The organism is Pseudomonas sp. JR33AA (assembly GCF_021378985.1).
GTDB classification, from domain to species: Bacteria; Pseudomonadota; Gammaproteobacteria; order Pseudomonadales; family Pseudomonadaceae; genus Aquipseudomonas; species Aquipseudomonas alloputida.
The window spans coordinates 1-55,628 of record NZ_JAJSAW010000020.1; the positions used below are offsets into that span (position 1 = coordinate 1).

The window sequence follows — 55,628 nt, forward strand, 5'->3', positions numbered from 1 at the left end:
GCGCTCGGCCTCCTGAAGTCGCAATCTGCGTCGCCTGAACTATCGCGCACTTAGAAGCAAAAACCACGGCAACGGCAACGGCAACGGCAACGGCAACGGCAACGGCAACGGCAACGGCAACGGCAACGGCAACGGCAACGGCAACGGCAACGGCAACGAGCCGAGTCTGATCAACGGTCCTTGAACTGTGCCTCGCGCTTGGCGATGAATGCGGCCATGCCTTCTTTCTGGTCTTCGGTGGAGAACGCCGCATGGAAGACCCGACGCTCAAAGCGTACCCCCTCGCTAAGCGTCACTTCAAACGCCCGGTTGACACTCTCCTTGACCATCATGCTTACCGGAATCGACTTGCTGGCAATGGTCGCCGCCACCTTCAGCGCCTCTTCCACCAACTCTGCCTGCGGCACGATCCGCGCCACCAAACCTGCACGCTCGGCTTCTTCCGCCCCCATCAGCCGGCCGGTCAGGCAAAGCTCCATGGCCTTGGCCTTGCCTACCGCACGTGTCAGGCGCTGGGTCCCGCCCATGCCCGGCAGCACGCCCAGGTTGATTTCCGGTTGACCAAATTTGGCATTGTCCGCAGCGAGGATAAAGTCGCACATCATCGCCAACTCGCAGCCGCCGCCCAGGGCAAAGCCAGACACCGCAGCAATGATCGGCTTACGGCGATTGGCAATGCGGTCGGCATCGCTGAACAGATCGTCGACATAGATCTGCGGGTATTGCAGCTCAGCCATTTCCTTGATGTCGGCGCCAGCGGCAAAGGCTTTGGCCGAGCCTGTCAGCACCACGCAGCCAATGTTCGGGTCACGTTCGAGCTGGTCCAGGGCCTGGTTGATCTCGCCGACAATCTGCGCGTTCAGCGCATTGAGCGCCTGCGGGCGGTTGAGGGTGATCAGGCCGACCTTGCCGTGGATGTCCAACAGGATGGTTTCGAATGCCATGCAGTCTGCTCCTTCAAAGATTGCGCGCAATGACCATGCGCTGAATGTCGCTGGTGCCTTCGTAGATCTGGCAAACCCGAACGTCGCGGTAGATCCGCTCCAGCGGGAAGTCACTCAGATAGCCATAACCACCCAGTGTCTGCAAGGCATCCGAACAGACCTTTTCGGCCATTTCCGAGGCGAACAGCTTGGCCATCGACGCTTCCACCAGCGCCGGACGCCCCGCATCACGAAGGGCAGCGGCGTGCAGAACCATCTGCCGGGCAACGGAAATTTTCGTTGCCATGTCGGCCAGGCGAAACGCCACGGCCTGGTGCTCGATCAGCGGTTTGCCAAAGCTTTGGCGCTCGTTGGCGTAGTCGCGCGCCACTTCGAACGCCGCGCGGGCCATACCCACCGCTTGCGAGGCGATGCCGATACGGCCGCCTTCAAGGTTGGCCAGCGCGATCTTGTAGCCTTCACCCTCCGCGCCCAGCCGGTTGGCCACTGGCACGCGCACATTATCGAAAACGATCTGGCAGGTGTCGGAGGCGTGCTGGCCGAGTTTGTCCTCCACCCGCGCTACCTGATAGCCCGGCGAATCGGTCGGCACGATGAAGGCGCTGATGCCACGCTTGCCGGCCTCCGGGTCGGTGACTGCAAACACGATCACGACGCCGGCGTTCTGCCCCGAGGTAATGAACTGCTTGCTGCCATTGAGTACGTAGTGGTCGCCCTCCAGGCGTGCGCGGGTCTTCAGGCTGCTGGCATCGGAACCAGCCTGCGGCTCGGTCAGGGCGAAAGCACCGAGCATCGCACCTGTCGCCAGCGGGGTGAGGAACTGCTCTTTCTGCTGCTCGTTGCCAAAGCGCAGGATCGGCACGCAACCCACCGAGTTGTGCACGCTCATGATGGTCGAGCAGGCGCCATCACCCGCAGCGATTTCCTCCAGCGCCATGGCATAGGCCACATAACCGGTGTCGCTACCGCCCCACTGCTCCGGCACCAGCATGCCGAACAGGCCGAGTTCGGCCATTTCGTCGATGGCCTCTTTCGGAAAGCGATGGTCCTTGTCCCATTGTTCGGCAAACGGCTTCAGCCGTTCCTGGGCGAAAGCACGTACCGCGTCGGCGATCTGTTGTTGCTCGTCATTTACCAGCATGGTTCACCTCAGTACAGGCATTCAACAGCCATGGCCGTGGCCTCGCCACCGCCAATGCAGATGGCCGCCACACCCCGACGCAGATTGTTCTGGCGCAAGGCCGACAACAGGGTTACCAGAATACGTGCGCCAGAAGCGCCGATCGGGTGGCCGAGGGCGCAGGCGCCGCCGTGGATATTGACCTTGTCGTGTGGCAGATCGAGGTGTTTCATGGCTGCCAGGGTGACCACAGCGAAGGCCTCGTTGATCTCGAACAGGTCGACTTCGGCCAGGTTCCAGCCGGTGCGTTTCATCAGTTTGTCGATAGCGCCGATCGGGGCGGTCGGGAACAGCGCCGGGGTGTCGGCAAAGGCGGCGTGGCCGTGGATGACGGCCAATGGCTTGAGGCCACGTTTGTCGGCCTCGGAGCGGCGCATCAATACCAGCGCCGCAGCGCCGTCGGAAATCGAACTGGCGTTGGCCGCCGTCACGGTGCCGCCTTCACGAAACGCCGGTTTGAGCTGCGCAATCTTCTCCAGGCGTGCCTTGGGCGGCTGCTCGTCATCCTTGATGACGCGCTTTTCCTTGCCCTCGGTGACTTCCACCGGCACGATCTCGGCGGCAAAACGGCCGCTGCTGATGGCTTCCTGCGCTCGGGTCAGCGAGGCGATGGCGAACTGGTCCTGGGCCTCACGGCTGAAGGCATTGGCCTGGGCACAGTCCTCGGCAAAGGTGCCCATCAGGCGGCCTTTGTCGTAAGCGTCTTCGAGGCCGTCCATGAACATGTGGTCGATGATCTTGCCGTGGCCCATGCGGTAGCCACCACGGGCTTTGTCCAGCAGGTACGGCGCGTTGGTCATGCTTTCCATGCCACCCGCCACCACCACGTCTGCGGTGCCGGCCAGCAGCAGGTCATGGGCCATGATTGCGGCTTGCATACCCGAGCCGCACATCTTGTTCAGGGTGGTGCAGGTGGTGTGCTTGTCCAGCCCGGCGCCCAGCGCGGCCTGGCGTGCCGGCGCCTGGCCCTGGCCGGCCGGCAGCACGCAGCCGAACAGTACCTGCTCGACACAGGCGGCATCGATGCCGGCACGTTCCACGGCACCACGAATGGCGGCGCTGCCCAATTGCGGCGCAGTCAGGCTCTTGAGGTCGCCCTGCAACCCGCCCATGGGCGTGCGCACGGCGCTGACGATAACGATGGGGTCATTGGCGAGGGTCATGTTCGCTCTCCTTATTTGGCAGCCATGCGCAGCGCACCGTCGAGGCGGATGACCTCACCGTTGAGCATGCTGTTCTCGATGATGTGGCGGGCCAGCGTGGCGTATTCCTGCGGGCGGCCCAGGCGGGGCGGGAACGGCACGCCGGCAGCCAGTGAAGCACGCACCTCTTCGCTCATGCCGGCCATCATAGGTGTTTCAAAGATGCCCGGAGCGATGGTCATCACGCGGATACCGAAGCGGGCCAGTTCGCGCGCGGCCGGCAAGGTCAGGCTGGCGATGGCCCCCTTGGAGGCAGCATAGGCGGCCTGGCCAATCTGGCCGTCATAGGCGGCAATGGAGGCCGTATTGATGATGACCCCACGCTCGCCACCCTCATCGGCAGCCCCTTCGGCCATGGCCGCCGCAGCCAGACGCAGCAGGTTGAAGCTGCCGATCAGGTTGACGTTGATGACCTTGGCGAAGCTGGCCAGGCCATGCGGGCCCTGCTTGCCCAGTACCTTCTCGGCACCGACGATGCCGGCGCAGTTGATCAGCCCATGAAGGCTACCAAAGGCGCTGAGCGCGGCATCGACTGCCGCCTGGGCGGCCTGCTCGTCGCTGATATCGGCGACCGCGAAGCGGGTGTTTTCACCCAGTTCGCGCGACTTGGCCTCGACGGCCTGTGCATTGAGGTCGACCAGCATGACCTTGGCGCCAGCCTCGACCAGCATCTGTGCAGTCGCGGCACCCAGCCCGGAAGCGGCGCCGCTGACGATGAAGTGTTTATTGGCTATGTGCATGAGTACTTTCCTTTCAGACGCTGGCAGGGGTGGCCTGTTGCGCTTGTTGTTTGGCGACTTCCTGGTTGCGCAGGATGAAGCGTTGCAGCTTGCCGCTCGGGGTCTTGGGCAGCTCGCTGACGAATTCGATTTCCCTGGGGTAGGCATGCGCGTAGAGGCGCTGGCGCACGTGCTGGCGCAAGGTTTCTTCCAGCTCGACGCTGCCGGCGTAGCCGCTGGCCAATACCACGAACGCCTTGATCAGCTCGGTGCGCTCCGGGTCTGGCTTGCCGACCACCGCTGCCTCGATCACCGCCGGATGCTCGATCAACGCGCTTTCCACATCGAACGGACCTACCCGGTAACCGGAGGTGGTGATGACGTCGTCGCTACGTCCAACGAAGCTGATGCTGCCATCCGGGTTCAGCTCGACAGTGTCGCCGCTGAGGTAGTACTTGCCGACGAAGGCTTTGGTTGGCAGGCCGTGGTAACCGCCGAACCAGCACAGCGGCGACTGCTCGCGGTCAACGGCGAGGATGCCTGGCTGGCCGGCTGGCAGCTCGTTGCCCTGCTCGTCCAGCACCACGATGCGGTGGCCGGGGATGGCATAGCCGGCTGAGCCCAGGTGCACCGGGTGCTGCAGGCCATGGTGGTTGCACAGCACCATGCCCAGTTCGGTCTGGCCGTAGTGATCGTGAATGGTCACGCCCAGCTCGTCGGCGAACCAGCGGATCACCTCGGGGTTAAGCGGTTCGCCGGCACTGCTGACCACGCGCAGGCGGCCCTTGATCGGTGCCGAGAAATCTTTGCCCGCCGCAATCAGCAAGCGATACGCGGTGGGCGAGCCGGCCAGGTTGGTGATACCCAGCTTGTCGATCACCCGGGCGCAACTCTCGACACTGAACGGGCCATCGTAGAACGTGGTGGCATGCCCCAGCGACAATGGACCGGTTACGGCGTAATACAAGCCGTAAGCCCAGCCCGGGTCGGCCAGGTTCCAGAAATTGTCCTCGGGCAGCAGCTCGATGGCGTCACGCATGTAGCCCTGAAACGCGACGATCGCACGCAGTGGCACTTCCAGGGGTTTTGCCGGGCCAGTGGTTCCAGAAGTGAACATCAGCAGGAAGGGATCATTGCCTGAGCGCATCACCGGCGCACAGACGTCCGCTGCGCGCTCCAGGGATTGCTGGAAGTCCAGCTCACCGCTGCGGGCCTTGACGGTGATGATGGTCGGGCAAGCGTGCACCTCGTCCAGCTTGGCGCGGTTGTGGCTATCGGTGACCACCACTCGGGCATGTGACTGCTCAAGCCGGTGCTCGATGGCCTTGGGGCCAAATGCGGTGAACAAGGGCTGGTAAACCGCCCCGAGGCGCCAGGTAGCCAGGATGGTCACCAACAGTTCGGGGGTGCGCGGCATCAAGCCGGCAACTCGGTCTCCGGCGCCTACCCCCTGCGCCCTTAGCACATTGGCGAACCGGGCAGCCTGCACCTGAAGCTGATCGAAGCTATAGCGCGTGCTGTTACCCTCGCGGTCTTCATGAATCAGTGCCAGCTTGCCGTCACCGGCATGCCGGTCACAGCATTCGACACAGGCATTAAGGGCTTCAAGGTTGCCGTGCAATGCCGCCACAACGGCCTGGTCATGGTCAAACGTACGAGCGGCCTCGGCGTAATCGCGCATCATCGGACTCCTGGTTTCTTGTTTTTGGAGTTGAAGCATCGGTCCGACGATGTTCGCGCCGCTCATGCACGGCGGCAATGGCCAAAGCTGTCAATCTGGATGACTGGTTTGGCCGCGGCGCATCCCCCCTCTGCGCGCTTGGCTGCACGCAGGTAGGACTGGGTGAGCGCCCCGACCAGTCGCTCGATATGGACGCCGTGTTACACCTGCCGCCGCAAGCGTTCGCCCATCAGTGCCCTGCCCCTCGCGCCTGGATCAATGCCCGATAATGCCCCGGGTTGCAGCCGAACCACTTGCGAAATGCCTTATAAAACGAGCTGCTGTCGGCGAATCCCAAACGCTCGGCAAGCTCGCCCATGGCCACGTCTTCCTGGCTGAGCCAGGCGATCGCCAGCTCCCGTCGTACGCTGTCCTTCAAGCCCTGGTAGTTCTGCCCTTCTTCTGCCAGGCGCCGCCGCAGGGTCGATGGCGACAGGCACAGCTGGCGGGCCAGGCGGTCAGCATCGGGCCATTGCTCAGGGGCCAGGCGCAACAGGTCGGTGCGGATACGCCGCCCGAGGCTGGCCGGGTCACGGTACTTGACCAGGATATTGCCCGGCGCTTCGGCCAGAAAACGCTGCAGTTCCTCCTCGCTGCGCCGCAGGGGCAAGTCGAGGCATTGCGAAGGTATGATCATGCGTGTGCGTGGACGCTCAAAATGCAGGTTTTCCGAAAACATGACCCGGTAGTCGTCGCAAAAGGGGGGTTCGGTACAACGCAGATCAATGCTCAGAATCGGGATGCGCCGCCCGGCCAGCCAGCAGGTCACCCCATGCACGATCATCCAGAACGTGAAATAGGTGAACGCGCGGCGCGGTTCGTCACGCGGCTCATTGATGACAATTTCGGCCAGGCCTTGCTGGCGCACCAGGCTGGGCTGCATGTCTTGAAGCATCAGTGACAGAAATGCCAGCGAGGTTTCCAGGCCTGCACCCAAGGTCGGTTGGCCCATGCTGGCACGGCACATGAATGCCAGGCTGCCACTGCACAGACCGCGCGGGTCCATCGCGAAAAATTCGTCGTTGCAGCGCCGGGCCAGCAAGCGCCACAGGCGGGCATAGGACTCGGCACTGACCCTTGCTTCTGGCAGGTGCAGTTGCTCAACGGCGATGCCCGCCCTGACCAGCAAGCCACTGTCAGGCTCACCGGCAGGGCAGGTCTGCAACAGCGCTTCGCGCACCAGCTGCATGGAAATGGTGTCTTTGTCGCTCATCGACGGTCCTGTCGGCTGATTGCCGGCCATTTTAGGGTCTGTATGAGGCTTTTCATACAGAGCCTAGGGTGCCCCGCAGCAAACAGCCATCATAGCCCCGCTGCCAGGTTCAGGAATGCCTGAATCAGGCGCAGTTCGCGACGACGCTCCAGGCAGCCGATCACGTGTTGGTTGACAAGGCCCTCGCCAGCCAACGGTCGTGCCACCACACGGGGGTCATTGGCCACTTCAGTGGACGAAACCACACCAATACCCAGCTGCGAGGCCACAGCCTCCGTTACCGCCTCCCGGCTGTCCAGCTCCAGCAATACACGCGGTTGCACGCCCGCCTTGATGCACGCCTTGTCGAAGGTGCGCCGGGTGGTGGAGCTGGGTTCGCGCAGCACCATGATCTGCTGGTGCAGCTCGGCCAACGGCAAGTCCTCCCGCTGACTGGCCCAGGCGTGCCCCACGGGTAACAACGCACACAGGCGCGACTCACAGAGATTTTGCAGATGCAGCCCCTTGCGCGGCTCGATTTCGGTCAGCACCGCCACGTCGGCATGCTCGCCGAGCAGCGCAGCCAACGTCTCCTGCGCATTGCCCAGACGCAAGTTGACGGTGACGCCAGGGTACCGCTCACGCAGCAGCGCCAGCATCGGCATGACCCGATGCGGGCCGTCGGCGGCTACCTCCAGGCGCCCGGTCAGCAACTGGCGGTTAGCCTCGAGCATGGCCTGCGCTTCTTCAGCCAGGCCGAACATGGCGCGGGTGATGGCCGCCAGGCGCGTGCCCTCTTCGGTCAGTTCCACGCGCCGTGCAGTACGCCGCAGCAAGGTGATCTGGTAGTGCTCCTCCAGCGCCTTGACATGCCCGGTCACCGCCGGCTGGCTGATGAACAGGCGCTCGGCAGCACGGGTAAAGCTGCCCTCACGGGCCACGGCGTCGAACGCGCGTAGCTGGAACAGGTTCATATTTATCGGCATGACTTATAGCTGGGATAACAACAAACAATTTGATTGATGACAGCGCGAATTGCAACCTAGGTCTCGTAGTTTCAGCCCACCGCTTGTGAGGAATAACGGAATGAGCAACGCCCCGATTCTGCTGACCCCAGGTCCCCTGACCACATCAATCCGCACCCGCCAAGCGATGCTGGTGGACTGGGGCTCCTGGGACCGTGACTTCAACCAGTTGACTGCCAGCGTCTGCGAACAACTGCTGGCCATCATCGACGGCGCCAGCAGCCACCACTGCGTTCCCCTGCAAGGCAGCGGCACGTTCGCCGTGGAAGCGGCCATCGGCACCTTGGTGCCACGCGATGGCAAGGTTCTGGTACTGATCAACGGCGCGTACGGCCAGCGCCTGGCGAAGATCTGCAAAGTGCTGGGTCGCACTTACAGCACCTTCGAAACGGCGGAAGACCAGCCGACCACGGCCGCCGATGTCGACCGGCTGCTGACCGAAGACTCGGCCATTACCCATGTGGCGCTGATCCACTGTGAAACCAGTACCGGCATCCTGAACCCGCTGCCCGAAATCGCCCAGGTGATCAAGCAGCATGGCAAGCGCCTGATCATCGATGCCATGAGCTCGTTCGGTGCGCTGCCGATCGATGCCCGCGAAATCCCCTTCGAAGCGCTGATCGCAGCCTCCGGCAAGTGCCTGGAAGGCGTACCCGGCATGGGCTTCGTCTTCGCCGAAAAAAATGCCCTGGCGGCCGCCGAAGGCAACGCCCACTCGCTGGCCATGGACCTGCATGACCAGCACACCTACATGGCCAAGACCGGGCAATGGCGCTTCACCCCGCCGACCCACGTGGTCGCTGCCCTGCATGAAGCACTACAGCAATACAGCGAGGAAGGTGGCCTTCCGGCCCGCCACCAGCGCTACGCAGACAACTGCAAGACGCTGCTCGACGGCATGGCAGCCATCGGCCTGCGCAGTTTCCTGCCCGCCGAGATCCAGGCGCCAATCATCGTCACCTTCCACGCCCCCACCGATGCCCGCTACCAGTTCAAGGACTTCTACGAGCGGGTCAAGGCCAAGGGTTTCATTCTCTACCCGGGCAAGTTGACCCAGGTCGAAACCTTCCGCGTCGGCTGCATCGGCGTGGTCGGCGCGGACGGCATGCAGGCCGCCGTGAATGCCGTGGCCGACGTGCTGCGGGAAATGGAAGTGCTGGACATCTGACGCATTGCCCACCCGAATTCAGGAATTAGCGCACATGAACTACAACAACCCCACCCAACTGCAAGCCGCCATCCTCGACTGGGCTGGCACCGTGGTCGATTTCGGCTCGTTCGCCCCCACCCAGATCTTTGTCGAGGCCTTTGCCGAGTTCGACGTGCAGGTGTCCATCGAGGAAGCCCGAGGCCCGATGGGCATGGGCAAATGGGACCATATCCGCACCCTGTGCGACGTACCGGAAATTGCCGAGCGCTACCGCAAGGTGTTCGGCCGTACCCCGACCGATGATGACGTCACCGCCATCTACAACCGCTTCATGCCGCTGCAAATCGAGAAGATCGCCGTGCACTCGGCACTGATCCCCGGTGCGCTGGACACCCTCACCGGTCTACGCCAGGACGGCCTGAAGATCGGCTCGTGCTCGGGCTACCCGAAAGTGGTGATGGACAAGGTGGTGGAACTTGCAGCGCAGAACGGCTACGTAGCGGACCATGTAGTGGCCACCGACGAAACCCCGAACGGCCGCCCATGGCCGGCCCAGGCCTTGGCCAACGTGATTGCGCTGGGGATTGACGATGTAGCGGCCTGCGTGAAGGTGGACGACACCGTGCCAGGCATTCTTGAAGGCCGCCGTGCCGGCATGTGGACCGTGGCGCTGGTCTGCTCGGGCAATGCCCTGGGCCTGACCTGGGAAGGCTTCCAGGCGTTGAGTGCCGAGAAACTGGAAAGCGAGCGCCAGCGCATCCATGCACTGTTTGCCGGCTCTCGCCCACACTACCTGATCGACACCATCAACGACCTGCCCGAAGTGATTGCCGACATCAACCGGCGCCTGGCCAAGGGCGAGATGCCGCAAGCCTTCTGACCCCTGCGGTTTCGCTGTGGTAGCGGCCCTTGCGTGACACAGGGCCGCTCCTACGACGGCATGCGCCCAACCACCAATGTGTGTCTCACCGCCGTGTAGGAGCGGGTTTACCCGCGAATACGGTAGCAGCAACAACGGTGAACGGCGGGTGAACATTGGCCAGCAGGTACGGCCCTTTCGCGGGTAAACCTGCTCCTACGCGACGGCCTGTGTCCAACCACCGATGGGTGTCCACCACCAATCAGGTGTAGGAGCGGGTTTACCCGCGAATACGGTGGCGGCGGCAACGGTGAAGGTCGGGTGGAAATTGGCTAGCAGGGCCGGCCCTTTCGCGGGTAAACCCTCTCCTACGCGACGGCCTGCGCCCAACCTCCAATGTGTGTCCACCACCGTGGTAGGCGCGGGCTTACCCGCGAATACGGTGGCGGCGGCAACGGTGAAGGTCGGGTGGAAATTGGCCAGCAGTGCCGGCCCTTTCGCGGGTAAACCCGCTCCTACGCGCGGCCTGTGTCCAACCACCGATGGGTGTCCACCACGGATTTACCCGCGAATACGCTAGCGGCAGCAACGGTGAACGGCGGGTGAACATTGGCCAGCAGGTACGGCCCTTTCGCGGGTAAACCCGCTCCTACGCCCGACAAAGCCAGTAGGCTATTGTGGCAACTGCACCCGCGGTTTGGTCGCGGCAAAGATCGCCCAACTGGAGACGAACAGCGCCGCGATCAATGGGCCGATCACGAAGCCGTTGAGGCCGAACACCGCCAGCCCGCCCAGGGTCGACACCAGGATCAGGTAGTCCGGCATGCGCGTGTCCTTACCCACCAGGATCGGCCGCAACACATTATCCACCAGGCCGATCACCAGCACCCCGAACGCGGTCAGCACCACCCCTGGCAGTATCGCCCCGGTCAGCAGGAAATACGCCGCCACCGGCGCCCAGATGATACCCGCGCCCACCGCCGGCAGCAGCGACAGAAACGCCATCAGCACCGCCCACACCAATGCACTCGGAATATCCAGCACCCAGAAAATAAAGCCTCCCAAGGCACCCTGGGTAATAGCCACCAGCACGTTGCCCTTCACCGTCGCCCTCACCACGCGATTGAACTTCAACTGCAAACGACGCTTCTGGTGCTCGGGCAGCGGGACGGCCATCCGCACCCGGCGCGCGACTTCCGGACCATCACGCAGGAAAAAGAACAGCAGATACATCATGATGCCAAAACTGACCAGGAACTCGAATGTGCCCTGCCCAAAGCTGAACGCCTGGCTGGCCAATACCTGGCTACCCTGGGTTGCCCACTTGGCGATCTTGTCACGCAACCCGTCGAGGTTACCCATGCCCATGTTGTCCAGGCCACGCTGGGCGAATACTGGGAGCATGTCCTTGCCGCGCTCGACGTAACCGGCGATGTCCAGTTGCCCGCTTTCGATGCGCTGGTACAGCGAGGCGCCCTCTTGAACCAGCAAGGCACTGGTGATGATCACCGGCAAAATCGCTACAAGCAGGCACACCAGCGTGGACCCGGCCGCGGCAAGGTTACGCCGGCGACCGCAGCGAATCAGCAAGTGACGCTGCAGCGGGGCGAACAGGATGCCGAGGATTACCGCCCAGAAGATTGCGCCGTAATACGGCAACAGAATCCAGAAGAAGGCAATGGTCACCAACGCCAAGAGTACTGCCAGGGCTTTGTTCTGTAGCGCGGTTTCGTTCATCGCAGTTCCTCAAATGGCTTATGAGTGATTAGTGCACCGCAGCTGGACAAAAGTGCCGCGCTCGCTTGACGCAAATCAATACGCGTCTTGTCCATCGACCCTAGCATCCGCGCCTTTTGCCCCGGTGCGCACATGAACCCTACTGCCAAGCCCGAACTGCTGGCCCCCGCCGGCACCCTCAAGACCATGCGCTACGCGTTCGCCTACGGCGCCGATGCGGTCTACGCCGGCCAGCCGCGTTACAGCTTGCGGGTGCGCAACAACGAGTTCGATCACACCAACCTGGCGCTGGGGATCGAGGAGGCGCATGCCTTGGGCAAGCGCTTCTACGTGGTGGTCAACATCGCCCCGCATAACGCCAAGCTCAAGACCTTCCTCAGGGACCTGGCACCCGTGATCGAGATGGCGCCGGACGCGCTGATCATGTCCGACCCCGGGCTGATCATGCTGGTGCGCCAGCACTTCCCACAGATGCCGGTGCACCTGTCGGTGCAGGCCAACACCGTCAACTGGGCCAGCGTGCAGTTCTGGCAGCAACTTGGCCTGAGCCGGGTGATCCTGTCGCGGGAGCTGTCGCTGGAAGAAATCGAAGAAATCCGCCAGCAGGTGCCGGGCATGGAACTGGAAGTGTTCGTGCACGGCGCCCTGTGCATGGCCTATTCCGGCCGTTGCCTGCTGTCGGGCTACCTCAACAAGCGTGACGCCAACCAGGGTACCTGCACCAATGCCTGCCGCTGGAAGTACGACGCCACGCCGGCCACCGAGAACGCCACCGGCGACATCGTGCGCCAGGTGCAGCCCACCCTGGGCCTGGGTGCACCCACCGACCAGGTGTTCATGCTGCAGGAAAGCAACCGCCCCGGCACTGAAATGCCGGCGTTCGAGGATGAACACGGCACCTACATCATGAATGCCAAGGACCTGCGCGCCATCCAGCACGTAGAGCGCCTGGCCTTGATGGGCGTGCATTCGCTGAAGATCGAGGGCCGCACCAAATCGCACTTCTACTGTGCCCGCGCGGTACAGTCATATCGCCAGGCGATCGACGACGCGGTGGCCGGGCGACCATTCGACCGCGCCCTGATGGGCAACCTCGAATCCCTGGCGCAACGCGGTTACACCGAAGGTTTCCTGCGCCGCCACGTGCACGACGAGTACCAGAACTACCAGCGCGGTAACTCGGTGTCCGAGCGCCAGCAGTTCGTTGGCGAACTGACCGGCGTACGCGTCGACGGCCTGGCCGAGGTCAAGGTGAAGAACCGCTTCGCCGTGGGCGACCATCTGGAGCTGATGACCCCGCGCGGTAACTACCACTTCGACCTGCACCGCCTGTGCAACCGCCAACAGCATGCCATCGAGGTAGCACCGGGTGATGGCCACGTGGTGTATCTGCCGATCCCGGAACAGGTTGCCCTTGACTACGGCCTGCTGATGCGCGACCTCGGTGCCGACGAAGCAGCAAGCTGACAACACTGTAATGTGCTCCTCAGCTACCTGACAGCCTGCGGCAGCGAACATCGTGGCTCTTCTGCATGAGGCCACGCCATGTTGCGCAACCCCTCCCGCCGTACGTTTGTCAAAGGCCTGGGCGCTGCCAGCACGCCAGGGATGCGGAAGTCGAAGTAGGTCATGGCAGAGGCATTGATCAGCCGCAGGCGCACGGTTTCGCCTGGCTGGAACAGGCAGGTGAAGTTGCCTTGTGGGGGTTGGCCGTTGAGCAGGTAGGTGTAGGTGGCGGCACTGATATCGGCGAGGTCGGTTGGGCTCATGCGCATGCGCGCCCAGGCCGAGCGTTCGGCGACGGTGGGGCTCCAGCCGTTTTCGGCCACGTCATCGATGAAGTCGCCAACCGTGCGCTTGTGAAAGTTGTACGCGTCGGACTGCTTCTTCAGCGTCGCCAACAGCTGTTCCGGCGCCTGGTCTGACCAGTCGCTGAACAGCAGCACATGATCGCGCTGGTAGCGGTGCGCTTCGGGCTCGCGTGGCTCGATCACGATTGCCCCGTATTCTGAAGCTGACCGTGATCGCCGCCGACGGCTTGCCGGTAACCCCTGTGAGCGTGGATGAGCTGCGCATTGCCGTGGCAGAGACCTACGACGTGCTGGTGACCGTGGGCGACCAACCCGCCTACACCCTGTTCGCCCAGAGCATGGACCGCACCGGCTTCGCCCGCGGCACCCTGGCCCGTGCGGCCGGGCTGCAGGCACCGGTGCCTGCCCCCGACCCGCGCCCGGTGCTGAGCCTGGAGGACATGGGCCACGGCGGGATGGATGCCATGGCGGGCATGGACCACAGCAACATGGCCAGCATGGGCCACACCGCCATGTCGGCCATGCAGCAACACCCGGTCAGTGAAACCGGCAACCCGCTGGTGGACATGCAGACCATGGCACCGCGCCCCAACCTGGCCGATCCTGGCATAGGCCTGCGTGACAATGGTCGACGCGTGCTGACCTACGCCGACCTGCGCAGCCCCTACCCCGACCCGGACGGCCGCCCGCCATCGCGTGACATCGAGCTGCACCTGACCGGCCATATGGAGCGCTTCGCCTGGTCGTTCGACGGTATCAAGTTCAGCGACGCCGAACCGCTGCGACTGACCTATGGTGAGCGCGTGCGCATCACCCTGGTCAACGACACCATGATGACCCACCCCATCCACCTGCACGGCATGTGGAGCGACCTGGAAGACGAGCATGGCCAGTTCCTGGTGCGCAAGCACACCGTCGATATCCCGCCCGGTAGCCGACGCTCCTACCGGGTAACCGCCGACGCGCTGGGCCGCTGGGCCTACCACTGCCACTTGCTCCACCACATGGAGACCGGCATGCTCCGCGAGGTACGCGTCGATGAATGAAACCCGCAACTGCAGCCTCGTGGCAGGCGTGGCGCTGCTGACCTTGCTCGCCAGTGAACGGGCGATGGCCGCAGGTTTGGAACACGCAAACCACGGCCAGATGGGCCATCAGGCCATGCCCATGAACCATGAAAGCATGGGCCATGGCCAGCCTTCCCTCAGTCAGCCTCGCACGCCCCTGCCTGTCATCACCGACGCCGACCGCCGCGCTGCCTTCCCGCCATTGCCAGGGCACCACGCGCATGACCGGGCACTGAACTGGGCAGTGATCGTGGACGAGCTCGAATACCAGAACTTCGAGAGCAGCAGTGCCCTGAACTGGAACGCCACCGCCTGGGTCGGCGGCGATATCGACCGCTTGTGGCTGCGCACCGAAGGCGAACGTGAACAGGGCAAGACCCACAAGGCTGAGCTGCAGGCGCTGTGGGGCCATGCCGTGAGCCCGTGGTGGGAACTGGTGGCCGGTGTACGCCAGGACTTCAAGCCTGCCAGTGGCCAAACCTGGGCCGCCTTCGGCATCCAGGGCACACCGTGGTACGGCCTGGAGCTGCAAGCCACCGTCTATGCAAGCGAGCGGCAACAGACAGCGCTGCGCCTGGAAGCCGCTTACGCTATGCTGCTGACCAACCGCTGGATACTGGAGCCGACCCTGGAGGCCAACCTCTACGGGCACAACGACGCCGGGCGCGAACAAGGCGCGGGGCTGGCCGACAGCGAGGTGGGCCTGCGCCTGCGCTACGAGATCACGCGTGGCTTCGCCCCCTACGTCGGGCTCAGTTTCAACCGCCTGCACGGCTCGCGTGCCAACCAGGCCCGAGAAGACGGCGAAGACCTGGGCCAGACACGCGTGGTCGCCGGTATCCGCCTGCGTTTTTAAAGGAGTGCTTCACCATGCTGCGCAAACACCTGCTGACCCTGAGCCTGCTGGCCGTCACCGGGCTGGCCCAGGCCGCCGAGACCATCGACGTCTACCGCGACCCCAACTGCGGCTGCTGCAAGGCCTGGATCAGCCACCTGCGTGACAACGGTTTTACCGTCAACGACCACGTCGAGCCAAACATGAGCGCCGTCAAGCAACGCCTCGGCGTGGCGCCACGCCTTGCGTCGTGCCACACCGGGGTGATCGACGGCAAGTTCGTCGAAGGCCACGTGCCGGCCGAGCAGGTGCGCCTGCTGGCCAAACGCAACGACCTCAAGGGCCTGGCCGTGCCGGGTATGCCCATGGGCTCGCCCGGCATGGAGATGGGTGACCACAAGGATGCCTACCAGGTCATCGGGGTGACCCAGGATGGCCAGGACACCGTGGTCGCCAACTACTGATGCTCAGCCTGGGGGCGCTGTTCCTCAGCGCCTTTGGTGCCGCCACCCTGCTACCGCTGCAATCAGAGGCCGTGCTGGTCGGTCTGTTGCTGCGCCAGCCCGAGGTCTGGGCGACCCTACTGCTGGTAGCCACCCTGGGCAACGTGCTCGGCTCGGTGGTCAACTGGCTGCTGGGCCGGGCCATCGAGCACCTGCGCAACAAGCGCTGGTTCCCTTTCAGCGCTGCCCAGCTGGCGCGTGCGCAGCAGCGCTACCAACGCTGGGGGCAATGGTCGCTGCTGCTCAGCTGGATGCCGGTGATCGGCGACCCGCTTACGCTGATCGCCGGGGTCATGCGTGAGCCGTTCTGGCGCTTCCTGTTACTGGTGACCCTGGCCAAGGCTGGCCGCTATGCAGTGCTGGCCATGATCACCCTGGGCTGGTTTCACGCCTGGTAACACCTTTCAGGTTTCGCGTGGTCCACTGCCTGTTACAGTCGCCCCATTCAACCTGGCCCTACACGGAGTTCCCCATGCTGCGCGCAACCGCCCTCGCCCTGGCCTGCCTTGCCAGCAGTTCGGCCATCGCTGCCGAGTCGCCTACCTACGGCCCCCAGCTCGAAGGCTTCAGCTACCCGCACCCCCTCAAGCATTTCGACTTCAAGTCCCAGGGCCAGGCCCTGCAGATGGGCTACATGGACGTGCCCGCCCAGGGCCAGGCCAACGGCCAAAACGTGGTGCTGATGCACGGCAAGAACTTCTGCGCCGCCACCTGGGAAACCACCATCGACGCCCTCAGCAAGGCCGGCTACCGGGTCATCGCGCCCGACCAGGTCGGCTTCTGTACATCAAGCAAACCAGCGTATTACCAGTACAGCTTTCAGCAACTGGCCGACAACACCCATGCCCTGCTCGAACAGCTGGGTGTGAAGCAAACCATTGTGCTTGGCCACTCCACCGGCGGCATGCTCGCCACCCGTTATGCGCTGATGTACCCACAGCAGGTGGAACGCCTGGCAATGGTCAACCCGATCGGCCTGGAAGACTGGAAAGCGCTGGGGGTGCCCTACCGCACCGTGGACCAGTGGTATGCCCGCGAACTCAAGCTGGATGCCGAAGGCGTACGCGAATATGAGCGCAAGACCTATTACGCCGGGCGCTGGAAGCCTGAATACGAACGCTGGGTGCAGATGCTGGTGGGCTTGAACAAAGGGCCGGGGCATGAGGCGGTGGCGTGGAACTCGGCACTGATCTACGACATGATCTTTACCCAGCCGGTGTACCACGAGTTCAAGCACCTGCAGATGCCGACCCTGCTGCTGATCGGCGACCAGGACACCACTGCCATCGGCAGCGATATCGCGCCGTCGGAGGTCAAGGCCAAGCTGGGCAACTATGCAGAACTGGGGCCGCAGGTGGCCAAGCTGATACCCAAAGGTGAGCTGATCACGTTCGAAGGCATGGGGCATGCGCCGCAAATCGAGGAACCAGTGCGGTTCAATCGCACCCTGGTCGAATGGCTGGGCAAGTGAGCCAATGATTGGGCCCTGTGGGAGCGCGCAGGCTTTGGGCTTTTGCGCAAGCCCGCTGCTGCCACAGGGTTTCTTTACACGTTCCAGACCTGCGCTTCTGTCCAGCCCAGCTCGGCAAAGTCGGCCGCCCGCAAATCCGCCTCTTCCTCGCAGAAAAACTCATCCAGCTGGGGTGGCCTGACCGCTGTATCACTGAGCATTGCGTGCACCTGCCCACGGTGATGCACCTGATGTTCGAACAGATGCGCCAGCAAACGCAGCCGCTGCTCGCGCTGCACCCGATCGGGCCGAACGACGCTCACATAGCGGCCAAGGTCGCCATCACTCAGCCCCTGGCAGTAGGCGATCAAACGGTGGTCAGCCTGGGCCTGCTCGGCATGCAGATCGGTACAGGTGGCAAACGGCTGCTGCGGGTCGAAAAAGCGTTCGCCGTCGGCATCGGGCTGCTCGCCGCGCTGCTCGCACTCAAGCATATGCAGGTAAAACCAATCCACCGTCAGCAAGTGGTTGAGGGTGGCCTTGATCGACGGGAAGAAGCTGCACCGCGGGGCGACGAACTCGTCCTGGGACAGTTGCAGGCAGGCCTTGTACAGGCGGTGGTTGGCCCAGCCATTGTTATAGGCCTGGGTCAGCAGATGATGCGATAGCGGCTGCATGGTCGGCTCCTTTTCAGGCGAAGCGTTGCAGTTGCATCTCCCGTAGCCGGCTCAGGGTGCGCTGGTACGGGAACGCCAGATACCCTTGAGTGTAGAGGGCATCGAGCGGCACCTGTGCCTCCAGGTACAACGCCACCCGCCGGTCATAGCATTCGTCGACCAGGGCAATGAAGCGGCGAACCGCATCGTCCTTGGGTGACAGCGCAGGCAATTCACGGTCACCCGCCACGACCCTCGCCGCGCCATCCTCGGTGCCACGGGCAATACGCCCCGCCCGCTGTTCCCCGCCCAGCGCCGGAACGCCGGATACCAGAATCGAGGGAAAACGGTCGCACAAGGCCATGAACTCCATGGCCGCCAAGGGCTGATCACACAGATCGGTGAAACGACACCAGATAGCCTGCTCACTGCGCCGCACGACGTGAATGTGCCTTGAGCCAATAACCAAGGGCTGATCCGTGCCGGCATCTTCCGGGCTGAGCTGGCGAAACACCTCGCCCAACTGGCTGGCCTGCCCTGCCTCGGCTACCCAATAGCGTTGCCGCGCTTCACCGGGGTGCAGGCGGTGATCCTGCTCGCCCGCTACCGGCAGTACCTGCATGTGACGACCAATGGCGGCGATGGCCGGCAGGAACCGCTCGCGGTTGAAACCATCGCGGTAGAGCTGCTCGGGTGGCTGGTTGGAGGTGGCGACAATCACCACACCCTGATCGAACAATACCTGGAACAGACGGCCGAGGATGATTGCGTCCCCAATGTCGCTGACGAACAGCTCATCGAAGCACAGCACGCGAATTTGCCGCGCCAGCTCCGCCGCCAGGGCCAACAGCGGGTCGGCGGTGCCGTTGAGTTGAAACAGGCGTTGATGCACCCAGGCCATGAAGTGATGAAAGTGCTGGCGCCGGCTCGGTATGCGCAGACAACGGTGGAACTGGTCCATCAGCCAGGTCTTGCCGCGACCGACCGGGCCCCACAGGTAGATGCCCTGGGTGGGGCGGCCCTGTTCGAGGGACTGGAAGCAGGCTTGCAAGGCCTCGACGACGCGGGCCTGGGCGGGGTCAGCGACGTAGCCCCGAGTGCTCAGGGCTTGCTGGTAGAGGGTTTGGGGGTCGATGGCCATGGCCACCATTCTACCCGACTGTCACCCCTCGGTGCAGGCGCGCGTCAGTGGGCCAGGCCGACCTTGAGTAGCGCGCCGTCCTTGTCATCGGTCAGTACATACAGGTAACCATCCGGCCCCACCCGCACATCACGGATACGCGCCTTCAGGTCACCGAGCAACCGCTCTTCATGCACCACCTTGTCGCCCTCCAGTTGCAAGCGGATCAACTCCTGCGTGGCCAGTGCACCGATGAACAGATTGTGGTCCCAGGCCTTGAACGTTGGGCTGTCGTAGAACGCCATGCCGCTGATACCCGGTGATTTTTCCCATACATGGTGTGGGTCGACCATGCCGTCCACATGCTTGCCCTTGGCCTCGGGGATTGGCAGCAGCGAGTAGTTGATGCCGTGGGTCGCAATCGGCCAGCCATAGTTCTTGCCAGGCTTTGGGATGTTGATTTCATCACCGCCGCGCGGGCCGTGTTCGTGGGTCCAAAGCTGGCCGGTCCAAGGGTTGAGCGCGGCGCCTTGCTGATTACGGTGGCCGTACGACCAGATCTCCGGGCGCACGTTGTCCTTGCCGACGAAGGGGTTATCCTTGGGCACTTCGCCGTCCGGCAGAATACGCACGACCTTGCCTTGCAACTTGTCCAGGTCCTGAGCAGTGGGGCGTTGGTTGTTCTCGCCCAGGGCGATGAACAGGTAGCCGTCTCGGTCGAACACCAGCCGCGAGCCAAAGTGGTTACCCACCGACAGCTTGGGCTGCTGGCGGAAGATCACAGTGAAATCCTCCAACCGGGCGCGGTCTTCGGACAGCTGCCCGCGGCCGACCGCAGTACCGGCCTTGCCGTCACTGCCCTGCTCGGCGTAGGACAAGTAAACGGTGCGGTCCTTGCCGAACTCCGGTGAAAGCGCCACATCCAGCAAGCCGCCCTGGCCTTCGGCCCAGACCTTGGGTACACCGCTGATCGGCGGGCCGACCTTGCCTTCGGCATTGACCAGCCGCAGATTGCCGGCGCGCTCAGTCACCAGCATGTCCTTGCCACCGGGAAGGAAGACCAGGGCCCAGGGGTTGCGCAGGCCATCAGCAAGCGTGTCGACGATCAAGGTACCTTCTTCGCTGGGAGACCGCTGTTCGGCCGCCGCATACGCCCACAGTGGCAGTAGCGCGGCGGCGGTCAGGGTGACTAGCCAGGGTGCTCGAAGCATGCCGAATTCCTTTCAAGTGGGCTTAGGGCGCACGTGGGTTGTCGCGCGGTGGCCGGGTGGGTTCCAGGTTCGGGGTTTGCTGCTGGCGGCGCAGGTTGTCGCCATTGCCAATGCCGCGGTTGTCCAGGGTGGGTGGGCGCTGGTACGGGTCGGTGGATGGGCCACGTACCGGTGGCGTAGCCGGCATGCTGCCTTGACGGCTGTTGGGGTTGGCCCGCTGGATCGGGCTGTTGTAAGGGTTGTTGTTGCCGGCAGCCAGCTGCACTGGCTGCTGTGCGGCTGCGTGCGCGGGCAGGCACAAAGCCAGGCTGAGGGCCAGGATGGGCAATGTCGGGGTCATGCTTCACCTCCTGTACGAAAATGCCGCGCCTGGTGGGTTTGATAGCCTAAGGCGCGAGGGGTTCGCGGCAAAAGTGTGAATGCGGGTGGAGTTGATTCCTGATGTTTCAGTATGGGCCGCGGAGGGCTGCTTCCCCCTCCAATGGCCGCAAAATCTACCGGTCGTTATCCACCATATGCCGCGCCGCATAGAGGCACAGCATCTCCATGGCCAGGGTTGCCCCGGCCAACGCGGTGATATCGGCATGGTCATAGGCTGGCGCCACCTCCACCAGGTCCATGCCTACCAGATTGATGCCACGCAGCCCACCCAGAATCTCCAGCGCCTGCACCGTGCTCAGCCCGCCACACACCGGCGTTCCGGTACCGGGCGCGTAGGCCGGGTCGAGGCAGTCGATGTCGAAGGTCAGGTACACCGGCCGCTCGCCCACCCGCTGGCGAATCGCTGCAATCACCGCCTCTGTGCCCTGACGGTGCACTTGCCTGGCGTCGAGAATGGCAAAGCCCTGGCTGTCGTCATTGGTCGTGCGCAGGCCAATCTGCACCGAGTGGGCCGGGTCAACCAGGCCTTCGCGGGCGGCATGCCAGAACATGGTGCCATGGTCGATGCGCTTGCCCGCCTCGTCCGGCCAGGTGTCACTGTGCGCATCGAAATGAATCAGCGCGAGCGGGCCATGGCGGCGGGCGTGAGCCTTGAGCAGCGGGTAGCTGATGAAGTGGTCGCCACCGAGGGTGAGCATGGCGCAACCCGCCTGCAGGATGTGCTCGGCATGGGCCTCGATGCTGTCCGGTACCGACTGCGGCGTGCCGCTGTCGAAGGGGCAGTCGCCATAGTCGATCACCGCCAGGTGGTCGAACGGGTCGAACGCCCACGGCCAGTGGCGGGCCCAGGCCTGCTGGACCGAGGCAGCACGGATCGCCCGCGGGCCGAAGCGCGCGCCGGGGCGGTTACTGGTGGCCGTGTCGAACGGCACACCGCTGACCACCACATCCACACCGCGCAAGTCGCGGCTGTAGCGGCGGCGGGAAAAACTGACGACACCGGCGTAGGTGCTTTCTGCGGCGGCACCATACAGGCTATCGCGGGTCATGGCCTGGTCATTGCTTGCGGCTTGGTCCACGGTCGGGCTCCTTGATTGTCATGGGCTATTGCCGGCTGCGGAAGGCGGTCCACAGGCGGTTGCGTTGGCGCAGGTCGGCCAGGGCCATGCTGCGGTCGGCATACAGGCGCTGACGCACCTCGGCCGACGGATAGATATCCGGGTCGTTGCGCACCGCTTCGTCCACCAGCGGCGTGGCAGCCTGGTTGGCATTGGCGAAGAACAGCGTGTTGGTCAACGCTGCCACCGACTCTGGCTTGAGCATGAAGGCGATGAACGCCCGTGCGGCCTCGGGGTGCGGGGCGTCCCTGGGGATGACCAGGTTGTCCTGCCAGACCAGCGTACCTTCGCGGGGGATGCGGTAAATCACCTCGAATGGCTTGCCGGCACGGCGGGCCTGGTCGGCGGCCATCGCTGCATCACCGTTGTAGGTCAGCGCCAGGCACACGCTGCCATTGGCCAGGTCGTTGATCTGCCGGCCGTTGGCAACGTAGCTGATCGACGGCTGCAATTGGCTCAGCAGGTTCTGCGCGGCAGCCAGGTCATCCTTGTTCTGGCTGTAAGGGTCCTTGCCCAGGTAGTTCAGGGCTACGCCGATCACTTCCTGGGGCGAGTCAGGCATAGCGATGCCGCAACCTTTCAGGCGGGTGGCGTACTCAGGCTTGAACAACAGGTCGAGGCTGTCCAGCGGTACATCGCCAAGGCGCTGGCGTACTGCCTCCACATTAACCCCCAGGCCCAGCGTGCCCCAGGTGTACGGCACCGCATGGCGGTTGCCGGGGTCAACCTCGGCCAGTTTGCCCAGCAGGTCCTTGTCGAGGTTGCCGTAGCCAGGCATGGCCTGAGCGTCCAGCGGTTGCAGGGCATTGGCCTTGAGCGCCCGAGCCAGCACGGTGGATGACGGCACCACAACGTCGTAGCCGCTACCACCGGTCAACAGCTTGGTTTCCAGCACCTCGGGGGTGTCAAAGGTGTCGTAACGCACCTTGTAGCCGGTTTCCTGTTCGAAGCGCTGCAGGGTTTGCGGGGCGACGTAATCGGCCCAGCTGTAGAGGTTGACGACCTTTTCTTCGGCCTGCAGCGGCAGGGCCAGCACCAGAGACAAAAGGCACAACGATCGACGCATGGCAGACACCTCGGTGAATGGGTGGATGCCGCGAGCATGCCAGCCGGGTTACATTGCACCAATGGCAAGTTTGCAAAGCTGACATTCATCAGGATCAATGTAATGCTTGGACAAGTGCACGACCCCGACCTGCACCTGCTGCGGCTGTTCGTCACTGTAGTCGAGGCGGGTGGCTTCAGCGCCGCTCAAGGCGTGCTAGGCGTGAGCCAGCCCACCATCAGCCAGCGCATGGCGCAACTGGAGGCACGTTTGGGTTACCGCCTGTGCAGCCGCGGCAAGGGTGGTTTTCGCCTGACGGAAAAAGGTGAATTGCTATTGGACGCGGCGCGTGGGCTGCTGCTGAACATCGAGCAGTTTCGCCAGCAGGCCAACGGCGTTGGCGGGCGGCTGCTGGGAACTGTGCGCATAGGCATGGCGGAAAACCAGGACAAGGCGGTGAGCCTGAAACTGGCGGCGGCCATTGCGGCATTTCGCAGGCGAGAGGAATCGGTGCAACTGGAGCTTGTCAGTGCACCGCCGGCGGAGCTGGAACGGCTGTTGCTGGAGCAGCGACTGGACTATGCCATCAGCTACTTTTCCGGCAACCAGGCGGCCTTTGATTACCAGCCCTTGTTCACGGAGCGCCAGCGGCTGTATTGCGGCAAGGGGCATGTGCTGTATGGCGAGACGCAGGTTGGGCTTGAGCCGTTGCGGGACATGGACCAGGTGCGCCATCCGTACCGTTTTCTCAAAGGGAGCGAGCCATTCCAGAGCAGACGCAGCACGGCAGTGGCGGAGCAGATCGAAAGCGTGCTGACGTTCATTCTGTCGGGGCGGCACATTGGCTACTTGCCCTGCCACTGTGCACAGGCCTGGGAGGCCGAGGGGTTGTTATGGGCGCTGGACCCTGAGCTTGATTTTGAAGTGCCGTTCACCCTGGCCCGGCACCGGGCACAGGGGGTTGGCGAGGCAGCCGGTGTATTTGCGCAGGATTTGCGGGCGGCGTTTGCCTGAACCGGCCCCTTCGCGGGTAAACCTTCGTAGGAGCGGGTTCACCCGCGAAAGGGCCGGCCCTGCTGGCCAATCTCCACCAGGCGTTCACCGTTGACGCCGCTACCGTATTCGCGGGTAAACCCGCTCCTACGCCTGATTGGGGGTGGACACGCATCGGTGGTTGGGCACAGGCCGCCGCGTAGGAGCGGGTTCACCCGCGAAGAGGCCGGCCCTGCTGGCCAATCTCCACCAGGCGTTCACCGTTGACGCCACTACCGTATTCGCGGGTAAACCCGCTCCTACGCCTGATCAAGGGTGGACACGCATCGGTGGTTGGGCACAGGCCGCCGTGTAGGAGCGGGTTTACCCGCGAAGAGGCCGGCCCTGCTGGCCAATCTCCACCAGGCGTTCACCGTTGACGCCGCTACCGTATTCGCGGGTAAACCCGCTCCTACGCCTGATCGAGGGTGGACACGCATCGGTGGTTGGGCAGCTCACCGCCGTGTAGGAGCAGGTTTACCCGCGAAAGGGCCCGTTCAGGCAACCACAATCAGTAAGCCATGCTCCAGGTCAGCGTGTAAGTACGCCCACGCCCCTGGTAGTCATACAGATACGCCGGCCCGTAAGTCGGCGAATAGAACAACGTCGCACGCTGTCCCCATACCGTGCTGTACTGCTTGTCCAGCAGGTTCTGAATACCGGCGCTGAAGGTGCCAAAACCGGTGTCTTGGCTGCCCAGCAGGTCGAATGTGGTGTAGCCGTCAATCTCGTGATCGGCGTCGTCCTTCAGGCTGAAGGCATGGTTGGCCTGCAACCGGGCACTGCGGCCATCACCCTTCCAGCCGACGAACGCGGTGGCCTTGGACAGCGAGGCATAACGGGCGTCGCGCTTGATCCAGCCGCCGTCCTCGGCCTCTTCCTCGGAGCGTGTCAGGTGCAATGTGCCGCCGGTTTCCCAGCCGGTCTGGAACTGCCGGGTCATTGCACCTTCAAAGCCGAAGTCGCGGCTTTTCTGCTCTTGCACATCGATGGTCAGCGTTTGCGAATCGACGTTGATGATCTTGTCCGACCAGATGTAGTACAGCGCTGCCTGTGCATCCCAATCCAGGTCCGCATAGCGCCAGCCCACTTCCACCTGGCGGCTCTTGATACCGGCCAACGGGTTATCGGCCACGCTCAGGCCCGGCTTGCCGTAGTACTTGGCTGGGTCAGGCAGGTCAAAGCCTTCGCCATAGTTGCTCCACACCTGGTGACCGTTCTTGAAGTCGTAGATAGCACCGACGTTGAACAGGTTGACCTGATAGTCGTTACTGCCGCCAGGCACGCCCTTGAAGTCGCTGACATCCACGTCCATCTGCTGGCGCCGGGCGCCACCGGACAACGTCAGGTTATCGGTGGCATGCCAGTCCAGCTGGCCATACACCGACACGCCATCCACCCGGTAGCTGGGGTAGCGTGCGGCCTTGCTGTCTTTTTCCAACTCAAGGCCACCCGATTCGGACGAGGTCTGGGCATTGAAGGTGGTCTGCTCGGCGTTGAAGCGCTCACGGTCCAGGTCAACGCCGTAGGTCAGCTTCAGCGTGTCCCACTGCTTGGCAAACAGGCCCTTGAGGCTGGTAACCTCGAAGTTCTGCTGCGAGGCAGCAAAGTACACCCCGCGCGAGCCGGTGGGCGTGGCACGGTTGTAGTACGGGAACGGGTAGAAGTTGTCGTCTTCCTTGCGGTACGAGGCCTGCAGGTAGAAGTCCTGGCCCAGCACGTCGGTGTGGTGGTAATTGGCGTTTAGCAGCAGGCGCCGCGTACGCGGCTCCAGGTCCGATGAATAACCGCTTCGCAGCTCGGCGTCTTCCAGGTCCGATGGCGCGTTGTAGTTCAGGTTGGGGAAGTAGATACCCGTGCTGCCGTGGTTGCCCGAGTCGTAGTACTGGGCCAATAGGTCGAGGCTCTGCTGGTCGTTCAGCTGCAAGCCCAGGGTACCGAGTACGTCGATGGTGCGATTGTACTGCAGGTCGGTCTGGGTGTTGTCGATGAAGATCTGATCGCCAGCACCATCGTAGAAGGCTTCGTTCTGCTCACCGGAAACACCCAGCCGGGCATTGACCCGCTCGTTGCCGCCGCTGACCGACTGGGCGAAGCGGGTGGCCAGGTCGTCGCTGTTGTTGAAACCGCTGCTGGCCCCCAACTGGGTCTCGAAGCGCGCCGGGCCAGGCTCGCCCTTCTTGGTCACGATGTTGATGATGCCACCGGTGGCGCCACCGCCGTAGATGGCGCTGGCCCCAGACAGCACTTCGACGCGCTGGACATTGAACGGCGAAATGCTGTCGAACTGGCGGGACAGGCCACGTGAGCTGTTCTGGCTGACCCCGTCGATCATCACCAGCACGTTGCGCCCACGCATGTTCTGGCCGTAATTGGTGCGCCCTTCCGGCGCCAGGTCAAGGCCCGGCACCAGCTTGCCGATGGCTTCCTTCAGGCTGACGCCGCTGTCGATCTGCTCGCGCAATTGCTGCTGGTCCACTACCCAGACGGTCCCAGGGATTTCGCTGATTGCGGTGCTGGTGCGCGAGGCTACGCTGACTTCGATCGGCTTGAGGTTGACCGCCTGCGGCGCGGCATCGGCCTTGCGCAGGGTGACGGTGCGAGCCTCAGTGAATTGCCAGCTCATGCCGCTGCCGGCCAGCAACTGCTGCAGGGCCTGCTCGACACTGTAGTTGCCCTGCAACGCGGGGCTGACCTGGCCGGCGACATCGCCTGTGGTGTACAGCACGTGCAGGCCGGCTTGGTCGGCGAAGGTGGTCAGCGCCTGATCCAGCGGCTGGGCTGGCAGGTCGAGCTGCACCTGACGGGCCTGCATCTGGGGCTTTTCGGCAGTGGTCGCGGCCCCTGCGTGCAGGGGACCGACCAACATGGCCAGGGCACTGCAGGACATCAAGGCATGGTGAAGAGGACCGCGACGGCGGTGCAAGGGCTTGAGCATCAGAGGCACGAATGAGCTTCCTGACAAGTCGTAAATGAGAATGGGTTGCTGATCAGTCTCACTACGACGATCTGGCTTGCAGGAACTTGCACCGGCAAATGAAAAATATTTTTGTTTCTGTCCGGCCTCTTCGCGGGCAAGCCCGCCAAGAGGCTGGCACAGGCGGATCAATGCACCACGGCCAACCACGGCAGGTAGGTCACCTTCAGGCCATACCGTTGCTCCAACGTCCGCAACAGGGCCTCCGGCTCATCCAGGTCAAACACCCCGCTCACCTCCATCGCAGCCAGCTTGCTGTCGGACAACACAATGCGCCCATGCCTGTATCGCTCAAGCTCTGTCAGCACCTGCCCCAGTGGCTTGCCGTTGAAGATCAGCTTGCCACGCTGCCAGGCCATCTGCGTGCCGGCATCGGCCGCCACCGCCAGTTCATGTTCACCCACCTTGGCTTCACCGCGTGCCAACACCACGCGGCCATCGCGGTGCACGCTGAAGGTGGCGGCATTGCCCTGCACCGGCGCACCGGCCGTATCGACCACAAACGGACGTGCATCATCGGCGGTCTCGAACAGGGCCTCACCCGCATCGAGCACCACACGCCGCTCATGCTCGCTGAACACCACGCTCAAGGCACTGGCGCTGTTCAGCGTCACCCGTGTGCCATCTGTCAGGGTAATGACCTGCCGTTCACCCACGGCGGTGTGGTAATCGGCCAGCAGCCTCGGGGCTTGCTGCCACCCCGTCACGGCGGCCACCAGCAACACCACCGATGCCGCCACACCCGCCTGCTTCAGCCGGCCGCGGCAATGGCGCAAGGCCTGGCCGATGTACTTTGCCACCATGCTCTCGGAAACCCCCAGGCGTTGAGCAACCTGCTTCTGGGTCAGGCCCTCGACCCGGTTGAGCAACAGCGCCTGGCGGGCATTGTCGGGCAACTGCAACAGCGCCTGGTCAAGAATCTGCAAGCGCTCGCGGGCCAGCAACGCCGCCTCGGGTGCCGGCGCCGGGCAGGCCACCTCACAGGCTCCGTCGCTGTCGTCGTGGCTGGCGGCGATGCGTTGCTCACGGCGCAAGGCGTCAATCGCCAGGTTGCCGGCCACGCGGAAGATGAAACTGCGCGCGTGCAACACCGGCACCGCCTGCTCGTCGATGTTCACCAGCTTCAGGTAGGTTTCCTGCGCCACATCGGCCGCGCGCTGACGGTCGCTCATGCGCCGCGTCAGAAACTGCAGCAGGTCGTCGTAGTGCTCCTGGAAACTTGCCAGCAGGCCCGACATGGGTGAAGTCAGCATGATTTGGGAACAGCCAGTAAGAGAGGTTATCGGGCGTTAATGAGAAACAGTATCTTTCATATGAACCGACACTTTCAACGTCGACGCGCATTTGCCACACTGCCAGCTCCACTCCGGCAAGGTCACAGCCTATGACTGCACGTCTGTACCGATACACCCGCTTGTGCCTGGTCCTGCTGATGGCCTGTGGCCTGCCGGCCTGTGCGCTGTTCCAGCCACGCGACCCGGTGAACATCAGCGTGATCGGCATCGAACCACTGCCCGGGCAGGAGCTGGAACTGCGCATGGCGGTAAAAATGCGGGTGCAAAACCCCAATGAGGCGCCGATCGATTACAACGGCATCGCCTTGAACCTGGAAGTGAACGGCCAGCCGCTGGCCGCTGGGGTCAGTGACCAGCAGGGGCACATTGGCCGTTACGACGAAGCGGTGATCGTGGTGCCGGTGAGCATCACTGCGTTTTCCTTCCTGCGCCAGGCCTATGGGCTGGGCAAGGTAGATTCGCTGCAGGGTCTACCCTACAAACTGCGCGGCAAACTGGCCGGCGGGCCGCTGGGGACCGTGCGCTTTACCGACGAAGGCAAGCTGGACCTGCCCAAGGGCACCTACTGGTAAGCGCCGGGCGGTGTGCTCAGCGGTTGGCGCTGGCTGCGGCCATCAGCTTGTTGACTTCGCTGCGCACCATGCTGGCGTATTCCGGCGGCGTCATGCCGTCCAGTTCGGCGCGCACCCACTCGGCCCATTTGCCCTTGCGCCGTGGCTTTTCGGCAATCAGCCGGGCGGCTTCGGCCTTGGCTTTGCCCAGGTTGTTCTGCCACATCTCGAACAACCGGGCCTTCTCTGCCTCGATCTGCGCCCGTTCCTCGAAGCTCATGTTGGCCAGATTGAAACTCATGAAGGTACCTGCAGGTTTGAAAATGGCCGCTATCTTACACCCAGGCAACCCATCACCGGAAAGCCGCCGCAACTTTCCCGACGTGGCGGCATCCATTGTTCACACCACCCCATTGACGAGGACGAGTTCATGGCCCGAAAAAACACCACGCTGGCGGACAGCGATCAGATCAAGGACCAGGTATTCAGCGAACTGCAATCGCTGATAGAAGAATCGGAAAAACTGCTGAACGACAGTGCCGCGCTGGTCGGGGAAGAAGCAGAGACGTTGCGCGCCCAGGTGAGCCTGAAGCTGCGCCAGGCACGCCAGGCGGCGAGCAACGTGCGCAGCAAGGCGCAACCGATGGTGGAGGCCACCCAGGACTACATCGGCGGCCACCCCTGGCAGACCGTGGCCATTTCCGCCGGCCTCGGGCTGGCGGTCGGCCTGCTACTGGGTCGGCGCAGCTAAGGCCTGCGCCGCCTGGTGCCCATCAGGCGGCCAAAGCCTGCGGGATGCCGCTGTGGAAGCGCAGCTCCTGGTCTGGCGACTGGATCAGCTCCATTTCCGCAGCGCGTACCAGCTCGACGCGGCGGGCGATGTCCGCCTCATCACCGTAGTTGTGCGCCAGTTTCAGGTAGCCCTGGTAGTGGCGCGCTTCGCTTTTCAGCAACCCGTGGTAGAAGCGGCCCAGCTCTTCATCCAGATGTGGCACCAGCGCAGCAAACCGTTCGCAACTGCGTGCCTCGATGAACGCCCCCACCACCAGTGTATCCACCAGCTTGACCGGCTCGTGGGCGCGCACCAGCCGGCGCAATCCCGACGCGTAACGCCCCGCCGACACCGGGCGCAGCGGCACACCGCGACGCTTCATGAGGCGTAACACCTGTTCGTGATGCACCAGTTCCTCGCGGGCCAGGCGCGACATCATGTTGATCAGATCAAGGTGAGTGTTGTACTTGGCGATCAGGCTCAAGGCCGTGCTGGCGGCCTTGAACTCGCAGTTCTTGTGGTCGATCAGCAGGGTTTCCTGGTCGGCGAGCGCCGCTTCGATCCAGGCGTCTGGCGTCGGGCAGCCAAGAAAGGCGTCGATTTCGGGGATCAGGGACATAAGCGTGCAACCACACAGAACAGGCAGGGCCGGCGATTATACCGGCGGCGGCTGGCGACGCCAGTGACTATGCTTGATGTACATCAAGCGCTGGAGGGGGAAGCGCCGACTATAGTCAGGCATTGGTCGCCATCATCGAAGGGAGTTAACGCCCATGCAAGCCGTCCGCAGCATCCTCGTCGTCCTCGATCCCGCGCACGCCCACAGCCGGGCGCTTACGCGCGCCAAGCTGATCGCAGGCGTCACGGGCGCACGCCTGCACTTGCTGATGTGCGACAAGCGGCATGATCACAGTGCGCTGCTCAGCCTGCTGAGCAGCCAGTTGCATGACGACGGCTACGACAATGTCACCCACGAAGAGAGCTGGCGCGACAGCCTGCACGACACCATCATCCATGTACAGCAGGCCGAAGGCTGCGAACTGGTGATCAAGGAACACCGCCCGGACAACCCGCTGAAAAAGGCCCTGCTCACCCCCAGCGACTGGAAGCTGCTGCGCCAATGCCCAAGTGCGGTGCTGATGGTCAAAAGCGATCGGCCATGGACCGGGGGCAAGATTCTGGCGGCGGTGGACGTGGGCAACCAGGACGAAGACCACCGCCGCCTGCATGCCAGCATCATCGACCACGGCTTCGAGATTGCCAAACTGGCCAAGGGCGAACTGCATGTCATCAGTGCCCACCCGTCGCCGATGCTGTCCGCGTCGGACCCGACGTACCAGCTGAGCGATACGATCGAAAAGCGCTACCGTGAAGCGTGCAGCGCGTTCCAGGCCGAATACGGCATCAGCGAAGCATGCCTGCATGTGGCCGAAGGGCCGGCGGATGTGTTGATCCCACATACCGAACAGAAGCTCGATGCCGTGGTGACGGTGATGGGCACGGTGTGCCGCACGGGGATTTCCGGGGCGTTGATTGGCAATACCTCGGAAGTGGTGCTGGATGCACTGGAGGGCGATGTGCTGGTGCTCAAGAGCGAAGAGGCCATCGCCCACCTGGCGGAGCTGGCCCGTGGCTGATTAGGCAATATGCAGGCCCCTTGTAGGAGCGGGTTCGCCCGCGAATGCGTCATTGATTTCAACGCCACATTCGCCGGCAAACCCGCCCCAAGGTTCCGTTGCCGCCCGGGAATCTAGACCAACGCCTCCCGCACCTTCGGGTCAAGCCCCTCCCCCCCGTGGGCCTCGCTCCACTGCGCCAACTGCCGCAGCATCGCCGGCGTCCAGAAGCTCTTCATATGTTGCCGCACCCCTTGCACCGCCAGCGCCCGATCGGGCTCGCTGTCGAAGTAATGGGCAATCTGGTTGGCCATCTTGACCAGGTTTTCGCTGCTCATCGGCGAACCTCGGCTTTCTCCGCACTGCGGCGCTGTTTCAGCAGCCGCTGCTGTTCATCACTGAAGTCCTGGTAGCGCTTTTGCCATTGCGATGGCTGGAACACTTTCACTACTTCCACTGCCGTCACCTTGTATTCGGGACAGTTGGTGGCCCAGTCGGAGTTGTCAGTGGTGATCACGTTGGCCCCCGACTCCGGGAAGTGGAAGGTGGTGTACACCACCCCCGGCGCCACCCGCGCACTGACCTTGGCACGCAGCACAGTCTGCCCGGCGCGGCTGCCGATACCGACCCAGTCACCGTCTTGGATGCCACGGCTTTCCGCGTCGGTCGGGTGGATCTCCAGGCGGTCGGCATCATGCCAGGCAACGTTGGCAGTGCGCCGGGTCTGCGCGCCCACGTTGTACTGGCTGAGGATACGGCCGGTAGTCAGCAGCAACGGGTAGCGGTTGTTGACCTTTTCGTCGGTGGGCACGTAGCCGGTGAGCATGAAGCGCCCCTTGCCACGCACGAACTGGTCGATGTGCATGGTCGGCGTGCCATCTGGCGCGGCGTCGTTGCACGGCCACTGCAGGCTGCCGTGGCGGTCGATTTCAGCGTAGCTGACACGACGGAAGGTCGGCGTCAGGCGGGCGATCTCGTCCATGATCTCGGAAGGATGGCGGTAGTTCATCGGGTAGCCCAGGGCATTGGCCAGGGCCACGGTAGCTTCCCAGTCGGCCTTGCCGGCCAGCGGCTCCATGACCTTGCGCACCCGCGAAATACGCCGCTCGGCGTTGGTGAAGGTGCCGTCCTTTTCCAGGAACGAACTGCCCGGCAGGAACACATGGGCGAACTTGGCAGTTTCGTTGAGGAAGATGTCCTGCACCACCACGCACTCCATGGCAAGCAAGGCCGCCGTGACGTGCTGGGTGTTGGGGTCGCTCTGGGCGATGTCCTCACCCTGGCAGTACAGCGCCTTGAAGCTGCCATCGAGCGCCGCTTCGAACATGTTGGGAATGCGCAGACCCGGGTCGGGCTGCAAGGTCACGCCCCAGGCCTGTTCGAACTCGGCGCGCACGCCCTCGTTGGAGACATGCCGGTAGCCGGGCAGCTCGTGGGGGAACGAGCCCATGTCGCACGAGCCCTGCACGTTGTTCTGCCCGCGCAGCGGGTTCACCCCTACCCCTTCACGGCCGATGTTGCCGGTGGCCATGGCCAGGTTGGCAATGCCCATCACTGCGGTGCTGCCTTGGCTGTGCTCGGTCACACCCAGGCCGTAGTAGATGGCCGCGTTGCCGCCGGTGGCATACAGCCGGGCCGCGGCGCGGATCTGCTCAGGTGGCACGCCACAAACCGGGCCGAGCACCTCGGGGGCGTTTTCTGACAGGCTGACGAAGTCGCGCCAACGGGCAAAGTCTTCGGTTTCGCAGCGGGCATCGATGAAGCGCTGGGCCAGCAGGCCCTCGGTGACGATCACGTGGGCCAGGGCGTTGAGCATGGCCACGTTGGTGCCTGGGCGCAGTTGCAGGTGCAGGTCAGCGCGGGCGTGCGGCGAGTCGACCAGGTCGATGCGCCGCGGGTCGATCACGATCAGCCGCGCCCCCTGGCGCAGGCGGCGCTTGAGTTGCGAGCCGAACACTGGGTGGGCGTCGGTGGGGTTGGCGCCGATCACCAGCACAACGTCGGCCTGCATCACCGAGTCGAAGCTTTGCGTGCCGGCCGACTCACCCAGGGTCTGCTTCAGGCCATAGCCGGTGGGCGAATGGCACACCCGTGCACAGGTGTCGACGTTGTTGTTACCAAACGCCGTGCGCACCAGTTTCTGCACCAGGTAGGCTTCTTCGTTGGTACAACGGCTGGAGGTGATGCCGCCAATGGAGTCGCGCCCGTATTTGAGCTGGATGCGGCGGAACTCGCTGGCGGCATAGGTCACGGCCTCGTCCCAGCTGACTTCCTGCCACGGGTCTTCCAGGCGCTTGCGGATCATCGGTTTGGTGATGCGGTCCGGGTGGGTGGCGTAGCCCCAGGCAAATCGGCCCTTGACGCACGCGTGGCCATGGTTGGCGCCACCGTTCTTGTCCGGAACCATGCGCACCAGCTGGTCGCCCTTGATTTCGGCGCGGAACGAGCAGCCAACGCCGCAGTAGGCGCAGGTAGTAATGACCGAACGCTCAGGCTGGCCAAGCTGCACCAGGCTCTTTTCCGTCAGGGTCGCGGTCGGACAAGCCTGCACGCAGGCGCCGCACGACACGCATTCGGAAGCCAGGAAGTTTTCGCCCCCCGCAGCCGCCACCCGCGATTCGAAACCGCGCCCGGTAATGGTCAGGGCGAACGTCCCCTGGATGTCCTCGCAGGCACGCACACAGCGGCTGCAGACGATGCACTTGCTAGGCTCGTAGTCGAAATACGGGTTGGAAACGTCTTTTTTCTCGTCCAGGTGGTTGGCGCCGTCATAGCCGTAGCGCACCTCACGCAGGCCCACCTGGCCGGCCACGGTTTGCAGCTCGCAGTTGCCGTTGGCCGAACAGGTCAGGCAGTCCAGCGGGTGGTCGGAAATGTACAGCTCCATCACGTTGCGGCGCAGGCCGGCCAGGCGCGGGGTTTCGGTGCGCACTACCATGCCTTCAGTGACTGGCGTGGTGCAGGACGCCGGGTAGCCACGCATGCCTTCGATTTCCACCATGCACATGCGGCAGGAGCCGAAGGCTTCGAGGCTGTCGGTGGCGCACAGTTTGGGGATGCTGGTGCCCAGCATGGCAGCGGCGCGCATGACCGAGGTGCCAGCAGGCACGCTGATGGCGCGGCCGTCGATGCTCAGGTTGACCTGCACGTCGCTTTCACGGGCCGGGGTGCCGAGGTCGCTGCTTTTATCAGAAGCGGGGTCAAAGAAATTGATCACTGTGCGGCCTCCGTGGTGGTCAGCCCAAAATCGGCAGGGAAGTACTTCAGCGCGCTGGCCACCGGATAGGCAGTCATACCGCCCATGGCGCACAGCGAACCATACTGCAGGGTGTCACACAGGTCGCGCAGCAACAGCGCCTGGTCGTGGCGCTCGGTGATGTCGCTGCTGGCGATCAGCCGGTCGACCACTTCCATGCCCCGGGTGGAACCGATGCGGCACGGGGTGCACTTGCCGCAGGACTCTTCGGCACAGAACTGCAGGGCGAAACGCGCCATGCTGGCCATGTTCAACGTATCGTCGGCCACCACCACACCGCCGTGGCCGAGCATCGCGCCTACAGCAGCAAACGCTTCATAGTCCAGTGGGGTGTCGAAATGGCTGGGGGGGACCCAGGCACCCAGCGGGCCACCGACCTGTGCGGCCTTCAGCGGCCGGCCACTGGCCGTGCCACCGCCATAGCCTTCCACCAGCTCGCGCAGGGTCAGGCCGAACGCGCGCTCTACCAGGCCACCCTGGCGAATGTTGCCGGCCAGCTGGAACGGCATGGTGCCCAGCGAGCGGCCCATGCCGAAATCGCGATAAAATGCTGCACCCTTGGCCAGAATGATGGGCACCGAAGCCAGCGTAAGCACGTTGTGCACCAGCGTCGGCAGGCCGAACAGCCCTTGCAGCGCAGGCAGCGGTGGCTTGGCGCGGACGATGCCACGCTTGCCTTCGATCGATTCGAGCAGCGCAGTTTCTTCGCCGCAAATATACGCGCCGGCGCCCACCCGCACTTCCAGGTCGAACGCCTGGCCGCTGCCGGCTACGTCAGTACCGAGGTAGCCAGCGTCACGCGCGATGGCGAAGGCCTGGTCAAGTACCCGAATGGCGTCGGGATACTCCGAACGCACATAGACGTAGCCCTTGTCGGCCCCCACGGCTAGACCGGCAATGATCATGCCCTCGATCAGCAGGAAGGGATCGCCCTCCATCAGCATGCGGTCAGCGAACGTGCCCGAGTCACCCTCGTCGGCGTTGCACACCACGTACTTCTGCCCAGCGCCAGCATCACGCACGGTGCGCCACTTGATGCCGGCCGGGAACGCCGCACCACCACGGCCACGCAGGCCAGAATCGAGCACTGCGGCAACCACTTCGGCACCGTCCAGCGCCACGGCGGCCTCAAGGCCTGCGAAACCGCCATGGGCACGATAGTCGTCCAGTGACAATGGGCGGGTGATGCCAGCGCGAGCGAACAGCAGGCGTTGCTGGGTCTTGAGATAGGGTATTTCTTCGACCGGCCCCAGTGCCAACGAGTGGCCACCGGGTTCGCCCGCCAAAGCATCAAGCAGTGACGGCACATCGTCTGGCGTAATCGGACCGAAACCCAGGCGCCCCTGCGCACTGTCGCACTCGATCAGCGGCTCCAGCCAGTAAAGCCCGCGCGAGCTGGTGCGCTGGATGTCCAGCGGCAACTGGCGGCGCTCGGCCTCAAGCAGCAGGGCATCGGCAACCTGGTCGGCACCCACGGCACGGGCTACCGAATCACAGGGAATGTACAGCTTCAGCATGCTGAGCCCTCCCGGCAACCGTTGACCAAGTCCCGCAGGCGCTCAGGGGTAAGGCGCGCATGCACCTGGCCGTCCAGCTCCAGCGCTGGCGAGCAGGCACAGGCACCCAGGCAGTACACCGGGCGCAGGCTGATGGACCCATCGGCGCTGGTACCGTGGTCGTCCAGTGCCAACTGTTCACGCAATTGCGCGGCCAGGGCTTCGGCGCCACGGCTTTGGCACGACTCGGCACGGCACAGGCGCAGGGTGTGACGGGCGGGCGGCGCGGTGCGGAAGTCGTGATAAAAACTGATAACCCCACGCACTTCAGCCAGGCTGAGGTTGAGGGCATGGGCGATTTCGGGAACAGCAGCGTCGGGGATGTAACCCATCTCGTGCTGGACGGCATGCAGGATCGGTAACAGGGCACCGGGGGTGTCCTTGTCGCGGGCCAGAATGCGCTGGATTACAGGCAGGTGGAGCAATTCATCAGGCATACAGCGGACCTCGGCATCACGGACCCTGCCTGTTTTTTTCAAGGGGCAGGTTTCCGGCGTGTTCTGCTGCGGCGCACCGCCCACGTCACAGTTGCGTGGTACTGGCGGCCTCCTCGCCCACGGCCGCACGTCTGCGCGTACTGACCCTTGGGCATCCTGCTAGCATGGCACTTGTGGCGCCGAGGGGTTGCATACGAGCGACCAGGCGCATTCTGAAACCGACGCACGTGGTTGCGCCCCGGCATCATCTGCCGTGGCTTGCCGATCAGGTGGGTCTTGAAACCATCGTTGCATGCACCAGGCCCTCGAAACCGAACCTGGTAGATTGCCGGGCCTGCCAAACAGCAGCCCCAGCAATGGGCTGCCATCCAGCATGGCTACGGGGCAGCGCGCGACTGAATTCAGTCGGTAGACTGCTCCGCCGCTGTGGCGGTGGCGGGCGCCGGAGCCTGGGCCTTTGACTTGGCACGATTGCGTCGATCCTGGCTGCGTTGCCGCGCCGCCTGCTGCTTGGCATGCAGCGCCTGAGCGGCGGTCACGGTACCTGCGGCCTGACCATTCAGGTCAAGGCGCGGGGCATTCTCTACCATGCTCGCCCAGTATCGAGCGCCCCGGCACCACGTGGAAATGCCCAGCTTGAGCTGTTCGCGGGTTAACCCAAGCAGCTCCAGGTGTTGCTCGGCATCCTTGAAGATGCCCTCCTTGAGCGGCACCTTGGGGGCCGGGTTGACCGGGAAGGCCAACGGAAAATGCTTCTGCAGGGGCCAGATCGCTGCCACCGCCGGGTCCATCTCACGCGGCTTCGCCTGCGGGGGCGACTTGCGCTTGGACGGTTTCGCGCTTTCGGCCTTTACCTGCCCTTTTTCCGCCCGCAGGCGGTCTCGTAGCTCAGCTAGTTGTTCAAAACCCATTGTTCATTCACTGCTTCGAAGTTGATTGCGTGGTGCAAGGATACCCCATGCAGCCAGCACATTGCTTGCAGGCCAGCTTTCCCGGCTAGCCAAGGCACCAGCGCACGCCTGTACGACGGCCCTCAGCTGAACACCCAAAGCACGCGTGTGGGCTTGTCGGTCAGGTTGGCGTAACGAAAACGGGCGTGGGGTTGCAACTGGAAACTGTCATTGGCATGCAGCGTGACCGGGTCGGCATCGCCCAACCATACGGTCAACTCGCCTTCGAGCACGAAGCAGCCCTGCTCCGAGCTGTCGTCCAGGTACTCTTCGCCACTGCTGGCCCCCGGCTGCAAATGGCTATCGAGCATGGAGAACGCGCCCGTTATGGAGGGCGATGCCAGCACATCGGTAATGCCACCCGCCAGGTGCAGCGTGCGACGCTCGTGAGGGCGGGTCACCCAGTCGAGCTCGCGGGGTTTGTCCAGCTTGTAAAAGTACGCTGTCGAAACACCGAGCTCTTCACTGATGGCAGTGAGATCGGCCACCGTCGGGCGTGATACGCCGCGTTCGACCTGGGACAAAAAACCCACCGAACGGCCGATGCGTTGTGCAAGCTCGCCCAGTGTCAGTCCCTTGAACTTGCGCAGGTCACGAATCAGTACTGCCAGGCCTTCGATTTCTTCGTGCACTTTCATGGTTGAATCGCGACTTTCAGACGGGAAATGGATGCCCAGAAAAGTACAGGATTCATTTCACAAAGCAAAATGCTTTGCCGAAGGTGACTGACGTGAGTTGTACGATCAGGGCACCGATCGAGCACCACGCAGGCGGCGCTCGATCTCCCAGGTGCTGAGAACAGCTAACCAGGCCTTCTGCCCTTACCGAACAGCCTCATAGGTCAGGTCCAGGCACTTGCGGGCTTTCTCCACCAGCTCGTCGATCTCTTCGATACTGATCACCAGCGGTGGCGCGATGATCATGGTGTCGCCCACAGCGCGCATGATCAGGCCGTTGTCGAAGCAGTGCTGGCGACAGATCATGCCGACACCTTTGCCCTCATACCGGGCCCGGGTGGCCTTGTCTTTCACCAACTCGATCGCACCGAGCATGCCCAGGCCACGCACTTCGCCTACCAGCGGGTGGTCGGCCAGTTCGCGCAGGCGTTGTTGCAGATAAGGCGCGGTTTTATCGTGCACCTGGCGGATGATCTGCTCGTCACGCAGGATCCGCAGGTTCTCCAGGCCCACCGCTGCCGCCACCGGGTGGCCGGAATAGGTGAAGCCGTGGTTGAAGTCGCCGCCTTCGCTGATGACCTTGGCCACCTCATCACGCACGATCACCCCGCCCATGGGGATGTAACCCGAGGTCAGGCCCTTGGCGATGGTCATCAGGTCAGGCTTGAGGTCGTAGTAATCGGTGCCGAACCACTCACCGGTACGGCCGAACCCGCAGATCACTTCGTCGGCGACGAACAGGATGTCGTACCTGGCCAGGATTTCCTTGATTTTCGGCCAATAGGTCTGCGGCGGAATGATCACGCCACCGGCGCCCTGGATCGGCTCGGCGATGAAGGCGGCAACGTTGTCCACGCCAACTTCGAGGATCTTCTTCTCCAGTTGCTCGGCCGCCCACACGCCGAAGTCGGCCTCGGTCATGTCGCCGCCTTCGCCGAACCAGTATGGCTGCGGGATGTGCACGACATCCGGGATCACCCCGCCCTGCTGGTGCATGCCACTCATGCCGCCCAGGGCCGCGCCCGCCACGGTAGAGCCGTGGTAGCCGTTGATGCGGCCAATGATGACCTGCTTGTTCTTCTGGCCCTTCAACGCCCAGTAATGGCGAACCATGCGCAGCACGGTGTCGTTGCCTTCGGAGCCGGAGCCGGTGAAGAACACATGGTTCATGCCTTGCGGGGCCACCTCGGCGATCGCCTTGGCCAGCTCCAGCGCAGGCGGGTGCGCGGTCTGGAAGAACAGGTTGTAGTAAGGCAGCTGCTTCATCTGTTGGCTGGCGACCTCGGCCAGCTCATCACGACCGTAGCCGACCGCCACGCACCACAGGCCCGCCATGCCATCAAGAATCTTGTTGCCCTCGCTGTCCCACAGGTACACGCCCTTGGCCGAGGTGATGATGCGCGGGCCTTTCTCGGCCAGTTGCTTGACATCGCTGAACGGGGCCAGGTGGTGGTCGCGGCTCATCGATTGCCAGGCAAGGGTCTGCGAATTCTTTTCACTCATTGACTTCTACTCCATCAAGTTGCGCAGCCAGGCTGCGCGGGTACTTTTGATGATTGGGAACGGGCGGTGTTCAGGCCGACAGCAACAGCCTCTGGCGCAATGCCGAGCGATGCCGGCAGGCCTTGCCAAACGACTGGAAGATGGTCAGGTAATGCGGGTTGTCCATGACCTGGAACTCGGGGTGCCATTGCACGGCCAGGGCAAAGCCCTTGCCGTTCTCGACCGAAATCGCTTCCACCAGGCCATCGGGTGCCAGCGCCTCCACCCGTAGCCCCGGGGCCAGTACATCGATGCCCTGGCCATGGATGGAGTTGACGTCGAAGACCGCCGGCAAGCCCATGCGGTCGAGCAGGCCGCCGGGCTCTACATGCATGGTGTGGCGCGGCCCATACTGCTTGTCGATGGGCTCACCTTTGCCTTCGCGGTGGTCCATGAACACACCGGTCTCGTGGACCTTCTGGTGCAGGGTGCCGCCAAGTGCCACGTTCATTTCCTGAAAGCCACGGCAAATGCCAAGCACCGGCACGCCGGCGGCGATGGCCGCACGCATCAGCGGCAACGTGGTGGCATCACGCAGCGGGTCGTGCTGGGTGCCCGCTGCACTGGCCGCGCCGTTGTAATGGAACGGCTCGATGTTGGACGGCGAACCGGTGAAGATCAGCCCATCCACCACGTCAAGAATATCGGCGCTGTCCATCAGTTCACCGAGGCTGGGAATCACGATGGGCAGCCCACACGCTGCCTTGGCTGCCGCGCGTGCGTACTTCTCGCTGATGGTCTGGGTTGCATGCAGCTCGATCATGCTGGTGCATGCGGTAATGCCGATAACGGGCACACGTGGCATATCTTCCTCCGGCAAATCCATATTGCGCGTTGTGTTGAAAGGGAGGGTACAGCGTCGCTGTTCGACCTTCGGCACCTACAGGAACCAGCGGTATTCGCGGGCATCGATGTGGCGCATGAAGTCCAGTTGCTCCTGGTATTTGTTTTCGCAATAGACCATCACGAACTCACTGCCCAGGCCTTCGTTGACCACCGGGTGGTGACGCATGGCGGCCAGGGCGCTGAGAGCATCCTTGGGGAAGTCGATGCCGCTCTGACGGTTTTCGTTCAGCGGGGCGATGGGCTCGACGCCGCGGTCCAGGCCATGCTCCATGCCGGTCAGGATGGCCGCCAACACCAGGTACGGGTTGGCATCGGCACCGGCGATGCGGTGTTCGATGCGCAGGTTGCGCGGGTCGGACTCGGGGATGCGAATGCACGCGTCACGGTCTTCGAAGCCCCAGCTGGCCTTGCTCGCCGCATTCACCATGGCGCCGTAGCGGCGGTAAGCATTGTGGTTGGGGGCGAAGATCGGCATGCAGTGCGGCAGCAGCTCCAGGCACCCCGCCACCGCATGGCGCAGCTTGCGCTGTTCAGCGCCGGCCAGGATGTTGTTACCGGCAGCGTCATACAGGCTGACATGCACATGCATGCCGCTGCCCGGCGCGTCCAGGTACGGCTTGCTCATGAAGCTGGCACGGTAGCCGTGCTTCATGGCGATACCGCGGGTACTGCGGCAGAACAGCGCCGACCAGTCCGCCGCGCTCAGGGCATCGTCGCTGTGGGAGAAGTTGATCTCGAACTGGCCTGGGCCCAGCTCTGCGGTAATGACGTTGGCCGGCACGCCCTGCTCGTTGGCGCCATCGACCATCTCGTGCAGCACCGACGAGAAGCGTGAAAGCCGCTCGATGTGCATATTCGGCTGGTCGTCCTCATCCCCGGTCGCCGTGTCCCGTGGGTACTGTGGCAGGCCGTTGTCGAGTTTGCGGTCGAACAGGTAGAACTCCAGCTCGAAAGCCACCACCGGGCGGATGCCGCGTTTGGCCAGGCGCTGAATCACGCGGGCCAGCACTTCACGGGGCTCGAACTCGATAGGCTTGTCGGTGCCGTCGGAGGTGATGAGCATCTGGGCGATCACTTCCTTTTCCCAGCGCACCGGCTTCAGGGTACCCGGCACCAGGCGCCGGGCAGCATCCGGGTCGCCGTCGGCAAAGCAGTAATCGCCAATCGGGTAAAGGCCACCCTGGGTACCCAACAACACGCAGTTCTGCGGCAGCTTCAGCGGCGCGCCGGCTGCGACTTTCTCCAGCATGTCCATGGGGTAGCGCTTGCCGTAGAAGTGCCCGGGGATATCCAGCGCAATCAGGTCGACATAACGAATTTCTGGGTGCTCCGCTCGGAACGAGCGCACTTCAGCCAGCAGATCAGCAAAGATGACACTCATCTTCTTATCCTTGTGAGGTGAACGAATTCAATTGAAGACCCAGAGCACGCGGGTGGGTTTTGCCGTCAGGTTGGCGTAACGGAACTGCGCGTGGGGTTGCACCTGGAAGCAGTCGTTGGCCTGCAGGGTCACGGCCTCGCCGTCGTCCAGCCATACCGTGAGTTCACCTTCAAGCACGAAACAACCCTGCTCGGAACGGTCACTCAGGTACGCCTCGCCACTGGTGGCGCCAGGCTCCAGATGGCTGTCGAGCATGGCGAATGCACCGGCGATGGTGGGCGAAGCCAGCACATCGGTGATGCCCGACTCCAGGTACAGCGTGCGCCGCTCGTGGGGACGCGTGACCCAGCCAATGCTGCGGGGCTTGCTCAGGTTGTAGAAGTACGCGGTGGATACGCCGAGCGCTTCGCTGATGGCAGTGAGGTCCGCCACGGTAGGGCGCGAAACACCGCGTTCGACCTGAGAGAGGAAGCCGACCGAGCGGTTGACGCGCTCGGCCAGTTCGCCCAGGGTCAGGTTCTTGAATTTGCGCAGGTCGTGAATAAGGATCGCGAGGGCTTCAACCTCTTCGTGCATCTTCATCGTTTCGAACTGCCGTGAAATTTTTGGACTTATTTTTCATGAAAATTTACATGATAAATTTCACGCGTCAAGCCGAACGATGGAAATGCGCAGCCGCCAACCGAGTCTTGCTGCGCAGCGTGGCGGATTGGTTGCAGTGGCGCGGGTTTCTTTACAGGCGCTCGACGAGTAGCCTCGTGGGTGAATTCTCCAGCCCGACCCTATCCATCGCCATGCCAAACGGTTTCCCTGATTTGCCCTCGCTCAATGCGCTACGTGTGTTCGAAGTGGTCGCCCGCCACCTGAACTTCCGCCTGGCCGCCGAAGAGCTGGGGGTGACCCAGGCGGCAGTTGCACAACAGATACGCGGCCTGGAAGCTAGCCTGAACCTTCGTTTGTTCGAGCGCCTGCCCCGGGGCCTGGCACTGACCGATGCGGGCCTGGGCTACAGCGGCAGCATTCGCAATGCCTTGGCGATGATCGATGAGGCAACCCGTCTGCTGCGGCCACAAGCGCCTCACCTGACGGTCAGCGTGACACCGACCTTTGCCTCCAAGTGGCTCATTCCCCGGCTAGGCCGCTTTGCTCAAAGCCATCCGGACATCGATTTACGTGTACTGGCCACCGATCGGCTGTCCCACTTCAATACCGACGCCGTGGATATCGCAGTCCGCTATGGCAAGCCCGACTTCGGTGCGGGTTTGAACAGCGAACTGTTGATGGAACAGCGTATCGTCGCCGTGGCCAGCCCAACGTTGTTCGAAGTCGGCAAAGCCCCCGCCAGCTTCGAGCAGCTTCAAGATTTCACCCTGCTCCACGATGCCCATGATTTCTGGCCTCGGTTCCTTGCACAACTGTTCCCGCAACACGGGCAAGCGACTGCCAGAAACCTGCGGTTCAACCAGACTTCATTGGCCATTGATGCCGCCATCAGTGGTCAGGGTATTGCGTTGGCGAGCCTGGCGTTCGTCAGTGATGACATCGTCGCGGGCAGGCTGACCCAGGTCTTCGCTCAGCAACTCAGGCTCGATAAGTCGTTCTACCTGGTGTGGCCACGAAAGTTGCAGCAGCCGGAGTCGCTAGGCATTGTCCAGCGCTGGTTCAAGCAACAAGCAGACAATAGTTAATCTGCTGCCTCGGTGAAGTTTAGCTGCCTCCCTCGTTGCCACGACTACTGCTAGTTTTAGAGCGTCTAAGCAATCAGCCATTAACGTTCAGGAGGCAGCATGCCAGTAGAAAAAGTTGCGATCATCACAGCAGGTGGCAGCGGTATGGGCGCGGCAGCGGCACGGCGCCTGGCCGCTGACGGGTTCCAGGTTGGCATCCTTTCCTCCTCGGGCAAGGGCGAAGCACTGGCTGCCGAGCTTGGCGGTATAGGTGTAACCGGCAGCAACCAGTCGGTTGAGGATCTGAAACGCCTGGTCGATGCCGTAGTGGAAAAGTGGGGGCGCATCGACGTGCTGGTCAACAGCGCCGGCCATGGTCCGCGCGCGCCAATCCTGGAGATCAGCGACGAAGACTGGCACAAGGGCATGGACACCTATCTGCTCAATGTCATTCGTCCGACTCGCCTGGTGACGCCCTACATGCAGCGCCAGAAAGGGGGCGTGATCATCAACATTTCCACCGCCTGGGCGTTCGAGCCGAGTGAGCTGTTCCCGACGTCTGCAGTGTTCCGCTCGGGCCTGGCCGCATTCATCAAAATCTTCGCCGACCAATTCGCGGGGGACAACGTGAGGATCAACAACGTCCTCCCCGGGTGGATCGACAGCCTGCCAGCCACCGAACAGCGCCGCGACAGCGTGCCACTCAAACGCTATGGTACCCGCGAGGAAATCGCCGCCACCATTGCGTTTCTCGCCAGCGAAGGTGCTGCCTACATCACCGGGCAGAACATCAAGGTCGATGGTGGCTTGACACGTAGCGTTTGATTGCCTGTCGGCCTGCATGCGCAGCTGTTGCCGTCGCTTCATGCGAGGATGACGGAGCAGGCCTGGAACGGGAGCAACCAGCCCTTCACCAACGCAGCCTTCAGCCAAGGTGCTTGTCGATCAGTCGCGCGACGGCCTTGGCATGCGTATGGCCGAGATCATGGCCGGCCTCGGGGAACACCTCCAGCGTGGCATCGGGTATCAATTGCGCTAGCCGCTGACCAACCGTAATCGGACTGATCGCATCCTCTGCGCCCCAAAGCAGCAGTACCGGAATTTGCAGTTCGTGCAAATGGCTGGACAGGTCGGTGCGATCATCCAGGAACCAGCGTGGCAGGGTTGGGTAATCTGCTTCGAACGCCTCGCGCCAGTCCGTAGCACCCAAAGCAGGGAGGTTCAAGCCGCCCGAGGTGGCGGCTAGAACCAAGTGAGTGACCAAGTCGGGGCGCTCAAGTGCGATAAGCACTGCGACAACCCCGCCCATTGATTGCGCCACCAAGGCCGTGGGCCTGTCGATTTCTGCGATCGCCATCTCGGCGAGATGCTTCAAACCGGTGATGTACGGCTTGGCTGGTGTATTGCCAAATCCAGGCCAGCCCATGTGTTGCGCGGCAATTGACGTTTCAAGGGCTTCGGCGACTGGGCACCAGAATTGTGTATTGCCGGAGGCGCCGGGAAGAAACAAAATCTTTTCGGGGGTATTAGTCATGCCTCAGTCCTTGAGTCAGGGGTAAAGAAACTTACGGCCATTCAGCGCTATTCGCAAATGATGTCCGCTCAGGCCCGGTTAGCGCCTCTGGATCGGGCTGAACAGCTTTGCTCGCCCGTGATCGCAGGCCAGTCGACTGATCGGGCCAAGGCGTTTACGCTGGCGCTTTCCCACCTGCACGGAAGCGCCAATGACAGAGGCATACCAAGGAAGCTGCTTGTGTGCAGCAGTCTCTTACCTACTACTCACCCCTCCCAAGGCAGTGACCCACTGCCACTGCAGCCAGTGCCGCAAAAGTCACGGCGCCGCATTCGCTTCGTACGGCAGTATTCCGCGCAGCATGCTGCGAATACTGCGCGGCGCTACCAGCATCAAGGCCTTTTCTTCATCACCGACGGTTACGCGCGAGTTCTGCACGGAGTGCGGCTCGACCTTGTTCTGGTCACGCATCCAAGGTGAGTTTGCCGACTGGATTTCGATAGCGCTGGGAACGCTTGATACGCCGTTCCTGCCCAGGAAGCAGAAACATGTTCACGTCGACGCTGCTGCCCCTTGGTACTCACCCTGTAACCCTGACTCATAACGCCTGGCAGCACATCAAGCCACCCGATAGAGCAATCACGGCTAGGCACTCCGGTGCCTGAACAACGGATGCTAGCGCTTACCGCACCTTCCAGAGATTCCGTTCGTTGACTGACTCACAGCACAACCCTAGCTACATGAAACGGTTCGAAACCGTGCTTGCCTACATCGACAGCCACCTCGAAGGTGACCTGTCGGTGAATGCCTTGAGCCGCATCGCCAACTTCTCGGCATTTCACTTCCATCGGCAGTTCACGGCCTACATGGGCGTTCCGGTTTCACGGTATGTGCAACTGATGAGGCTTCGACGCGCAGCGCATCAACTGGTCGCCTCGCCCGCTACGCCCATACTGGAGGCCGCATTCGGCGCCGGTTTCGAAAGCCCCGAAGCCTTTGCCAGAGCGTTCAAGCGCGCCTTCGGCATGGCGCCGAGCGCGTTCGCCAAGGCGCCGAACTGGCAGGCCTGGAGTGCGGTATTCAATGTTCCTCACCGATCCAGGAGTATCACCATGCAGATCCGTATCGTGAATTTCGGCGAAACCCGCGTGGCCGCGCTCGAACACCAAGGGCCGCCCGGCCTGATCAACGAAAGCGTCGCGCGTTTTCGCCAATGGCGCATGCACAGCGGCCAGTCACCTGTGGCCAGCAGCCGTACCTTCGGTATCCCCTACGACAACCCAGACACCACCCCGGCTCAAGCCTTTCGCTTTGCCGTGTGCGGCGAGGTCGTCGAGGCGGTACAGCCCAACGATTTCGGCGTGCATGAATGGGTTATACCGGCGGGGCGCTGCGCCGTGATTCGACATACCGGCTCGCCTGACTACATTGGCGAAACCCTCTACCCGCTTTACCGTGACTGGCTGCCATCGAGCAACGAAGAACTGCGTGATCATCCGTTGTTCTTTCATTACCTGAGCGTGTATCCGGAAACGCCACTGGAGCTATGGCAAACGGACATCTACGTGCCGTTGAAGGAGGTTGAACTTGACCAGCGGACATAGCCTTTTGGCAGGCCCAGGCACCTTGCCGGCTAAACTATGCCTGCAAATCCATCCCGCACCGGGCAATCCGCTCGGTTGGAGAAAGCGGCGGGGCTGCGTAAGAGCCCCGCGGGTCATCACGATGCCAAAGGCTCGTCGGCCAACTTCGCATGGGTGTTCAGCTCGTCAGTGATGAAGGCCGATATCATCGCCCGGTAGACCTGTTCCACCAGCTCAGCCGAGGCTCCGGTTTCGTCAGCCATCTCACGAACGTTCTTGATCACCTGCTCGACCCGAGCAGGCGCACGCACATCATCGGTGGTTTTCTTGAAGCCCGCTGCTTGCGTCACGAGCCTTCCACGGTTGGCGAGAAGCGAAACGATGCTGCGATCGATTTCATCGATCCGTTGACGGACTTCGTCCAGAGAGGTGCAACGTACATCCATTTGCTTGACTTCCTTTTCATGAGCCTGCGATTGATTGAAGCAGGCTGTCGTTGGTGATCGGTTAATGCAGTAGCTTCTACGCTAGGTCCGCTTCACGCGCCTCCCTTTGTCAGTAAGGGCCTGGCGCAAATCATTTCGGTTGGCTGACGGGTGGCCGGGTACCCGTTGATACGCCTATCCGCTTGTTGGGCTAGGATGATTGAACGCCTGCATGCGAGCAAAGCTGAGGAGCGCAATGAAACTGTCAGATTTCATCGAGACCAGCATGGAGCACATTCTCCAAGCCTGGGAGGACTTTGCACGCTCGGTCGAAACCGAGCAACCGGAACAGGACACGGCTGGCCTGAGGGATCACGGTGAAAAGATTCTGCGAACCATCGCCGCAGATATGCGAACGTTGCAGTCACCCCACCAGCAATTAGAAAAAGCTCAAGGCCGAGGCCCACAAAAATCGAGTGAAAGCGCCGCTCAAACACACGCCATGACCCGGTTGATAGCAGGTTTTTCAATGGATCAGATGGTTTCCGAATACCGTGCACTCCGTTCCAGCGTGCTATCTCTGTGGCTTGCTCAAGAGGACCTCGTGACCAAGGATCATGTCAATGACATGATTCGATTCAACGAAGCGATAGATCAAGCCCTGGTTGAGTCGATTGCCGCCTACGGCGCCGCGGTAGAATTGACACGCAAAAGGGTACTGGCGGTGCTCGGCCACGATCTCCGGTCACCGCTAGGCGCGGTACTGATGGCCGGCGATCTGCTTGTGCGGTTGGACGGCACAGACGAAAAAACCCGGGCATTAGCCAGTCAGGTTTGTGCAAGCGCACGTCGCGCCACTGCCATCGTCAACGATCTGCTTGACCTGGCGCGGTGCAATCTAGGGACTGGAATCCCTGTACATCTTGAAGAGATCGAGCTGAATTCCGTCTGCCGCGATGTGATCGAAGAATCGCGGACCGCGATTCCCGAGGCCGACATCACGTTTGTGCAAAGTGGGCAGGTTATCGGCCTGTACGACCCCGCTCGAATGGCTCAGGTTTTCTCTAATCTCATTAGCAATGCCATACGCCATGGCGATATAGACTCTCCAATCGTGGTCACGATTGCCATCAACGATACCGGTCCGTGCGTGAGCTTTCATAATTCGGGTGAGCCTATTCCAGAAGAAGCGATGTCCAACCTTTTCAAGCCAGAGGGACGTTACTCCAGCTATGCCGCAAGCGAACGGGGCTCAGCGGGGGGATTAGGGCTGGGACTCTTCATTGCGGCTGAGATCGTCGCCAGTCACGGTGGACGAATAGAAGTTAAATCTTCAGCTGTAGAGGGGACGACTTTCGAGATCCTCTTTCCGATAGCTTCGTCAGGTACAAGCGCAACGCTCCCATGACCTGCCTGCTGCTGATATCCGCCCGGCACGCTCAATAGTATCTGGTTCAGCCAACTCGGTTTCCCGTCGCTTCACCCAGGCCTGAGCTGCTCGCGTTCGGGCGAATGTCTAGGCTTCTTGGTAGACTAGGACACCCTTTTTCTTGAGGCGGATCTGGACGTTAGTACTGACTGTCCCATCAGCCTTTTTCCTTGCTCTGATTGTTGCCATGATTTTCGGTGGTCCAAGCGTGAATGACGGTGTACATCGCACCACTGTCTCACCACAAAACCCGAAAAGTGGTACCTAAATGTGTAGACCAGAATGCCCCTAGAATCAGCCTCAAAGCCACAAACCACGCACCCTGAGCCGTCACGCCGCTTCAGCGTTGCACCCATGATGGATTGGACCGATAGGCATTGCAGGTTCTTCCTGCGCCTGCTCTCCAGGCAAACCCTGCTCTACACCGAAATGGTCACCACCGGCGCCCTGCTGCACAACGACGCCCATCGTTTCCTGCGCCACGATGCTTCTGAGCACCCGCTGGCCCTACAACTGGGTGGCAGTGTGCCGGCCGACCTGGCCGCTTGTGCGCGGCTGGCTGAGGAAGCCGGCTTTGATGAGGTCAACCTTAACGTTGGCTGCCCGAGCGACCGGGTGCAGAACAACATGATCGGCGCGTGCCTGATGGCTCACCCGGCGCTGGTGGCCGACTGCGTGAAGGCCATGCGTGATGCCGTATCGACGCCTGTGACGGTCAAGCACCGCATTGGTATCAACGGCCGTGACAGCTACGCCGAACTGAGCGACTTCGTCGGCCAGGTGCGTGAGGCCGGCTGCCGGAGTTTTACCGTGCATGCACGCATCGCGATTCTGGAAGGGCTGTCGCCGAAAGAGAACCGCGAGATCCCGCCGCTGCGCTATGACATCGCCGCGCAGTTGAAGAGGGACTTCCCGGACCTGGAGATCGTGCTCAACGGCGGGATCAAGACCCTGGACGAATGCCAGGCACACCTTGAAACCTTCGATGGCGTGATGCTGGGGCGCGAGGCATATCACAACCCTTATCTGCTGGCCGAGGTGGACCAGCAACTGTTTGGCAGCGATGCGCCAGTGGTCAGCCGTAGCGAGGCATTGGCGCAATTGCGGCCCTACATCGTGGCACATATGGAAAGTGGCGGTGCGATGCACCACGTTACCCGGCATATTCTGGGGCTGGCCCAAGGATTCAAAGGGGCGCGGCGCTTCCGCCAGTTGCTGTCGGCAGACATTCACAAGGCGGCCGAACCCTTGGCGGTGTTTGACCAGGCCGTGGAATTGTTGCAGGGGCGGTGACCTCAGAGGCAGGGAACCTCGGGCTTGCTTGTGACTCGAATCTTCACCTTTCGTACAACCTGTGCGGACTAGCGGGTCCGCAGGGTTTCGGCGGCCCTTGAGCGGCTGTCGGGGCTCGGGTAATGTCGAGTAAATGCACAGGACAGAGCACGCCCATGACCTCCAAGCTGGAACAACTCAAGCAGTTCACCACCGTGGTCGCCGACACCGGGGACCTGGACGCCATCACCCGCCTGAAGCCGGTCGATGCCACCACCAACCCGTCTCTGCTGCTCAAGGCGGCGGCCATCCCAGGCTACGCCGACCTGCTCAAGCAGGTGAAGGCCGACGCCAAGGGTGATGTCGACCTGGCCTGCGATAATTTTGCGGTGGCTGTTGGCTCAGGCATTCTCAAGGTCATCCCGGGGCGTATCTCCACCGAGGTGGATGCACGCCTGTCGTTCGATGAGCCAGCCCTGCTGAACAAGGCTCGTCAGCTGATCGCCCTGTATGAGGCGGCCGGCGTGCCAAAAGAGCGTGTGCTGATCAAGCTGGCCTCCACCTGGGAAGGCATTCGGGCCGCCGAAAAGCTGGAGAAGGAAGGCATCCAGACCAACCTTACCCTGCTGTTCTCCTTCGCCCAGGCCCAGGCTTGCGCCGATGCCGGGGTGTTTTTGATTTCGCCGTTCGTGGGCCGTATCTACGACTGGTACAAGAAGAGCACCGGCCAGGAGTACGTGGGCGCCGAAGACCCAGGCGTGCTGTCGGTCACGCGCATCTACAACTACTACAAGGCCAATGGTTACAACACCGTGGTCATGGGCGCCAGCTTCCGCAATATCGGCCAGATCGAACAACTGGCCGGCTGTGACCGCCTGACCATCAGCCCGGAGCTGTTGCAGCAGCTTAGTGATGACCAGGGGGCGTTGCCGCAGATACTGAAACCGGGCAACGCTGGTGAGGCCAAGCAGCATCTGAACGAAAGCCAGTTCCGCTGGGCGATGAACGAAGACGCCATGGGCACCGAGAAACTGGCCGAAGGTATCCGCCAGTTTGCGCGGGACCAGGAAAAGCTGGAGAAGTTGATGGCTGAAAAGGCCTGATACAGTTGGGGTTTGCCTGACGGGCGGGAAGTGCTCAGTATTTTCCGCCCGTTTTGTTTTGCCACGTCTTAGTTGTGTATTGAATTCTCGGGCCTGTTCGCGGGCAAGCCCGCTCCTACACCGGCTGATGTAAGAGCGGGCTCACCCGCTACAGGCCGCCATAGCCACCCGAGCTGTCGATGACCTCCCCTAACCCGTTGCCCCTCGTACTTGCCGGCCCGGTACTGCGCCGCCTGGAACCCCAGCGTCTGGCCATCTGGCTGGTCACTACCCAACCGCTGCAGCCCGCGTTCGTCTGCCTGGCAAGCGAGGCCCACGTCGCTTGCCAGGTGGTGCCGATTGGCCAGCATGCCTACGTTCAACTGCTGGACATCCAATTCACCAGCCCCCTGCCCTGCAACCAGCTGCTCGACTACGACCTACTGATCAACGGCCAGGGTATCGCCGACTGGGCCCCACACCTGCTTTACCCCGGCAACTCACGGCCTAGCCTGGTGCTGCGTGAGCGCCTCGACCACTTGCTGCACGGTTCCTGCCGCAAACCGCACCACCCAGCAGCTGACGGCCTGCTGTGCGCCGACCGGCTGCTGCAGGCGTGCAAGAAGCCCGAAGACCGCCCCGCCGTGCTACTGATGACGGGCGACCAGGTTTACGCCGACGATGTCGCTGGCCCCATGCTGCGCGCCATCCATGGCCTGATCTCGCGCCTGGGCTTGTTCGACGAGCAACTGGAGGGCGCGGTAGTAGCCGATAGCCAGGCGCTGTACCAGCACCCGGCCAGCTACTACCACCGCGCCGACCTGCTGCCCGCGCTGGAGCGCAACGACACCCTGCGCGAGCGTTTTTTCGGCGGCAAGCGCAAGCCGATCTTCTCGTCCAGCAACGCCGACAACCACCTGGTGACCTTCGCCGAAGTCATGGCCATGTACCTGTTGGTGTGGGCACCGACGCCTTGGCAGCTGGTGGACTTGGCCATCCCCAGCGGGCTCAGCGACGCGCATCAAGCCCGATACCGGCAAGAGCTGCCGCTGATCCAGGGGTTTGCCGGCAATCTCGGTCAGGTGGCGCGGGTGATGGCCCACCTGCCCTGCCTGATGATGTTCGACGACCACGACATTACCGACGACTGGAACCTCTCGGCGCAGTGGGAGGAAACGGCCTACGGCCACCCATTCTCGCGAAGGATCATTGGCAACGCCTTGCTCGGCTACCTGCTCTGCCAAGCCTGGGGCAACAACCCGGACGGTTGCAATCCCCTGATCGAACAGTGCCAGGTGCTGACCCGCCAGAACCAGAATGAGCTGATTGGCGAGCTGCTGCGCTTCCAGGGCTGGCAGTTCAGCCTGCCTACAGAACCACCGCTGCTGGTACTGGACACCCGTACACGGCGCTGGCGCAGCGAAAGCAACCTGGCCAAACCGTCCGGCCTGCTGGACTGGGAAGCGCTGAGTGAATTGCAGCAAGCATTGCTCGATCATCCCTCGGCGGTCATCGTGTCACCTGCGCCGATTTTCGGGGTAAAGCTGATCGAGACGGTGCAGAAGGTATTTAGCTGGCTGGGCTACCCGCTGCTGGTGGATGCCGAGAACTGGATGGCCCACCGCGGTGCAGCCCAGGTCATCCTCAATATCTTCCGCCACTCGCGCACGCCGGGCCACTACGTGGTGCTGTCGGGGGACGTGCATTATTCGTTCGTGTATGAGGTGCTGATTCGCCACCGCCAGCGCAGCCCGCATTTGTGGCAGGTGACCAGCAGCGGCATCAAGAACGAGTTCCCACGGCGTTTGCTGGATGTGCTCGACCGGCTCAACCGCTGGCTGTATGCGCCGCGCTCGCCGCTCAACTGGTTTACCAAGCGCCGAGAGATGGAGGTGGTGCCGCGTACGCCGAGCCATAGCAAGGCGGGAGAACGGTTGTGGAATGGTGCGGGGTTGGGGCAGGTGTTTTTCGATGAACAGGGGCGGCCGGCGCGGGTGTATCAGTTGGATGCGGGTGGGGGTGAGGCTACAGAGTTTAAAAAACCGGCGTAGTGAGTTTCAGAATTTTTACAGTCTGTACCGGCCTCTTCGCGGGTGAACCCGCTCCTACACAGGGATCTTGCCCCCCGCAGGAGCGGGTTCACCCGCGAAGAGGCCGGCACAGGCCAAAGCTCAGCTACGCTCCAGCGCGCTGACCAGGTCATGGAAGGCTTCACGGTTGGAGTCATTCAGGCCCATGAGGATCTTGTGCGCCTCCAGCACCTTGGAGCGCACCACATCTTCATTCTGGTCCTGCGACGGCAAGTCGGTCAGGCAATCGGTGCAGGGAATCGGCCGATCGACGATGTTGAACACTTGATCGAAGCCCATCGACTGCAATAACCGAGAAATGTCTGGATTGGTGGTCACCACAGTCGGCAGCAGGCCCACCTTCTGCCGCGACAGGATCGACAGCTTCGCCAGCAGGCCCAGCGTGGTGCTGTCGATGCTCTCGGTTTCAGTCAGGTCGATGACAATCGCCGAGAAGTTCAGCGCAGTGAAAATCTTCTCGATCGTCGCATCCAGCGCCGAACACAGGGTCAGGCGCACTTCACCAACGAATTTCAGTACGAAGGTACCACTCTGCTCGGCGAACTGAATTCTACCGGTACTCATTGAAGGTTCCTGCTCAACACCAATAGGGCGATATCATCCGGCATCTCCCCAAGCGTAGCCAATCCAAATCGTTGACGCAGCCCATCCAGACTGCCACCTGCTGCCTTGACGATCTCCGGCAAGGCGGCCTCTTTATCTTTGAGCGTATCACCCGGCAAAAGGTCCAGAATGCCATCGGACATCAGGCTGAGGCTGAACTGCGGGGGCAGTTCCACCACCAGGTCCTGGTAGGTGGCCTCATCGAACAACCCCACCGGCAGGCCGCGGCCTTCCAGGTAGCGGGTGTGCTCGGGGGTGTACAGCACCGGCAGCGGCAGATGGCCGCCAACGGCGTAGGTCAGCAGGCCGGTGTCTTCGTCGATCACCCCGCCCACCATGGTCACATGCTTGCCCAGCTTGCAGTTGATCAGCCCACGGTTGATATGGCTGAGCACCTGCGAAGGTTTGAACTCGCGCATCTTGCCGCCACGCTTGAATTCGAACAACAGCCGCGTGGTCATGAATTTCAGCAGCACGGTGACGAACGCTGATGACGCACCGTGCCCGGAAACATCGGCGAGATAGAAGGCAATTCGCCGATCGTCAACACGGAAGTAATCGGCAAAGTCACCCGACAGATAAAGCGACGGGATGATCTGGTGCTCGAAGGCGAACTCGCCGGCCACCCAGGGGCTTTCCGGCAACATGTTCATCTGCACCTGGCGACCGGCGGTCTGGTCCTCCTGCAACAGGTGCAGGCTGGCCTCCAGTTCGCGGTTGGCGGCTTCGAGCTTGTCGCGGTAGCGCTGGTTTTCCAGCACAAGGCGCGAACGGTCGAGGGCGCGGCGCACCGAATGCTCGAGCACGGCCAGGTCTTCCAGCGGCTTGATGAGGTAGTCGGCGGCGCCCAGGCGCAACGCTTCCACCGCATCACTCATGACGCCGGCACCGGACACCACGATTACCGGTAACTGCGGCGCACGCTCGCTGACCTGACGGATCAGTTCGAGGCCGCCCATCTGCGGCATGCGCAGATCGCAGATCACGAGGTCGGGCTGGTGTTCTTCGAAGACCTGAAGCCCCTGCTGGCCATTACTGGCCTGGAGGACGCTGAAACCACTGTCTTCAAGGTAGGCGGCGAGGCTGGCACGAACCACGTCGTCGTCATCGATGATCAGCAGCGTTGCACTGGTTTTCTGCATGTGGGCGAACGGCGCCGATTTAGGTTGGTGCAGCGGTGTCGGCAAGGCAGACGGCCAGCTACGGGAATTCTTTATGGTCACACTCTACTTGAGTTGTAGGACAAGAACACCTGCCCGGCAACTGTCAGAGGTACCTTGTAAGGCGCAGACGGTACTCCCATCCGCCAGGGGTTTCAAGCATGCTGGGGTCGACCTCGCCGCTCTTTACAGGGCAAATGACCGGGAGTTATAAGAAAGTCGACCAGCGCAACCCGACGGGAAGGATGCAGCATGCCCCACACGCCCTCCAGCCATAGCGAAAAACGCGACTTCATTCGCATGCGCATCGACACCGAGGTCAGCCTTTTGCACGAAGGCCAGGTGATTGCGGCGGTATGCCTGGACCTGTCCAGCGGCGGCATGCAGGTGCAGGCGCCGCAGCGCTTTGTGGTGGGCGATCTGATCGAGGTACGGATCGACTCCGACCATCCGGCGCTCAAGGGGCTGCATGCAAGCACCGAAGTGGTATGGATTGCCGACCAGCCGGGCGGCCAGCAGAAGTTCGGGCTGCGAATTCTGGCCATGCATTGAACCTGAGGCCGCTTTGCGGCCCCGGGCTCACCGATCAGAAGTCGTCTTCGACCTCGCCATCCTTCACCTTGAACTCGCGGTTTTGCAGGTAGGCATTACGAATGAAGATGTACTTGTCACCCTGAATCAACTTTTCGGCCGAGAGCAGGCTGGCGCGGGTGTCGATCACGTCCAGCGCGAAGATCGAGTTGCGCGTAGGCACATGGTCGATGTAGCGATAGGGTTTGGTGTAAGTGTCCGGGTACTTGGCCACACCGTCACGCACGGTGCTTGGGCCCAGCAGCGGGATGACCACATACGGCCCGCTCGGCACCCCCCAGTAGCCCAGGGTCTGGCCAAAGTCCTCGTCGTTGCGCTGCAGGCCCATCTTGGTACCTACATCGAAGAAGCCACCCAGGCCGAAGGTGGTGTTGACGATCAACCGTGCCGTATCCACGCC

53 protein-coding genes and 3 pseudogenes (1 of these 56 running past the window's edge) are annotated in these 55,628 nt (G+C 62.6%); 21 read left to right on the forward strand and 35 right to left on the reverse strand.

Translation table 11 applies throughout. The features are described 5' to 3' along the window. Positions 1–170: 170 nt before the first annotated feature. From LVS58_RS22215 to LVS58_RS22245, 7 genes are all read right to left on the reverse strand, one after another. Entirely contained in the window at positions 171–944 is a 774-nt protein-coding gene (locus LVS58_RS22215) for an enoyl-CoA hydratase (protein ID WP_003250095.1), read from the reverse strand. Between the two features lie 13 nt (positions 945–957). Beyond that, positions 958–2,085, reverse strand: a complete 1,128-nt coding sequence (locus tag LVS58_RS22220) for an acyl-CoA dehydrogenase (RefSeq protein ID WP_233692829.1) — start codon at positions 2,083–2,085, stop codon at positions 958–960. A gap of 8 nt (positions 2,086–2,093) precedes the next feature. Beyond that, positions 2,094–3,287, reverse strand: a complete 1,194-nt coding sequence (locus tag LVS58_RS22225; protein ID WP_233692830.1) for an acetyl-CoA C-acyltransferase — start codon at positions 3,285–3,287, stop codon at positions 2,094–2,096. 11 nt (positions 3,288–3,298) lie between these two features. After that, positions 3,299–4,066: an SDR family NAD(P)-dependent oxidoreductase gene (locus tag LVS58_RS22230; protein ID WP_233692831.1), complete on the reverse strand. Its 768-nt coding sequence runs from the start codon at positions 4,064–4,066 to the stop codon at positions 3,299–3,301. 13 nt (positions 4,067–4,079) lie between these two features. Then, entirely contained in the window at positions 4,080–5,726 is a 1,647-nt protein-coding gene (locus LVS58_RS22235) for an acyl-CoA synthetase (protein ID WP_233692832.1), read from the reverse strand. A gap of 229 nt (positions 5,727–5,955) precedes the next feature. After that, positions 5,956–6,978: an AraC family transcriptional regulator gene (locus LVS58_RS22240; protein ID WP_233692833.1), complete on the reverse strand. Its 1,023-nt coding sequence runs from the start codon at positions 6,976–6,978 to the stop codon at positions 5,956–5,958. 89 nt (positions 6,979–7,067) lie between these two features. Beyond that, positions 7,068–7,931, reverse strand: a complete 864-nt coding sequence (locus LVS58_RS22245) for a LysR substrate-binding domain-containing protein (protein ID WP_233692893.1) — start codon at positions 7,929–7,931, stop codon at positions 7,068–7,070. Between the two features lie 112 nt (positions 7,932–8,043). Between LVS58_RS22245 and LVS58_RS22250 the strand changes: the two genes are divergently transcribed. Together LVS58_RS22250 and phnX are read left to right on the forward strand one after the other, a co-directional pair. Next, entirely contained in the window at positions 8,044–9,150 is a 1,107-nt protein-coding gene (locus tag LVS58_RS22250) for a 2-aminoethylphosphonate--pyruvate transaminase (RefSeq protein WP_233692834.1), read from the forward strand. A gap of 34 nt (positions 9,151–9,184) precedes the next feature. After that, positions 9,185–10,012: a phosphonoacetaldehyde hydrolase gene (gene phnX / locus LVS58_RS22255; protein ID WP_233692835.1), complete on the forward strand. Its 828-nt coding sequence runs from the start codon at positions 9,185–9,187 to the stop codon at positions 10,010–10,012. A 651-nt stretch (positions 10,013–10,663) separates the two neighbouring features. Here phnX and LVS58_RS22260 read toward each other — a convergent pair. After that, complete coding sequence (locus LVS58_RS22260) at positions 10,664–11,728, reverse strand: AI-2E family transporter (RefSeq protein ID WP_233692836.1); 1,065 nt, start codon at positions 11,726–11,728, stop codon at positions 10,664–10,666. Between the two features lie 132 nt (positions 11,729–11,860). Between LVS58_RS22260 and trhP the strand changes: the two genes are divergently transcribed. Next, on the forward strand, positions 11,861–13,195 hold the full coding sequence (gene trhP, locus LVS58_RS22265; protein WP_233692837.1) for a prephenate-dependent tRNA uridine(34) hydroxylase TrhP: 1,335 nt from the start codon (positions 11,861–11,863) through the stop codon (positions 13,193–13,195). A gap of 83 nt (positions 13,196–13,278) precedes the next feature. Here the strand turns inward: trhP and LVS58_RS22270 are convergent. After that, positions 13,279–13,743: pseudogene (locus tag LVS58_RS22270) on the reverse strand (copper oxidase); the annotation flags it as partial. Here LVS58_RS22270 and LVS58_RS22275 point away from each other — a divergent pair. The 5 genes and pseudogenes from LVS58_RS22275 to LVS58_RS22295 form a co-directional block, all read left to right on the forward strand. Continuing rightward, positions 13,737–14,585, forward strand: a pseudogene (locus LVS58_RS22275) (multicopper oxidase domain-containing protein); the annotation flags it as partial. The pseudogenes LVS58_RS22270 and LVS58_RS22275 sit on opposite strands and share 7 nt — an antisense overlap. Next, a complete protein-coding gene (locus LVS58_RS22280) occupies positions 14,578–15,462 on the forward strand; it encodes a copper resistance protein B (protein WP_233692838.1) in 885 nt (294 codons plus the stop codon). The pseudogene LVS58_RS22275 and the gene LVS58_RS22280, both read left to right, overlap by 8 nt. A gap of 14 nt (positions 15,463–15,476) precedes the next feature. Next, positions 15,477–15,905 carry a DUF411 domain-containing protein gene (locus tag LVS58_RS22285; protein WP_003248913.1) on the forward strand — a complete coding sequence of 143 codons (429 nt, stop codon included), beginning with the start codon at positions 15,477–15,479 and terminating at the stop codon, positions 15,903–15,905. Next, a complete protein-coding gene (locus tag LVS58_RS22290; RefSeq protein WP_233692839.1) occupies positions 15,905–16,342 on the forward strand; it encodes a YqaA family protein in 438 nt (145 codons plus the stop codon). The genes LVS58_RS22285 and LVS58_RS22290 overlap by 1 nt, the downstream gene beginning before the upstream one ends. Positions 16,343–16,416: 74 nt before the next feature. Then, positions 16,417–17,415 carry an alpha/beta fold hydrolase gene (locus tag LVS58_RS22295; protein ID WP_233692840.1) on the forward strand — a complete coding sequence of 333 codons (999 nt, stop codon included), beginning with the start codon at positions 16,417–16,419 and terminating at the stop codon, positions 17,413–17,415. A gap of 74 nt (positions 17,416–17,489) precedes the next feature. Here LVS58_RS22295 and LVS58_RS22300 read toward each other — a convergent pair whose 3' ends face one another. From LVS58_RS22300 to LVS58_RS22325, 6 genes are all read right to left on the reverse strand, one after another. Further along, complete coding sequence (locus LVS58_RS22300) at positions 17,490–18,071, reverse strand: DinB family protein (protein ID WP_233692841.1); 582 nt, start codon at positions 18,069–18,071, stop codon at positions 17,490–17,492. Between the two features lie 13 nt (positions 18,072–18,084). Continuing rightward, a complete protein-coding gene (gene zapE / locus LVS58_RS22305; protein ID WP_233692842.1) occupies positions 18,085–19,191 on the reverse strand; it encodes a cell division protein ZapE in 1,107 nt (368 codons plus the stop codon). 44 nt (positions 19,192–19,235) lie between these two features. Beyond that, positions 19,236–20,381 (reverse strand): PQQ-dependent sugar dehydrogenase, encoded by a 1,146-nt coding sequence (locus LVS58_RS22310; RefSeq protein WP_233692843.1) that lies wholly within the window; start codon positions 20,379–20,381, stop codon positions 19,236–19,238. A gap of 22 nt (positions 20,382–20,403) precedes the next feature. After that, complete coding sequence (locus LVS58_RS22315) at positions 20,404–20,721, reverse strand: hypothetical protein (RefSeq protein ID WP_233692844.1); 318 nt, start codon at positions 20,719–20,721, stop codon at positions 20,404–20,406. A 154-nt stretch (positions 20,722–20,875) separates the two neighbouring features. After that, entirely contained in the window at positions 20,876–21,841 is a 966-nt protein-coding gene (gene speB / locus LVS58_RS22320) for an agmatinase (protein ID WP_233692845.1), read from the reverse strand. A gap of 25 nt (positions 21,842–21,866) precedes the next feature. After that, complete coding sequence (locus tag LVS58_RS22325) at positions 21,867–22,946, reverse strand: extracellular solute-binding protein (RefSeq protein ID WP_233692846.1); 1,080 nt, start codon at positions 22,944–22,946, stop codon at positions 21,867–21,869. Positions 22,947–23,048: 102 nt separating this feature from the next. Here LVS58_RS22325 and LVS58_RS22330 point away from each other — a divergent pair, with 102 nt between their 5' ends. Beyond that, positions 23,049–23,939: a LysR family transcriptional regulator gene (locus LVS58_RS22330; protein ID WP_233692847.1), complete on the forward strand. Its 891-nt coding sequence runs from the start codon at positions 23,049–23,051 to the stop codon at positions 23,937–23,939. A 529-nt stretch (positions 23,940–24,468) separates the two neighbouring features. On the opposite strand, the gene LVS58_RS22335 is transcribed toward LVS58_RS22330, so the two are convergent. Both LVS58_RS22335 and LVS58_RS22340 read right to left on the reverse strand, forming a co-directional pair. Continuing rightward, entirely contained in the window at positions 24,469–26,895 is a 2,427-nt protein-coding gene (locus tag LVS58_RS22335; RefSeq protein ID WP_233692894.1) for a TonB-dependent receptor, read from the reverse strand. A gap of 167 nt (positions 26,896–27,062) precedes the next feature. Next, positions 27,063–28,187 carry a sigma-70 family RNA polymerase sigma factor gene (locus LVS58_RS22340; protein ID WP_233692848.1) on the reverse strand — a complete coding sequence of 375 codons (1,125 nt, stop codon included), beginning with the start codon at positions 28,185–28,187 and terminating at the stop codon, positions 27,063–27,065. A gap of 131 nt (positions 28,188–28,318) precedes the next feature. On the opposite strand from LVS58_RS22340, the gene LVS58_RS22345 reads away from it, so the two are divergent. Continuing rightward, entirely contained in the window at positions 28,319–28,801 is a 483-nt protein-coding gene (locus LVS58_RS22345) for an LEA type 2 family protein (protein ID WP_233692849.1), read from the forward strand. Positions 28,802–28,817: 16 nt separating this feature from the next. Here the strand turns inward: LVS58_RS22345 and LVS58_RS22350 are convergent, their stop codons facing one another. Further along, positions 28,818–29,081 carry a hypothetical protein gene (locus tag LVS58_RS22350; protein ID WP_233692850.1) on the reverse strand — a complete coding sequence of 88 codons (264 nt, stop codon included), beginning with the start codon at positions 29,079–29,081 and terminating at the stop codon, positions 28,818–28,820. 129 nt (positions 29,082–29,210) lie between these two features. Here LVS58_RS22350 and LVS58_RS22355 point away from each other — a divergent pair, with 129 nt between their 5' ends. After that, on the forward strand, positions 29,211–29,531 hold the full coding sequence (locus LVS58_RS22355; RefSeq protein ID WP_233692851.1) for a DUF883 family protein: 321 nt from the start codon (positions 29,211–29,213) through the stop codon (positions 29,529–29,531). 22 nt (positions 29,532–29,553) lie between these two features. On the opposite strand, the gene LVS58_RS22360 is transcribed toward LVS58_RS22355, so the two are convergent. Beyond that, positions 29,554–30,171 (reverse strand): tRNA-(ms[2]io[6]A)-hydroxylase, encoded by a 618-nt coding sequence (locus tag LVS58_RS22360; protein ID WP_003248869.1) that lies wholly within the window; start codon positions 30,169–30,171, stop codon positions 29,554–29,556. Positions 30,172–30,325: 154 nt separating this feature from the next. Between LVS58_RS22360 and LVS58_RS22365 the strand changes: the two genes are divergently transcribed. Beyond that, complete coding sequence (locus LVS58_RS22365; protein ID WP_233692852.1) at positions 30,326–31,189, forward strand: universal stress protein; 864 nt, start codon at positions 30,326–30,328, stop codon at positions 31,187–31,189. Between the two features lie 113 nt (positions 31,190–31,302). Here the strand turns inward: LVS58_RS22365 and LVS58_RS22370 are convergent, their stop codons facing one another. The 10 genes from LVS58_RS22370 to LVS58_RS22415 form a co-directional block, all read right to left on the reverse strand. Further along, complete coding sequence (locus LVS58_RS22370) at positions 31,303–31,506, reverse strand: formate dehydrogenase subunit delta (protein WP_233692853.1); 204 nt, start codon at positions 31,504–31,506, stop codon at positions 31,303–31,305. Further along, positions 31,503–34,385, reverse strand: a complete 2,883-nt coding sequence (gene fdhF, locus LVS58_RS22375) for a formate dehydrogenase subunit alpha (protein WP_233692854.1) — start codon at positions 34,383–34,385, stop codon at positions 31,503–31,505. The genes LVS58_RS22370 and fdhF overlap by 4 nt, the downstream gene beginning before the upstream one ends. Beyond that, on the reverse strand, positions 34,382–35,941 hold the full coding sequence (locus LVS58_RS22380; RefSeq protein ID WP_233692855.1) for a formate dehydrogenase beta subunit: 1,560 nt from the start codon (positions 35,939–35,941) through the stop codon (positions 34,382–34,384). Before LVS58_RS22380 ends, fdhF begins: the two co-directional genes overlap by 4 nt. Next, complete coding sequence (locus tag LVS58_RS22385) at positions 35,935–36,417, reverse strand: formate dehydrogenase subunit gamma (RefSeq protein WP_233692856.1); 483 nt, start codon at positions 36,415–36,417, stop codon at positions 35,935–35,937. The genes LVS58_RS22380 and LVS58_RS22385 overlap by 7 nt, the downstream gene beginning before the upstream one ends. Before the next feature lie 401 nt (positions 36,418–36,818). After that, positions 36,819–37,328: a ProQ/FinO family protein gene (locus LVS58_RS22390; RefSeq protein ID WP_233692857.1), complete on the reverse strand. Its 510-nt coding sequence runs from the start codon at positions 37,326–37,328 to the stop codon at positions 36,819–36,821. A 122-nt stretch (positions 37,329–37,450) separates the two neighbouring features. Next, the gene (locus tag LVS58_RS22395; RefSeq protein ID WP_233692858.1) at positions 37,451–38,005 is read right to left on the reverse strand and encodes a helix-turn-helix domain-containing protein; all 555 of its coding nucleotides are present in this window, start codon (positions 38,003–38,005) and stop codon (positions 37,451–37,453) included. A gap of 183 nt (positions 38,006–38,188) precedes the next feature. Beyond that, the gene (locus LVS58_RS22400) at positions 38,189–39,547 is read right to left on the reverse strand and encodes an aspartate aminotransferase family protein (protein ID WP_233692859.1); all 1,359 of its coding nucleotides are present in this window, start codon (positions 39,545–39,547) and stop codon (positions 38,189–38,191) included. 70 nt (positions 39,548–39,617) lie between these two features. Next, positions 39,618–40,391 (reverse strand): gamma-glutamyl-gamma-aminobutyrate hydrolase family protein, encoded by a 774-nt coding sequence (locus tag LVS58_RS22405; protein WP_233692860.1) that lies wholly within the window; start codon positions 40,389–40,391, stop codon positions 39,618–39,620. 75 nt (positions 40,392–40,466) lie between these two features. Continuing rightward, a complete protein-coding gene (locus tag LVS58_RS22410) occupies positions 40,467–41,813 on the reverse strand; it encodes a glutamine synthetase family protein (RefSeq protein WP_233692861.1) in 1,347 nt (448 codons plus the stop codon). Between the two features lie 27 nt (positions 41,814–41,840). Beyond that, positions 41,841–42,395, reverse strand: a complete 555-nt coding sequence (locus LVS58_RS22415) for a helix-turn-helix domain-containing protein (RefSeq protein WP_233692862.1) — start codon at positions 42,393–42,395, stop codon at positions 41,841–41,843. A 212-nt stretch (positions 42,396–42,607) separates the two neighbouring features. Here LVS58_RS22415 and LVS58_RS22420 point away from each other — a divergent pair, with 212 nt between their 5' ends. Together LVS58_RS22420 and LVS58_RS22425 are read left to right on the forward strand one after the other, a co-directional pair. Then, the gene (locus LVS58_RS22420) at positions 42,608–43,501 is read left to right on the forward strand and encodes a LysR substrate-binding domain-containing protein (RefSeq protein ID WP_233692895.1); all 894 of its coding nucleotides are present in this window, start codon (positions 42,608–42,610) and stop codon (positions 43,499–43,501) included. Between the two features lie 99 nt (positions 43,502–43,600). Beyond that, entirely contained in the window at positions 43,601–44,305 is a 705-nt protein-coding gene (locus tag LVS58_RS22425) for an SDR family oxidoreductase (RefSeq protein ID WP_233692863.1), read from the forward strand. Between the two features lie 100 nt (positions 44,306–44,405). Here the strand turns inward: LVS58_RS22425 and LVS58_RS22430 are convergent, their stop codons facing one another. Continuing rightward, on the reverse strand, positions 44,406–45,014 hold the full coding sequence (locus LVS58_RS22430) for an alpha/beta fold hydrolase (protein WP_233692864.1): 609 nt from the start codon (positions 45,012–45,014) through the stop codon (positions 44,406–44,408). 190 nt (positions 45,015–45,204) lie between these two features. Here LVS58_RS22430 and LVS58_RS22435 point away from each other — a divergent pair, with 190 nt between their 5' ends. Beyond that, positions 45,205–45,597 carry a GFA family protein gene (locus LVS58_RS22435; RefSeq protein ID WP_233692865.1) on the forward strand — a complete coding sequence of 131 codons (393 nt, stop codon included), beginning with the start codon at positions 45,205–45,207 and terminating at the stop codon, positions 45,595–45,597. 136 nt (positions 45,598–45,733) lie between these two features. Continuing rightward, positions 45,734–46,597 (forward strand): AraC family transcriptional regulator, encoded by an 864-nt coding sequence (locus LVS58_RS22440; protein WP_233692866.1) that lies wholly within the window; start codon positions 45,734–45,736, stop codon positions 46,595–46,597. A gap of 116 nt (positions 46,598–46,713) precedes the next feature. Here LVS58_RS22440 and LVS58_RS22445 read toward each other — a convergent pair whose 3' ends face one another. Further along, complete coding sequence (locus LVS58_RS22445; RefSeq protein WP_233692867.1) at positions 46,714–47,022, reverse strand: chorismate mutase; 309 nt, start codon at positions 47,020–47,022, stop codon at positions 46,714–46,716. A 235-nt stretch (positions 47,023–47,257) separates the two neighbouring features. On the opposite strand from LVS58_RS22445, the gene LVS58_RS22450 reads away from it, so the two are divergent. Next, positions 47,258–48,409 carry a sensor histidine kinase gene (locus LVS58_RS22450; protein ID WP_233692868.1) on the forward strand — a complete coding sequence of 384 codons (1,152 nt, stop codon included), beginning with the start codon at positions 47,258–47,260 and terminating at the stop codon, positions 48,407–48,409. An 18-nt stretch (positions 48,410–48,427) separates the two neighbouring features. Here the strand turns inward: LVS58_RS22450 and LVS58_RS22455 are convergent. Further along, positions 48,428–48,619: pseudogene (locus LVS58_RS22455) on the reverse strand (site-specific integrase); the annotation flags it as partial. A gap of 93 nt (positions 48,620–48,712) precedes the next feature. Between LVS58_RS22455 and dusA the strand changes: the two are divergent. The 3 genes from dusA to LVS58_RS22470 all read left to right on the forward strand — a co-directional run bounded on the left by dusA (position 48,713) and on the right by LVS58_RS22470 (position 52,835). Then, the gene (gene dusA / locus LVS58_RS22460) at positions 48,713–49,723 is read left to right on the forward strand and encodes a tRNA dihydrouridine(20/20a) synthase DusA (protein ID WP_233692869.1); all 1,011 of its coding nucleotides are present in this window, start codon (positions 48,713–48,715) and stop codon (positions 49,721–49,723) included. A 155-nt stretch (positions 49,724–49,878) separates the two neighbouring features. Next, positions 49,879–50,805, forward strand: a complete 927-nt coding sequence (tal, locus tag LVS58_RS22465) for a transaldolase (protein WP_233692870.1) — start codon at positions 49,879–49,881, stop codon at positions 50,803–50,805. Positions 50,806–50,984: 179 nt separating this feature from the next. After that, positions 50,985–52,835 (forward strand): alkaline phosphatase D family protein, encoded by a 1,851-nt coding sequence (locus LVS58_RS22470; protein WP_233692871.1) that lies wholly within the window; start codon positions 50,985–50,987, stop codon positions 52,833–52,835. Positions 52,836–52,955: 120 nt separating this feature from the next. Here the strand turns inward: LVS58_RS22470 and rssC are convergent, their stop codons facing one another. Both rssC and rssB read right to left on the reverse strand, forming a co-directional pair. After that, a complete protein-coding gene (gene rssC, locus LVS58_RS22475; RefSeq protein WP_233692872.1) occupies positions 52,956–53,438 on the reverse strand; it encodes an anti-sigma factor antagonist RssC in 483 nt (160 codons plus the stop codon). After that, the gene (gene rssB / locus LVS58_RS22480; protein WP_233692873.1) at positions 53,435–54,619 is read right to left on the reverse strand and encodes a two-component system response regulator RssB; all 1,185 of its coding nucleotides are present in this window, start codon (positions 54,617–54,619) and stop codon (positions 53,435–53,437) included. Before rssB ends, rssC begins: the two co-directional genes overlap by 4 nt. A gap of 270 nt (positions 54,620–54,889) precedes the next feature. Between rssB and LVS58_RS22485 the strand changes: the two genes are divergently transcribed. Next, positions 54,890–55,189 (forward strand): PilZ domain-containing protein, encoded by a 300-nt coding sequence (locus tag LVS58_RS22485; RefSeq protein WP_233692874.1) that lies wholly within the window; start codon positions 54,890–54,892, stop codon positions 55,187–55,189. Between the two features lie 34 nt (positions 55,190–55,223). On the opposite strand, the gene LVS58_RS22490 is transcribed toward LVS58_RS22485, so the two are convergent. Beyond that, positions 55,224–55,628 carry the 3' portion of an MlaA family lipoprotein gene (locus LVS58_RS22490; protein ID WP_233692875.1) on the reverse strand. It continues 303 nt past the right edge of the window, so 405 of the gene's 708 nt are visible here — the last part of the coding sequence; its start codon lies off the right edge, out of view; the stop codon is at positions 55,224–55,226.

Bases quoted from the DNA above. Each gene is read 5' to 3' on its own strand.
- LVS58_RS22430 (WP_233692864.1), bottom strand. From the start codon at position 45,014: ATGACTAATACCCCCGAAAAGATTTTGTTTCTTCCCGGCGCCTCCGGC.
- LVS58_RS22250 (WP_233692834.1), top strand. From the start codon at position 8,044: ATGAGCAACGCCCCGATTCTGCTGACCCCAGGTCCCCTGACCACATCA.
- LVS58_RS22380 (WP_233692855.1), bottom strand. From the start codon at position 35,941: ATGCTGAAGCTGTACATTCCCTGTGATTCGGTAGCCCGTGCCGTGGGT.
- LVS58_RS22415 (WP_233692862.1), bottom strand. From the start codon at position 42,395: ATGAAGATGCACGAAGAGGTTGAAGCCCTCGCGATCCTTATTCACGAC.
- LVS58_RS22400 (WP_233692859.1), bottom strand. From the start codon at position 39,547: ATGAGTGAAAAGAATTCGCAGACCCTTGCCTGGCAATCGATGAGCCGC.
- LVS58_RS22470 (WP_233692871.1), top strand. From the start codon at position 50,985: ATGACCTCCCCTAACCCGTTGCCCCTCGTACTTGCCGGCCCGGTACTG.
- LVS58_RS22440 (WP_233692866.1), top strand. From the start codon at position 45,734: ATGAAACGGTTCGAAACCGTGCTTGCCTACATCGACAGCCACCTCGAA.
- phnX (WP_233692835.1), top strand. From the start codon at position 9,185: ATGAACTACAACAACCCCACCCAACTGCAAGCCGCCATCCTCGACTGG.
- LVS58_RS22260 (WP_233692836.1), bottom strand. From the start codon at position 11,728: ATGAACGAAACCGCGCTACAGAACAAAGCCCTGGCAGTACTCTTGGCG.
- LVS58_RS22340 (WP_233692848.1), bottom strand. From the start codon at position 28,187: ATGCTGACTTCACCCATGTCGGGCCTGCTGGCAAGTTTCCAGGAGCAC.
- LVS58_RS22420 (WP_233692895.1), top strand. From the start codon at position 42,608: ATGCCAAACGGTTTCCCTGATTTGCCCTCGCTCAATGCGCTACGTGTG.
- LVS58_RS22355 (WP_233692851.1), top strand. From the start codon at position 29,211: ATGGCCCGAAAAAACACCACGCTGGCGGACAGCGATCAGATCAAGGAC.
- LVS58_RS22450 (WP_233692868.1), top strand. From the start codon at position 47,258: ATGAAACTGTCAGATTTCATCGAGACCAGCATGGAGCACATTCTCCAA.
- LVS58_RS22325 (WP_233692846.1), bottom strand. From the start codon at position 22,946: ATGCGTCGATCGTTGTGCCTTTTGTCTCTGGTGCTGGCCCTGCCGCTG.
- LVS58_RS22405 (WP_233692860.1), bottom strand. From the start codon at position 40,391: ATGCCACGTGTGCCCGTTATCGGCATTACCGCATGCACCAGCATGATC.
- tal (WP_233692870.1), top strand. From the start codon at position 49,879: ATGACCTCCAAGCTGGAACAACTCAAGCAGTTCACCACCGTGGTCGCC.
- LVS58_RS22360 (WP_003248869.1), bottom strand. From the start codon at position 30,171: ATGTCCCTGATCCCCGAAATCGACGCCTTTCTTGGCTGCCCGACGCCA.
- LVS58_RS22215 (WP_003250095.1), bottom strand. From the start codon at position 944: ATGGCATTCGAAACCATCCTGTTGGACATCCACGGCAAGGTCGGCCTG.
- LVS58_RS22445 (WP_233692867.1), bottom strand. From the start codon at position 47,022: ATGGATGTACGTTGCACCTCTCTGGACGAAGTCCGTCAACGGATCGAT.
- LVS58_RS22235 (WP_233692832.1), bottom strand. From the start codon at position 5,726: ATGCGCGATTACGCCGAGGCCGCTCGTACGTTTGACCATGACCAGGCC.
- rssB (WP_233692873.1), bottom strand. From the start codon at position 54,619: ATGCAGAAAACCAGTGCAACGCTGCTGATCATCGATGACGACGACGTG.
- LVS58_RS22385 (WP_233692856.1), bottom strand. From the start codon at position 36,417: ATGCCTGATGAATTGCTCCACCTGCCTGTAATCCAGCGCATTCTGGCC.
- LVS58_RS22300 (WP_233692841.1), bottom strand. From the start codon at position 18,071: ATGCAGCCGCTATCGCATCATCTGCTGACCCAGGCCTATAACAATGGC.
- rssC (WP_233692872.1), bottom strand. From the start codon at position 53,438: ATGAGTACCGGTAGAATTCAGTTCGCCGAGCAGAGTGGTACCTTCGTA.
- LVS58_RS22280 (WP_233692838.1), top strand. From the start codon at position 14,578: ATGAATGAAACCCGCAACTGCAGCCTCGTGGCAGGCGTGGCGCTGCTG.
- LVS58_RS22370 (WP_233692853.1), bottom strand. From the start codon at position 31,506: ATGAGCAGCGAAAACCTGGTCAAGATGGCCAACCAGATTGCCCATTAC.
- LVS58_RS22245 (WP_233692893.1), bottom strand. From the start codon at position 7,931: ATGAACCTGTTCCAGCTACGCGCGTTCGACGCCGTGGCCCGTGAGGGC.
- LVS58_RS22220 (WP_233692829.1), bottom strand. From the start codon at position 2,085: ATGCTGGTAAATGACGAGCAACAACAGATCGCCGACGCGGTACGTGCT.
- LVS58_RS22390 (WP_233692857.1), bottom strand. From the start codon at position 37,328: ATGGGTTTTGAACAACTAGCTGAGCTACGAGACCGCCTGCGGGCGGAA.
- LVS58_RS22345 (WP_233692849.1), top strand. From the start codon at position 28,319: ATGACTGCACGTCTGTACCGATACACCCGCTTGTGCCTGGTCCTGCTG.
- LVS58_RS22230 (WP_233692831.1), bottom strand. From the start codon at position 4,066: ATGCACATAGCCAATAAACACTTCATCGTCAGCGGCGCCGCTTCCGGG.
- LVS58_RS22395 (WP_233692858.1), bottom strand. From the start codon at position 38,005: ATGAAAGTGCACGAAGAAATCGAAGGCCTGGCAGTACTGATTCGTGAC.
- LVS58_RS22310 (WP_233692843.1), bottom strand. From the start codon at position 20,381: ATGCTTCGAGCACCCTGGCTAGTCACCCTGACCGCCGCCGCGCTACTG.
- LVS58_RS22225 (WP_233692830.1), bottom strand. From the start codon at position 3,287: ATGACCCTCGCCAATGACCCCATCGTTATCGTCAGCGCCGTGCGCACG.
- LVS58_RS22350 (WP_233692850.1), bottom strand. From the start codon at position 29,081: ATGAGTTTCAATCTGGCCAACATGAGCTTCGAGGAACGGGCGCAGATC.
- LVS58_RS22335 (WP_233692894.1), bottom strand. From the start codon at position 26,895: ATGCTCAAGCCCTTGCACCGCCGTCGCGGTCCTCTTCACCATGCCTTG.
- LVS58_RS22410 (WP_233692861.1), bottom strand. From the start codon at position 41,813: ATGAGTGTCATCTTTGCTGATCTGCTGGCTGAAGTGCGCTCGTTCCGA.
- LVS58_RS22290 (WP_233692839.1), top strand. From the start codon at position 15,905: ATGCTCAGCCTGGGGGCGCTGTTCCTCAGCGCCTTTGGTGCCGCCACC.
- dusA (WP_233692869.1), top strand. From the start codon at position 48,713: ATGCCCCTAGAATCAGCCTCAAAGCCACAAACCACGCACCCTGAGCCG.
- trhP (WP_233692837.1), top strand. From the start codon at position 11,861: ATGAACCCTACTGCCAAGCCCGAACTGCTGGCCCCCGCCGGCACCCTC.
- LVS58_RS22485 (WP_233692874.1), top strand. From the start codon at position 54,890: ATGCCCCACACGCCCTCCAGCCATAGCGAAAAACGCGACTTCATTCGC.
- LVS58_RS22425 (WP_233692863.1), top strand. From the start codon at position 43,601: ATGCCAGTAGAAAAAGTTGCGATCATCACAGCAGGTGGCAGCGGTATG.
- zapE (WP_233692842.1), bottom strand. From the start codon at position 19,191: ATGGCCATCGACCCCCAAACCCTCTACCAGCAAGCCCTGAGCACTCGG.
- LVS58_RS22435 (WP_233692865.1), top strand. From the start codon at position 45,205: ATGACAGAGGCATACCAAGGAAGCTGCTTGTGTGCAGCAGTCTCTTAC.
- LVS58_RS22365 (WP_233692852.1), top strand. From the start codon at position 30,326: ATGCAAGCCGTCCGCAGCATCCTCGTCGTCCTCGATCCCGCGCACGCC.
- LVS58_RS22240 (WP_233692833.1), bottom strand. From the start codon at position 6,978: ATGAGCGACAAAGACACCATTTCCATGCAGCTGGTGCGCGAAGCGCTG.
- LVS58_RS22285 (WP_003248913.1), top strand. From the start codon at position 15,477: ATGCTGCGCAAACACCTGCTGACCCTGAGCCTGCTGGCCGTCACCGGG.
- LVS58_RS22315 (WP_233692844.1), bottom strand. From the start codon at position 20,721: ATGACCCCGACATTGCCCATCCTGGCCCTCAGCCTGGCTTTGTGCCTG.
- LVS58_RS22295 (WP_233692840.1), top strand. From the start codon at position 16,417: ATGCTGCGCGCAACCGCCCTCGCCCTGGCCTGCCTTGCCAGCAGTTCG.
- LVS58_RS22330 (WP_233692847.1), top strand. From the start codon at position 23,049: ATGCTTGGACAAGTGCACGACCCCGACCTGCACCTGCTGCGGCTGTTC.